The organism is Coleofasciculus sp. H7-1, assembly GCF_057473865.1.
Window position 1 is genome coordinate 345,334 of sequence record NZ_JBYCCT010000034.1, and the last position, 54,346, is coordinate 399,679.

Below are 54,346 nucleotides of genomic sequence, written 5' to 3' on the forward strand. Positions count from 1 at the left end.
GTGGATACGGGTGCTTCCCCAAACATCGCTTCCATGTCGCTGCCAAATAGGTCTGAATCTGCTAATTCCAGCGCTTCTGGAGTGGATACGGGTGCTTCCCCAAACATCGCTTCTAGATTCTCTGCCTCGACAGGCACCGCTGCTGAGTCGATTCCCCAGTCAGCTTCCATATCGCTGCCAAATAGGTCGGCATCGGCTAATTCCAGTGCTTCTGGAGTGGATGCTTCTGGTTCCCCAAACATCGCTTCCAGATTCTCTGCCTCGACAGGCACCGCCGCTGAGTCGATTCCCCAGTCAGCGTCGAATTCGCTAGCGAACAGATTTTCTTCATTCAAATCCAGCGCATCGGTACTGGAAGATGGCTTGTCACCGAACATCGTTTCTAGATTTTCTGCGGCATCCAGAGATCCTTGAGATGTTTCCTCTGATGGCAGTTCTAAAAAGGCATCGGTTGTAGCGAAGAAATCATCGGAGGAGTCTGCCGAAACAAGCGACTCTTCCTGGCTAGTATCAAACAGACTGGATAATGGCTCTGCTTGGCTAGCATCAAAAGCATCTGTATTTGCATCGGATAGGTTCATGCTGGCAAAGTCCAGAGAACTATCCCATTGAGTCGTTGCAGTTGCTTCTGGTTCTGCCTCAAAGAAGTTATCTAATGCGTCAATTTGGGGTGTTTCATGGCTTTCCCCATTTATGTCAAGAGATTCGTCAAGAGATGCGAATTCTGGTGTTTCTACATCTGCTGTTTGCGATCCAAAGAAATCGTCTAACCCATCTACCGACTCAGTTTCGGTAAGATTGGGAACGGAGTTTAGCGCGATCGCATCCGCATCCGCATCTTCTTCTAGCGCTACGTTCTCGATCTCCCTACCAGTGCTTTCCCCTTCACTCTCCCAATCCAGGTTAAAGGGACTGGTTTGTGGATTGTCAAATTCCAACAAGTCCAGTGCCTCTTCGTTCCTTGCCTCTGAAGCGCTTGTATCCAGTGCAAATGCGTCTAAAGACTCCCAATTGCTGGGAATGTCTAGATCGTCTAAAGCTGAGAATGGCCCTTCAACCAGAGTTTCATTCAACTCCAGCTCGTTCTCCCAATCTTCTACTTCTTCTTGTGCCGTTCCTGGCATCTGAGCTGCTGTTAATTCTGAGAAGCCAGCGGGTTCGATTGTCTCGTCCCATGCCAAGTCTGTTGCTGACCAATCCTCTAGAAAAGCTCCGTCAACGCGGCTTGTACTGGCATCAATATCTTCCACACCAGGCATGGCAGGCCAATTAAAGTCGAGGTTAACATCTCCTACCGCCTCTGCTGCGATTTCGGGTGCGATCGCCTCCGACTCAAAGGGAGTTCCTAGATCCGCTGCGCTCATTTCCAGCAGGTCGTTTGCCTCGTTTCTCGGCATCATTTCCTCAAACCACAGATCGGTATTGTCATCCAACACCAGTTCATCAAGAACATCGCCATTGTCTGGTCTGGCTTCTGGGGTTTCAAACAGATCCAAGTTGCTAAAGTCGGGTTCTTCTTCCCAACCCGCCGCCGTTAAATCAACTTCATCTTCATCTTCCAACAGGCCACCCATCTCCCAATCGCTCAAAGCTGTACTCGTACTCTGCTCATCCTCAAACACAAAATCTGGCAAATCGTTACCAGTACTGGCTATTGGCTCGGCGGCAGAAACACTATCGAGTACCTGCAAATCCTCGCTCGACCAATCCGCAGCCCAGTCCGACCCTTCTGTAGACCTTATCGATGGAGTTTCTAACTCTTCTGGAACTTCCGGGTTGCTGTTCTCGGCGGCTTCGCCAAATAGCGTTCCTGTTGTCATCAATTCCCAGTCTGACGACTCCTGATTTGTCGCTGCTGCCTCGAAAATCAAGTCATTTTCGTTAGTATCTATACCCGCAGCACCGAACATATCTCCATCCGATGACGCTTCCGACTCTGTCGCCAAGAGAGCCAAGTCCAGATTCTCAGAGGTAAGAATGCCTAATAAATCTTCGTCTGTAGCCGCCCCCAGCGACTCGTTTAGAGCGTTGGTAATCTCCTGTTGCTCAAAGCCTTCATCTTCTTCTAGGAAACTGTCATTCCAGAGATTGGCTAAATTCTCTGATGGGGTTGCTTCTGAAGCTGCGCTTGGGGTATCTACCTCAAACAGCAGGTCTGAAAAATCATCTTCATCTTCATTTACATCTGACACCCTGCCTGCGAACAACTGTGCGGCATCTTCCCGTTCGCTTTCCACCGCAGGCTTTTCGCCTTCCTCTACTAAGTCTTCTCCAAATCCAAATAAAGTTAAATCATCTCCTTCAGTTGTTGGAGTGGCAGATTTTCCTAACCCGTCTGTATCACCACCCAGCAAGTCAGAAAAGTCGTTTTCTTGTGCAAGATTCAACCATTCCTGACGATCTGTGCCCATATTATCTGCCCCATCGCCGATTACTTCTTCTTCTTGCCAGCTTTCATCCAGATCCGGGGCTTCCCCTTCAAACAAGTCAGCAAGGCTGTTAAGTTCTGCCATGCCGACTTCCGGTCCGCTGGGATCGGCTGGATGGTTGACAGATTCCTTACCCCGACCGGATTTGATACTCGGTTGACTAGAGAACATCGTATCTGCATTCGCCGCCGAGAGGGAGGGTTCCTTCAACCCAGCCCCCGATTCACTAGCAGCAAACCGTTCTTCTTGGATAAACGTCTGTGAGTAGTTGAAACGGTCGGTTGCTTTTGGTCGGTTTTGACGGGCATTTCCGGCTTCGGCTGGGGTCATGGAATGCTGCGGTACAGACGCGATTTGGGTCTGTAAATCGGCAGTAGTTGCCCCAGCTAGCTCTTGGGCGGAATAGAGTAGCGATTCTCCAGCATCCAATTCTGCCAAATGCGATGGAGTGGCGGAGGATGAGAGGAGTGACTTGAGCTGGGAACTCGGCTCAATTGAGCTGGCGCGACCTGCTAGCACCAATTCTTGGGCTTGTTTAATTTCCTTAATAACGACGGTAGCCAGAGTGCGATAGGAATTTTCTGGATTAGCGATCGCGCTTGCCGAAGCCTGAATCAGTTCCGACCACTTCGGGCATTCATATTGTTCGCCCATCCGTTCTAAAGAGCCGCAGATTTCCTGAAGCTGTTGTCTGCACCTGGGTTGGTCGGGTTGTTTAAATAGCTGCAACATTTCGCGCAGCTGGTTGAGTACGTCGCCTCGAAATCGTTTTTGCGCTTGCCCATCTCGAAGGTAGCCGCCCGCCGCTGTTGCCTTAGCTGCCTCTTGAGCGCCGCTAGCCGCCTCTAAGGAGACATTCCCGCCAGTCCCATTCACCAGGAACGCCATGTGCTGGTTCAGTTCCTCAAATACCGGCTCGACGCCTGACATGATACTGTTAGCAATTTCCTCGGTCAAACCAAACGGGCCGCTGAGCTGCTCTATCAGTTCCTTAAGCGTATCGGAAACCTTCAAAAACAGAGACTCCAGCTTTTGGTCAATCTTCACCGGACACTCTTTGAGGACTTTGAAGCAGTCTTCTAAGCGGTGGGAGGTTCTCTGAATACTGTTGATTCCCAGCATTGCCGCCCCGCCTTTGACCGAATGGGCGGCGCGGAAAACTTCATTCACCATTTCAGAATCTGCAATCGTGCTTGGCAGATTCACCAATCCCTGTTCAATGGTATTGAGGTGGTCTTTCGCCTCCTCAATGAAGTAGCCCATGATTCGCTGTTGTTGCTCCGGCTGCATAGCAGTATCCTTCGAGAGTGCTGAGTGCTATTGACGCCCATACGGCGGCTTCCCGTAGGGAGTGCTGAGTGCTGAGTGGAAAAAAGAAGATTTTTTCTCCACTAGATTGCTTTTAATGTACCCAATCTACTCGGAATCGACATCATTGATTTTTGCCCAATTTGTAGAAACGTGATTAATCGGGTTTCCAGGGCAATCTTCAGTTGTTTTTGCCCCACAATTGCTGATTGGTGAGTTTATTTTCCCTCAGTGGCTTCGATGCGGAAGCGTTCGACGGAAGTTAGCAGGTCTCGTGCCACGCCAACCAAGTTTTGCAGCGCAGTTGACACCCGTTGCGCTTCCTGAGATGTCTCTTGCGCGGTCAGTTCCACCGATTGCATCACCTGGGCAACAGCAGAAGAAGTTTCTGTCTGTTCCACCGTGTCAGCAGTAATAGAGCGCACGAGGGCGTCGATCCGATTTGACACCTGAATGATGTCTTCCAAACTCCGTTTTGCCTGTTCTGCCCGTTTCGTTCCATCAATCACCTGTTGGGTGCCTTCCTCCATTGCCGTCATCACCGAACCCGTTTCGCTCTGGATTTGCAGCACAATCTGTTCAATTTCCTTCAAAGCTTTCGCGGCTCGGTCTGCCAGTTGTCGCACTTCATCTGCCACCACAGCAAAGCCCCGACCCGCCTCACCGGCGCGTGCCGCTTCAATACTGGCATTGAGTGCTAGGAGGTTGGTTCGGGAAGCGATCCCTGAAATCAACGCGACGATCTTAGAAATTTCCTGGGAAGATTCGGCAAGACGTTTGACTTTTCGAGTCGTTTCTGCTACAGTTTCCCGAATTTGCAGAATCCCCGCCACCGTTCGTTCTACGGATTCACCGCCCTTCAGGGCTGTGGCAGAGGCGGCGCGGGCGACTTCTTCTGCTTCTCTGGCATTTTCAGCAACCCGCTGAATCGAGCCAGTCATCACCTGAACCGAGTTGAGAGTCACCGCCAGCTCTTCTGCCTGTCGCAGCGCATCGGAAGACAAACCGCGAGCAAATACTTCACTGTCAGTCGCCCCCTTACTGACTTGTCGAGCCGCCATCTTCACCTGCTGAACAATTTCCCGCAGGTTTTGAATGGTCAGGTTAAAGGAGTCGGCAACTGCTCCCAAAACGTCTGCCGTCACTTCTGCCTGCACAGTCAGATCCCCACGGGCAGCACCTTCCACGTCATCCAGCAGTCGAATCACTTGACGTTGCAGGTCTTCTTTGGCTTGTTCTTGCTCTTCAGCTTTGCGTTGAGCTTCGGATGTAGTTGTCAGGATGACGCGAGCCATTTGGTTGAACCCAGCTGCGAGGGCACCGAATTCGTCTTCTGAGTAAACGGTTGCCTGGGCATTAAAATTGCCGCCGGAAACAGACTCAAACTGGGCTTGGAGGTCTTCGGTGGTTTTTTTGATTTGCCGAGTCGTAATTCGCCCTAAAGCCAGCGTGGTACCAAAGGTGGCGGCACCTGCTGCCAGACTCATGACCCAGCTGGTGTTGCGGAGGTGGGAAATTGTAGTGGTTTTGCTGTCTTGGGGGGCAGCACTCGCGGAGATGAAGCTGACGAGTGCGACGACAACTGCGGAGACAATTCCGGCAGCGGCGGCAGCGATCAGCGGCTTTTTACTCAGAGGGGCGTTTTCAAAGGCAGCAAAAGGGCCTTGTTCAATGGTGACATTTGGCTCTGCTTTGGAGCCTTCTGGAGTAAAGGAAATCGTTCCGGGGTTTTGTTCGGAGGTTCCGGTGATGCTGAATTCATCATCGTGAACGCCTAAGCTTGAATTTCCGGAGGATTCCGCGAAAGTTCGCGTCTCTACTCTTCGCTTGGAATCTCCAGTTGCCCGTCTTGAAGCTGTACCCAAATCGGAAATTCCCGATGAGAATCCTTGGCTATTGCCTTCGGAGTGGGGCAAATCGAAATCCGGAATGCTCCCTAAATCGTCTCCAAAGTCACCAAATTCCTCTAAGAAGTCGCTGCTACTTTCATTAAGCCGGTTTCGCTGTTGATTTTCTGAGGAAAACGAGTCATAGCCAATGGCGTCGTCAAAGGCTTCAAAGTCAAATTGGTCTTGTTGTGTATTGCCGTTTTGATCGGAGTGGGCTACATAAGTAGCATCGTCTTCGTAGGGACGAGTCTCAAATGGGCGGTTACGGGATCTGGTGGGGTCGTTGCTACTGGTATAAGGTTCGGTATCGTCTAAGGAATCCTGGCTGTCATATCCGAAACTTTCCTCCTCTGGTCTTCTGGAGTTTTCCAGCTCTCCCGATCTCATTAACAGTGTTTCGTCTTCCAGAGGAAAGTAATTGAAATTGGGTTCTTCTAAGGTGTCGGAAGAATTGGGAATTTCAAATGTGGAATTGTCACTCTCGAAGTTGTCCGGCGGCATTTGAAATTCACGATCTGCCGTCTGCTCCAAGTCAGTAAAGGCGTCGAGCGCAAATGCATCTGCATCTACATCTGTATTGCTTACGGGCGCTCCAGTCTCCTCATCCAGAGCGCTGGGCGACCATGATTGTGCAAAGGGGTCGTGATAGGTTTCTTGTGTTTGTGCTGTGGCACTATCTGTATCCGAGTTGACAAACGGATTTGCCGCTGAGTAAGACTCTATGTCCTGAAAATCTCCGGAGTCAAAATCATCTAGAGAAGAGATGTCTTGGGTTACTATCTCTGGTTCTTCCAGGGATGGCCATGCGGCGTTGGCTTCTTGAATCGCAAAATCATCATCGTTGATTGCAAATTCGTCTTGTTCCAACTCGCCATCGACGGTATCGGAAGTTGCACCAACAGATTCGGAGTAGTTTTGGCAAGAGAGGGCGTATTCTATTCCGTTGTTGGCACAATCGATAAACTCTTGGTCGTCGGTGAGCTGAGGCACCAACTCGTATTGTTCTCGCGCGATCGCGTACTGCTGTAATCCATAACAGTAAATATGACCCCGTAGGATACGAGCATTTGGGTCATTGGGAAAATTTTCGACTAACCGATCGATAATGGCAGCCGCCTCTTCGTAGTTGCCCAGCGTGTAGGCCGAAAATGCGTGTTGATATTCTTGTGTGTAATCCGTACTTGATTTCATTTGCCTCCCCCAAAACAAGTAAAAATTAAAAATTAAAAATTAAAAAATTTATTTTGCCTTTTTACTTTTTAATTTTTAATTGATTTCATGCTGCCCATCGCGCTGAGCGAACAATTGCAACTTGGTCTAATAGTCGGAGAAACTGATTTTTCTCTTTGTCTAATAACCACTCACCTTTCAGAAAAGGTGCCATACTGTCTGGAACGTTAGTAAGCATTTGCACCTGATCGATATCGAGCCAGTCCATGCCGACAATGCGCTCAACGGCTAAGCCTAACATGGTGTCCTGGTCTTCAACGGCAATCACTGGAATCTCAGGTTTGTCTGTATTCAGGGCAGCTGAATCCCCTAAAAACTGCCCGAGGTCTGCTACCCAAATCACTTGTCCGCGCCAGTTCAGCGTTCCCAAGAGTAGGGGAGAAGCGTTGGGAATAGGAGTAATCCTATCTGGTGATGGAGAAACCACTTCACGGATTCCACTGGCTCCTAGGGCAAATTCGTTACCGGACGGAACGTAAAACCGCAAGTGTAATTCACCTTCAGGACTCTCTAGTTCCTGAAATCCGGGTGAGTGATCTTGACCGCTGCCTGTTAAAAAGTCCGGATTGCCGACCATTTTATCTCCTTAGCTGTTAACTGTTAGCTGTTAGCTTGCGTTACTTCTGGGAACCTAAAAGCTACTAGAACTTTGCAGGTCAGTAGTTTTGGGCTAATGGCTAATGGCTTGTTAGCCTCGTAGCAGCTGTTTGACCGTCCCAATTAGCTCGGTTGGCTGAAAGGGTTTAGCTATGTAAGCGTCTGCACCTTGTTTCATCCCCCAGTAGCGGTCAAATTCTTCTCCTTTCGATGAACACATTACCACAGGCACATTCTGGGTTTTCGGGTCGGCTTTGAGCCGACGACATACCTCATAACCATTCATTCGGGGCATGACAATATCCAACACCACTAAGTCGGGGCAAGACTTGAGAATTTGTTCCAAGGCTTCGACACCATCAGTGGCAATGGTTACGGTTAACCCACTTCCCTTGAGGAGGTCTGAGATCATTGCCCGTTGCGCGGGACTGTCTTCTACAACCAGAACTACACTCATAACTCCCTACCTACCTGTCTGCCGGTTCAAACATGAACGCTCTTAAGCCACGATTGATTCACCCCTCAACCATGTCATGACTTAAGTATCCCATCTAACTTTAGACTCCTGTACGGGCGCTGTTTACGAGATATCTCTCCTGTTTCGGAGAGTCGCTGGTAAAGATTGCCCCTACGACTTGCTTAGTGTCTGTAGTCGGTAGCCCGTCGTTGATAGTCCCTAGTCCATAGTCTATTCCTAATTTCATCATTGAACGAAGCCCCGCCTCATCGGTGGGGCAATTTTACCCGACTCGTACATCTGTTTCTTCTATCTCTCGATTTAACTCTGTAGCGTCTAAAGGTTCGGATGTGGTTGCTTCCTTTTCACCAGGGCCAATATATCTCTCCAGTAGCATTAATAACTCACTTTCTCCAAAAGGCTTGGTTAGGTAGTCGGTTGCGCCTACCATCCTGGCTCTGACCCGATCGATAAATCCATCTTTGCCAGTCAGCATGATGATGGGGGTCTGCCGAAAAGCAGTTGATTTCCGGAGCATGGCACAAATCTCATAACCTTCGAGGTCGGGCATGGCAATATCACAAAGAATCAAGTCGGGTTTGAGTTGGAAGACGAGACTTAGTGCTTTGAGAGGATTGCTAATCGCGGTTGCCTCATAACCTTGTGGGTTTAGGATATATTCGACGGCTTTGCCGATGGCAACGTCATCATCAATACAGACAACGCGAGGAATTTTGTTGGCTTGGGTCGAACCGGATTCCAGATTAATCCCGACGCGGCGACTGGCTGCTGTGTCGTCGCTGGTAAGAGTTTGGAGTTGCACCCAACCTTGTTGTACATAGGGATAAATTGCTCTGGCGACGGTTAAGACGTCACGATTCAGATATCGGGCTAGCTGCCGCAGGGAGGTTTTTCCATCTAGCTGGCGCTCTAGGGTTTTAAAAGCATTTTCTGGCAGGGCGGCGCGTAAAGAAACTGCATCGGCAATGACTGGGCAGTGATTGGGAGATTGGATGTGGGGATGAAATTGTTTCCACTCCTGCACCTGCTTCATGATCTTGGCGACGAGGGGGGCAATTTCTAGGGTAGTGAGTTGTGGTGCTAGGGCTGGGCCAATGTCGAAGATGAAGGAGCCTTGGTGAAGGCTGAGGAGGTCGAATAAGGTTTCATGCACCATACTGCGGATGATGCTGCGCCCTTGAGCGGGTGTCAAGATATGATTTTCCAGCAGTGCCCACAGGTAGCCGTATTCGGGCGCATTGATGGCATCAATTAATGGGACTTCCAGGGTGTTGAGGGTGGTGTTGGCTCGGTAACGGCGTAGGTAGTCGCGCAGGCGCAACAAACTGCCGGTTCCATCGCTAGCATAGGCGATTTGTCCGTTGAGGAAGAAGACAAACCAGAACGGTCCCGGTTCTTTGAGTTTTGCTTCTCGGTAGGGGATGCTGGCACGTCGCGCCCCTACATTCTCCCCAGTCCCTTGAACTGGTGAACTGTATGCCTCCACGAATAATTCGCCTGTTCGCTGACCTAATTCGATCAGTTGCAGGATGCTGCGTATATCAATTTCATTTAACGTTCCCTGCATGTAATGAAAATGCGCTCCTAATAACCGTTTGAATCTGAGTTAATGTTGCATTTGTCAAGCTTTACGCGGTGCCTGCTATAAGAATCTTTACAGTTAGGTAGTTTTTCTTTGAGTAAAGGATGGAGCCAGATAATACAGTACCAGGGAAAGAGATTCTGGCGAAGGCGCAATCTTAGCTGGCGGGAGTCAAACCGCTGCAAGTTATTTGTTCGGTTGCTTTTGCCTGGGTTCAACTAGAAATGGAACTAGCCGAGAATTGTCTGTGGAAGGATTGCCTAGGATTCAAGTTAAATATTAAATAAGAAAGAAATCGAAACATATTTAGTTTAATTTAAGACTTGACGTGGCTGCCAACACGGGCTAAATTACGGAGTCTTCAGGGAGAAACTGACCAAAGGGCGATCGCGTTTTAGATTGGGGTGTGAATTCAAGGGTACACGCGCCTCGTGGGTCGGCACTCCCACAACAAGGTCTGAAAAGGTTAGGATCTTTCTGGTATGAGCCTGGGCGAGAATTATGGCGGCATGGCTCTGGTGGGACCAGAGATCGGTCAACAAGCGGGCACAAGATACATCAAGAGGACCATCAGCGTGCTGTATCTAGCAGAAGTACAAAAAAAGAGTGGCGGTGTTTTTGGTGGTGGCAAGGCCGAACTCAAACTGCTGGCTTGTCAGCAGAATGACCAGAGTTGGCGTGCTGTGTCTGATGAAGTGATTTCCGCTCCGGAAGAAGCCAATAACTTTAATGGTGGCGTCTTGGTGCTGGTTGAGCTAAGCGGGAATCGGCAAGTGCAGCGTCCGCCGACAGAGGCGGGGCGTCAGTTGGTGAATATTTTGCAAAATTTCTCTCGCCAACTGGAAAAGTCGAAAACTCAGGAAGAAGAAATTGAACAGTGGAAGCAGTCGCTGACTTATCAGAGTCAGGAGTTGAACCGGCGCGAGATGGAAATGGAAGCGCGGGTGGAACAGCTGCAACAGTTGGAGGAAGACTTTGAACGGTTGGAGGCGCAACGTCAAGAAATTGACAGTGCGCGGGAGGAAATCGAGCGACTGCAAGAAGAGTGCGATCGCAACCGCCAAGAAATGGAGGGAGCGTGGGAACACTTACGGGGCGAGCAGCGACGCTTGGAGGAGCGACAGGCGGAGTTCCAGCAGGGAACGGTATTAGATGAGGAGCAAGGTCAAAAGATTCGGGAATTGCTGGATCGTTTAGCGGGAGCGATCGCTCCCACGGAAGCAGTGCGAGAACAACTGAATCTGGCTTTTGAAATTGTCAACGGACAGCAGGGAAACCTCGACCAGGACAGGCAAAATCTGGATCAACAACGCAATATTGCCCAACACAAGCAAGCGGAAGTAGACCAGCAAACTCAGGAACTGCAAAGGCGCACGGAGGAATTAAAGCAAGCCCAAGAGGCTCTGGAAAAGGTGCGTTTAGAGCGGATGGTGCTGCAAAATTCCCTGGAGATCAAGCAGGAGTACGCTCAGATGCAGAGTCTCCAGTTGCGAAACCAGGAGGAGCTGTACGAGCAACTTCACCGTCTGGCAACGACTTCAACGGGTGTCAAGATTAGCCAAAAGGTCGATCTGGAAGCGCTGGAGAAAATGTCGCTAGGCGAGCTGCAAGAAACCGTGCAAAATCTTCAGCAAGATTTGGAAAAAGTGGTGCGCTTTGTCAATGACCAGGAAGAAGAGTTGACCTTGCAGCGCCAGATGGTTGAGGAATTGCAGACGAAGATCGATCGAGCCAGCGAGTATGACCGCCTCAGTTTGGAAAATGAGCTGGCAGAGGAGCAGGATTGCTACCAAATGCTGGATGAAACGCTGGTGGGTCAACGCATATCTCTGCGGGAGCGAGAAGAAGTTTTAAATCAACACTCGCGGGTGCTGCGGCGACGGCAAGGAATTGCGGACAATGAAGGGCAGGACAATCAAAAGATTGACTTGGGGCCGGTTCTGACTCAGTTGGAGGGACAACGACAACAACAGGCAGAGGAACTGCAAAAGCTGGAAAGCCAGATTGAGCAGATGCGGATGAGCATTCAGCAAGCTCAAGGCATGATTGACCATCAAGCTGGCGAACAGGAGCAAGAGCGCCACCAGATCAAGCAGCTAGAGCAGAAATTGCAGGAAATGAGGGCGGCGGCAGCGGAACTCGTAGGCAAGGTGAATTCCTATGAGGAAACGCTACAGCCAATGCAGGAGCGCCTGAATGAGATGCGGCAGAAGTTGGAGGCGATCGCGGGGACGTTGGCTCAGGTTCAGGAAACGGGTGACTATCAGCTGCAATCAATTACGGAGATGCGGCAAGTTCTCCTGAGTTTGATGAATGGTCAGCATGAGAATTAAAAATTAAAAATTAAAAATTAAAAATGAGTGATTCTTAATTTTTAATTTTTAATTGAAATCCAAGCTCCATCTACTTGTGCGATCGCGCCGCCAGGAAAGGGATCGGTTTGAGAGCGGTTGGAAGCTGTAATTAAGGCAGTCAGCTTTTCGATTTGCTCGAAACTGGGGGCAATTGGTAGAACTGAAGCGAGAAAGTGTCGCATGACGCGACGTTGCAGGGCAAGGGGGGCTTGACGCAATACGAGGCGATTGAGTCTTTTGTCAGTGCTGAGTGCTGTAGGGGCGGGGTTTTCCTGCCCATGCTGAGGGCTGAGTGGCGAGTCTTCGTTTTCTAGGGCTTGTTGCAGCAGCAGCTGGGCGGCTTCTTCGAGATATTCCACATCTGCCCGTAAAAGTTCCGCTGTCTTCGCCAGTGTTTGCTCAACTTTCGGGTTGAAGTGGGTTTGTAAGTAGGGCAGTAACTCTTGGCGGATGCGGTTACGGGCATACTTGAAGTCTTGATTGGTGGAATCTTCCCAAACGGGAATCTGAAATTCTTGGCAAAATTGAGCGGTTTGTGCCCTGGTGACTTCTAGAAGAGGGCGCACCAGTTGCAGTATTGGACTCAGCGGACGCTGCCAGGTTAGGGCTTGTAATCCATCGGCACCACTGCCGCGCATCAGGTTATAGAGGAGGGTTTCGGCGCGATCGCTGGCGGTGTGACCTGTAACAATGTATAGGAAGTTGTTGTTTTGGGCGATCGCACTCAAGGCTTGATAACGCCACTGCCGCGCCGCTGCCTCTGAGGTGATAGATGGCATTTCTGGGGCTGTTTCCAAGTAATAAGGGACTTGCCAGGTTTTCGCCAACTGTTCCACATGGTTGGCATTTGCTTGGGAATCCGGACGCCAGCGATGATCGCAGTGAGCTATTCCTAACTGCCATCCCCACTTTGGCTGCAAATCCAGCAGTAATTTGATTAAGCAGAGGGAATCTTGTCCCCCGGAGACGGCAACTAATAGCGGCTGGTTTCGCGGTAAGAGATGGCGATCGCGTAAAATTCGATGCAATTGGGCATGGAGAGGCGTCCAAGTGGGGCGGTTTGGCATTTATATCTCGCAATTGGAATGCACCAGCTCTTTCCTAGCCCCCCTTTTTAAGGGGGTTGGGGGGATCTCCATCTGTGCGATCGCTCGGTCGATAAACGTCACCAGGAGAGTGGTCGGGATTAATCTCAATCACCAAATCTACCCTCCGGGGATTTCTAGTCAGCGGTTTGATAAATAACTCTGGGTGGAGCGATTTCCAGAAATACTTGACAAATTCATCAATTTCTGAATCTTTCATTCCCGATCTACCAGCGGCAATCATGTCGTGTTCTGCCTGCCGTCGCCACTGCCCAGACAGACGATAGTCAACGGGATACAGCAACATCAACCGATCTAAGCGTTCCCACAGAGGTAAATAGTCCTGCAATCGGGCATTCATATCACGAGCAAACGTTCGCTCAGCGGCGGTTAGAATCGGCGGTGGTGCGTTGTCAAAGGCAGCGGGGTCTATGGGACGGACGCCGACAAACCACCCTTCAAACAGGATGATATCGATGTCTTGGACAATTTCTGGCTGCGTCCTATCACCGGCACCTTCCCAGGCAGATTTATCAAAGCGGGGGACTTGAATCGGTTGTCCGGATGGCTGACGCAGACAGTCCAAAACGTCTAAACCCAACTGAATATCGTGGGTTCCGGGTGGCCCGCGCTTTCTTAAACGGGGATCTTGCTTTCTTAAGGCGAGGCGATCGCTATAGGTTTTGTACAGGTCATCCAGGGATAGGCTGAGTGTCGAGTTTCCCAGGTGTCTGAGAATTAAAATGAGGACGGCTGCGAGGGTCGTTTTGCCAGTTCCCTGCACCCCTAAAATTCCCTGGATGAGGGGGCGTCCTAACTGTTGCCGATCCTGCGCTAGCTTTGTGGCTAGGGGAAGCCAGAGGTTCCAGAGAGTTTCTATGAGGGCTGCGGACTGTAGACTAAGGACTGAGGAAAGATGGGGATAGACCCAGAGGAATAGATGCGATCGCTTGCGGATGACTTCCTCCACATTGGCTGGTGTGATGCCAAAAGCTTTCGCCCGCAAGTCATCTGCTAGCGCCTGTGTTGCCAAATGTTCCAACTGTGCTGAAGTCGGCGTTTTTGTGGCGATCCAGTCATTAAAAATTTGGCTAAGATCCATCACGAACCAAGTTTAAAGGCTTCAATAAATAAGCTGTAAGTCAGACCAATTTTCAGCGCATTCAACATCTCTGTCACTAATAAGCGGTTGGGAACGCCTTCACCCGTTGGCACAATTCGCCGGTTTCTGCCGTAAACCAACCGATTTACGGTTTCGGTGAAGAAAATTAAAAATCCAGCTGCAATCACATCCCAGTTGGCGGTTTGTCCCGCTGTGGTGGGAATGGCGGTTCCCAGAAACACTCCTACTAATAGGCTCATGACCACTAGCGATATCCGTCGCCAGGGATTGCGAAACCATCGCCTCAGCTGTTGGCTGACAACATCGAAGAGATTGTTGAGACGAGTCCTTTGCATCGTTGAGGCTGACTCCGAAGTAATGTCCTGCTTTCCAAAAGCTTTTTTTAATTATCGGATGCTCTTACCACCTCGTCGATTGGGGAGTTTTATTAAAGGCTGAGGAGGAGCTAAGAGCGATCGCTGCCACCTTAATAAAGATTTGTGTTTCTAATATATAGATTTATTTAGAATAAAATCTTTGTTTAAGACTCAGGGCATTCTCAATACAGAAGTTATTGTTCTCCTGTGCCAACCAGCAGACGCATAGCTCCGGCAAAGCTAATCTGAAGACGCCTCAAGATTGGAGCGATCGCGCGGCGACAATGCAGGAGTGAGCGCTACAATCTTCCTACGTCCAGCGTAGGTTTGCACTTCCTCCAAATAGATTTTCTAATAGCGCGGAACTTACAAAACGCAACAACTCGCATACCATCTGTGAGATTTAAGGGTTGAATTGGGAATTATAGAAAGGAAGGTATAAATTCGCTCTGTGTCAATTCCCCGACAACTTATGCCGGAGAATGCCCTCAAAGGAAGTCTCCTGTCCTAGCATCTATCAACATCACACACGAATACTATACTTATCAAAATTCCGAAAATGAGCATCAACCTAACGGGTTATCAACTTTTTCCCTTGCCCCTTCATGAAGGAGTCAAAACGGTTATTTATCGGGGTACCAGAGAGGCTGAACTAACATCTGTGAGTGTAAAAGCCCTTAAAGCCGAATATCCCACTCTTGAAGAAATTACTCGATTGAGACATGAATATAAAATTTTACTTCCTTTGGATATAGAAGGGGTTGTCAAATCCCTGGCATTAGAAAATTATAACAACGGTCTGGCGCTGGTATTAGAATATTTTGACGGAGAATCTCTTGAAAAATTTATCACTCCTCCACTAAAAACTGATTTAAACCAATTTCTTCTTATTGCTATTCAGCTAGCAGATACCATTGCCGCCCTGCATAAGAACCAGATTATTCATAAAGATATTAAACCCCACAATATCCTGATCAACCCTAAAACTGGGCAAGTTAAAATTACAGATTTCAGCATTTCATCGCGTCTTTCCAGAGAAACTCAGACACAAGGCAATCCCAATTTACTAGAAGGCACCCTTGCCTATATGTCACCAGAACAAACAGGGAGAATGAATCGGTCAATTGACTACCGTACCGACTTTTACTCCTTAGGCGTCACCTTTTATGAAATGTTGACGGGAAATTTACCTTTCTCCTCCACTGACCCTCTGGAACTCGTTCATTGTCATATTGCTAAACAACCTGCCTCTCCCAATCAACTCAATCCAGAAATCCCGGCATCAATTTCAGCGATTGTGATGAAATTATTATCTAAAAACGCTGAAGATAGATATCAAAGCGCCGAAGGATTAAAGGTAGATTTAGAAGAATGCCTCCTTCAATTGCAAACAAATGGCAAAATTGAATATTTCCTTCCAGGTCAGCGAGATAAATCTGGGCAATTGCTCATCCCCCAAAAACTGTATGGTCGTGAAACTGAAGTAACCACCCTAATGGATGCCTTTGACCGAGTCAGTGCTGGAACTACCGAGATGATGCTAGTTTCTGGTTATTCAGGCATCGGTAAATCTTGCTTGGTTCAGGAAGTTCATAAACCCGTTGTGCGCCAGCACGGATATTTTATTGCTGGTAAGTTTGACCAGTTTAAGCGAAATATTCCTTATACTGCTCTGATTCAAGCTTTTCAAGAATTAATCCGACAACTATTAACAGAAAATCAGGAACAAATAGCTGTTTGGAAAGAAAAGCTAGAAAATGCTTTGGGAGCGCAAGGTAAGATCGTTATTGATGTTATACCCGAAGTCGAACTAATTACTGGAGTTCAGCCAGAAGTTCCGCAACTAGAACCAAGTGAATCTCAAAATCGCTTCAACCGGGTGTTTCAACAGTTTATTCATGTCTTTACAAAGCAAGAACATCCGCTGGTTATTTTCTTAGATGACTTACAGTGGGCAGATTCAGCTTCTTTAAAATTAATCCAACTGCTGATGACTGACCCCGACAGTCAATATCTGTTAATGATTGGAGCGTATCGAGATAACGAAGTTAGTCAAACTCATCCGTTGATGCTGACTTTGGACGAACTTCAAAAAATAGAGGCAGTTATAAATAATATCACCCTCCGTCCCTTGGATATTGGCAACGTCTATCAATTAGTAGCCGATACCCTTCAAGAAACCGAAAGATCCCAGGAAATCGCTGAGCTAGTTTTTAATAAAACTCAAGGTAATCCCTTCTTTTTAACGCAACTGCTTCAGACGCTTTACTCTGAAAGTTTTTTGCATTTTGACTTCATTGAAAGTCGCTGGCTCTGGAATCTTGAGCAAATCCAAAGGATTGGGATTACAGATTATAACGTCGTCGAACTTGTTGCCAGAAATATTCAAAAATTGTCGGAAAAACCCAGGAAGTCCTAAAATTAGCTGCTTGCATTGGGAACCAATTTACCTTAGAGGCTCTAGCCATTGTCAATGAGCAATCTTTAATCAATACTGCTGACGATTTGTGGGAGGCGCTTCAGGCTGGTTTAGTTTTACCTTTGAGCAATACTTATAAAATCCCTCTGTTTTTTGACCAATCAGAAAAAGGAGATTTACTGATAGAGGATGTCAGGATTAGTTATAAATTTTTACATGACCGGGTGCAGCAAGCTGCTTATTCTTTGATTCCGGAAGAGCGGAAAAAATCAACACACCTAAAAATCGGTCAACAGCTGTTAAATAAAACAGCTAAATATGCGCTGGAAGAGAATGTTTTTGATATTGTTAACCAGCTAAATATCGGTGTGGAATTGCTTGCCAACCAAGCAGAGAAGGATGAACTTGCCCAACTCAATCTGATGGCTGGGAAAAAAGCCAAAGCAGCATCGGCTTATGAAGCATCTGCCAGGTACTTAATAGCCGGACTAAGGCTCCTTAATGAAAATAGCTGGCAAAGCCACTACGATTTAACGCTCACACTTTATCTTGAGTCGGCGGAAGCAGAATACTTAAATATCAACTTTGATCGGGCAGCTACTCTAGCTGAAGTTGCCCTAAAACAAGCTACAAGTTTAATCGACCAAGTGAAGGTAAACGAGCTACAAATACAGATTTATATCTGTCAATTCCAGATGGTTAAAGCCGTCGATACAGGGTTACAAGTCTTGGAACGGCTGGGAATTACTCTCGTAACCTTAACAAGCGACGAGAGTTTGGTAGTTGAGTTGCCTGGACTCGCCGACTTAGAAAATATTCCGGCGATGACAGATCCGGATAAACTAGCGGGTTTGCGAATTTTGAAAACGATTTGTGCGCCTGTTTTCATGGCAAAGCCAGAGATTTTTCCGCAGATAATATTAACAATGATTAATCTCTGTATTGAACATGGTAATTCGGCGCTATCTGCTTTCGCTTATGGTTTTTATGGTTTGTTGCTGTCAGGACTTGGAAAGATAGATGCTGGATATCATGCGGGTAAATTGGCATTAAAACTTCTAGAACAATTTGATGCCAAAGAACTCAAGGCGAAAGTCTATAACCTGTTTAACGCTAATATTAGACCGTGGAAAGAACACGCTAAAAATAGTGTTGTTTCCTTCCAACAAGGGCTTCAAAGCGGCTTGGAAACGGGAGATATTGAATGGGCTAGTTATTGTGGTGGTAACTTTTGCGGATACTTGTATTTTACAGGCGATCGCTTAGATTCTGTAGTGCAGCAACAAGCCCCTTACATTGATATACTCGTAAAAATTAAGCTGCCAACGGGTATCCATTTTGCGAACGTCTGGAGACAACTGGCATTGAATTTTCAAGACAAAGCTGCGGATAAATTTCTGTTGATAGGTGAAAGTTTTAATGAAGCCGAAACCTTGCCCCAGTTAATTGAATCGAAAGGTGGCACAGGCTTGTTTGTTGCCTATGTTGCCAAGACAATTCTTCTGTATCAATTTAAAGATTACGAGGGAGCGATCGCTAACGCAGCTTTAGCAACAGAGCAAGCTGGCTCTGCATTCGGTTTTATGCAGGTTGCTGTACTTAATTTCTACCATTCCTTGGCTCTTTTGGCTCATTATCCCCAAGTTAATGCTACTGAACAGCAACAATATTTAGATAAAGTAAATGCCAACCAGGAGAACATGAAACACTGGGCGTACCATGCGCCAATGAATTATCAGCATAAGTACGATTTAGTGGAGGCAGAAAAGGCGCGGCTATTGAAACAAACTTCTATAGCGATGGAGTTGTATGACATCAGCATTCAAGGAGCCAAACAGCAAGGATATATCCCAGAAGAAGCACTGGCTAATGAACTGGCGGCAGAGTTTTATTTCTCGCGCGGTAGAGAGAAGCTAGCTCAGTTTTATTTAACTGAAGCATACTATACCTTTATTCGGTGGGGAGCAACGGCAAAAGCCAAAGATTTAGAATCAAGATATTCTGAGTTTTTCTCTCGGCTACATATTAGAGAAGCGATTGGCATTGAGGTAACTCGGACGACGAACTCTACAACAGGAACAGGTTCCGCCGTACTAGATTTGGCAGCGATAATGAAGGCGTCGCTTGCTATTTCATCAGAAATTGTTCTCGATCAATTGCTGGAGAAGTTGATACACATTTTGGTTGAGAGTGCTGGGGCGAGAAAAGGTATTCTCTTGCTAAAAGACGCAAATCAATGGTTAATGGTTGCTAAAAAAGTTGTAGAGAGAGAAAGTTGTTTAGTTTTGCCTTCAATTCCCATTGAAACTTGTGAGGATTTACCTGATTCGCTGATTCACTACATCGAAAGAACCAAAAAAGCGGTGGTTGTAGACGCCGCAACTACAGAAGGACTCTTTATCAATGACCCGTACATTCTGAAAAACCAACCCAAGTCTATCTTAGGGTTGCCTATTTTCCACAAAAGACAGTTGACGGGGATTCTTTACTTGGAAAATGACTTGACTCAAGGAGTTTTTACATCAGAACGCTTAGAAGTTCTAAAAGTATTGACATCCCAAGTCACCATTTCAATAGAGAATGCTCATCTCTACAAAAATTTGCAAAGTTACTCCCACGAACTGGAAATAAAAAATAGCGCTTTATCGGAAAAAACTCAGGAACTAGAACAAGCCCTTCACAAGTTACAACAAACTCAGACTCAATTAGTTCAAACTGAAAAAATATCTAGCCTGGGACAACTGGTGGCGGGGATAGCCCATGAAGTGAATAATCCTGTCGGGTTCATTTCCGGTAATCTGCATCATGCTTCTGGGTATGTACACGATTTAATCAACTTAGTTAATCTTTATCAGCAGCATTTTCCCAATCTACCTGCCGAGATTGAAGAGGAAGCTGAGACAATCGAACTGGATTATCTGATAGAAGATTTGCCCAAATTGCTCACTTCGATGCAAGTGGGAACTGACCGAATTCGAGAGATCATGCAGTCGTTACGCAATTTCTCGCGGATTGACGAAGCAACTGGAAAGCCTGCGGACATTCACGCTGGTTTAGATAGCACGTTGATGATTCTACAGCATCGTCTGAAAGCGAGCGCCCAGCGTCCGGCAATTGAGCTGGTGAAAGAGTATGGTGAGTTGCCTTTAGTGGAATGTTACGCCGGACAACTTAACCAGGTGTTTATGAATATTATGGCGAATGCAATTGATGCAATCGATGAGGTAATGAGTAAGGGGGCACGGGGAATAGATAATCGACCCGAAAGCGCTAATTACCCCTTGCCGAAGATTCGGATTCACACGGAAGTAATCAATGGTGAGAAAGTAGCGATTCGGATTGGTGACAATGGGCTGGGGATGCCGGAAAAAGTTCGGCAACGTCTGTTTGAACCCTTCTTTACGACGAAGCCGGTAGGCAAGGGAACGGGACTAGGGTTATCCATTAGCTACCAGATTGTTGTAGATAAACATGGTGGGCAATTGAGCTGTATTTCAGCGCCTGGAGAAGGGACGGAGTTTATTATTGAGATTCCGCTCAGGGCAGCCCTTTCAAAAGTGTTGTAGGGGCGGGAAACGCCCAAAGCTTGAGTGCCTAGAAGCGTCACCAAAGATTCTTGTTTTGTAGCGTAGATGAAAAATGAAAAATGGCGATCGCGCGATCGCTCACGAGAAGAGTCTATCTTTAGCGGGGCTTTTTTGCCATCAAGGGAGGTAAACTCCTGAAAGACTATCCAAAAGCTTATGATTTTAAAGGTTTACCCTGGGGTTCTGATTGCTTTGCTTTTAGGACTCATCGGGTTAGGGCTGGGACTGCTTCAGGAGCGGGTGGAACTCAATCCAGCAAAGTCAGATGCCTCGTTGCTCTCAAAAACGAATGCTTCCCTGCGACAAAATCCTCCTGGCGTGGAAAAGTTGCCGACTTCTACGCCAGTTGCCTCACCCACAGACGAGCCAGAAATACCGCTAATTGCGGCTCGTCAAGGACCTTTACGGGTGACTAATCAAACGGAGTATCCGCTGCGGCTGGCGTTGCTGACTTATCAGCCACCAACGACATCTTATGGGGAGCCAGCACACTGGGATTTTGCCCCAGGAGAAGGGGGCAGCCAAGGCGTGACTTTATCGCTGCCTGGAGGGGATTTGCAGCTGAAAAAGGGGGATATTCTCGTAGCATTTGCCCAAGATGGTTCCCGCCGGTATTGGGGGCCGTATGTTGTGGGTGAGACGCCTCTGCCTGTCTGGAATGCTCAGGTGTCGGAATGGCAACTGGTTTTGCAATCTTAGGGAGTCATTAGTCCAGAGTCAGCACTCAGGAGTCAGTTGTTTTTTCTTTTCCACTGACCAATTACCCATTAACCACTGACAAGTTAGGGAACTCGTAGGTTTTGTCAGAGTCAGGAAATGCTGCTGGGTAGGCGGGAGTCATGACATCCTGCAATGGGTGCGCTGGTGTTGCATTTCCAGCTAGATTAAGGTCTGGGAAAATGCATGGGTGAGGTTGCCCATTACTGACGGACGGTTCGGGGGTTCATGAAATTTAGGGTTAATCGAACGGTTAGAAGTTGGTGGAAATCTTGCCAGAAGCATCCCAACGTGCTGGCGCTATCGATTCTGTGGGTGCTGGTGGTTTGCTGGCTGGCTTTTGTGTGGAATTTAGGGAATATCGGTCTGGTTGATGAAACTGAGCCGCTGTTTGCTGAAGCTGCCCGCCAGATGACGGTGACAGGAGATTGGATTACACCATATTTTAATGGGGAGACGCGCTTTGATAAGCCGCCGTTAGTTTACTGGCTGATGGCGATCGCTTATAAACTGATTGGCGTCAATGAATGGGCGGTGCGACTGCCTTCAGCGCTGTCTGCGATCGCTGTGACAGGGTTAAGCTTCTATACGTTGCGCTACTATGGGCTGCCTTCTCCTAGTGCGGCGACGGGGCAAGTAAGGGATGGGACGCGGCGACGTCAGTTGTGGCTATCAGCTTTGCTGGGTGCAGCCGCGATCGCTCTGAATCCAGAAATGATTGTCTGGGGACGCACAGGCGTCTCAGATATGCTGCTGACGGGCTGCGTGGGTTGTGCGCTACTTTCTTTTTTTCTTGGCTATGTCCACACCAACCAACCCGCCATCCAAACTCGTTGGTATCTAGCTTTCTACCTGCTAGTTGCCTTGGCGATTCTGACGAAAGGGCCGGTCGGCATTGTATTACCCGTTCTGATTATCGGGGCTTTTCTGCTTTACCTGGGCAAGGCTAGGGAAGTGTTACGGGAGATGTTCCCGATTCGAGGCTTGGCACTGGTCTTGGTTTTGGCAGTGCCTTGGTATGTTTTGGTGATTTTGCGGAACGGCGAAAACTACGTTAATAAGTTTTTTGGTTATCACAACTTGGAACGCTTCACTGGCGTTGTTAATCATCACTGGGCACCCTGGTATTTTTACTTCCTGGTGGTGCTGCTGGGTTTTGCGCCTTGGTCAATTTATTTGCCGGTAGCGATCGCCCGCCTCCGTTTTTGGCAGCGTAGCAAATGGCGTGACTCCCCCCGTTCCACTCATTTAGGTTTATTTGCTCTGTTTTGGTTTGCCGGGATCTTTGGCTTCTTCACCGTTGCGGTGACAAAACTCCCCAGCTATGTGCTGCCTTTAATGCCAGCAGCAGGAATTCTGGTGGCACTTTTGTTCAGCGACCAATTGAGGACTGAGGGGAGAGGACTGAGGACTGAGGAGAGAGGACTCAGGACTGAGGGGAGAGGACTGAGGACTGAGGAGAGAGGACTGAGGAGAGAGGAAGAAGTCAGTTCGAGGACTGAGGTGACAGGACTCAGGACTGAGGAAGAAGAAGTCAGGAGTCAAGAATTAGGAGTTAAGAAGCCAGAAGGAGAATTCCCCACTCAGTCTTCTTCTCCCCTCAGTCCTCTTCCCTCATCCCTCAGTCCTCAGCCCTCATCCCTCAGTCCTCATCCCTCATCCCTCAGTCCTCTTCCCTCATCCCTCAGTCCTCTTCCCTCATCCCTCAGTCCTCATCCCTCATCCCTCAGTCCTCTTCCCTCATCCCTCAGTCCTCAGCCCTCTCCCCTCAGTCCTCATCCCTCATCCCTCAGTCCTTTGTTTTGGAGCGGCGTTGTCAATGTAGTGTTTTTAGCAGTCCTGGCGGGCGCGATTCTATACAGCCCAAACTTCTTAGGATATGACCCTGCCGTGCCCGATCTGCGCCAAATGGTTCAACGATCCGGTTTGACGGTGCGGGGAGGCATCATCTGGGCGGTAACTGCTGTTTGGGCAGGGCTGTTGCTGCTGCGACGGCGGTGGCGTTGGCTGTGGAGTCCGAATCTCATCGGATTTATGGCTTTTATCATCTTTGTGGTAACGCCTGCCTACTTGATGATGGATCAAGCACGTCAGTTGCCACTGCGGGAATTATCGGCACGGATCGCCCAAGTCCAGCAGCCAGGGGAAGCCATATTGATGATTGGTTTCAAAAAACCGAGTGTTGTATTTTACACGCAGCGCCCGGTGAATTATTTTGCCAGAGTTGGCTCAGCAATGGAATATATTGAAGCGATCGCGGCTACTCAGCCCAAGCCAACTTCGGTACTGATTTTGACCGAGCCTAGATATTTAGAGAACACAAAACTACAGCCCAATCAATACCAAAATTTAGGCAAAGCCGGTGCCTATCAGCTGATTCGGGTATCAAAACAAATCGTCGCCAGTGTCCAGCATCGACACTCTAGCTAAATTGTTCAACTGCCGCAGCTTGCAGTAATATCAAGCCCGGATAATTGCCCATGATGAGAAGACCTCACGTCCAACCCCGCCCTCGCTTTTCGGTGAGGGGTTGGGGGTAGAGAGGGGTTGGGGAATGCTAGTTCAGCAAGCGGACTAAGATAGGTGAATAAAATTTCTGGTGTCATCATGATGAAATTCGGCGTTTTGGCACGACTGAGTTTGAAAGGATGAAAGCACCATTTTCAGGAAAAAGGAAAAATTTTGGGCATCAGTGCTGGTTGCCGGTTGTTTGTTGCCTAATTTTCCTTTGGCTTTTGCTAGCAATGCCGGTGCTAGCGGAAGATTCACCATCGCCGCCACCCGTCACAGTTGAAACGCTGCGACAGATGCAGCAACAACTGGATCGGCAGCGGTCTAATTATTCCAAAGAAAGCGATCGCTTATCAAAACTCCAAAAAGCCGCGCAGGGACAACTCAGTGGCTTGCAGCAAAACCTGGAATTAACGGGCACCCAGCTCAATGACTACCAGTATCAATTACAACGAGCCGCTCAGGAATTAAAGATGTTGCAAGAGGATCTGGCGATCGCGGAACGCTCTTATCAACAAAAGCAAGCCGCCACCGTCGCCCGTTTGCGTTTCCTGCAACGCCAGCAGCTATCTCACCAAGGATGGGGAATTCTGCTAGCCAGCCAAAATCTCAGTCAATTTTCTGACCGGCGTCGCCAGATCAAATTGGTGTTTCAAGCCGACCAACAAATCTTGAAAAACTTGAAGGCGGAAGCCGACCAAATCAACCACCAAAAAACCGAGATCGAACAGCAGAAAAACCAAATTGCCCTGATTACCCAACAATTGCTCGCACAAAAAGCCGAATTTGAAGCTCAGACACAGGCGCAGCAGCAGCTCATTCAACGCCTGAATACCAACCGGCAAGCCTTAGAAGCAGCTGAGAACGTTTTGGCGATTGATTCCGAAGGGATTAGCACTCTCATCCAAAAACGAGTTGCCCAAGCGAAGGCAAAAAGAGAAAGAGAGGCGGCAGCTAGCAAAGCCATTCTTCGCGGTAGCGAGATTCTTCGCGGCACGGGTATCTTCAGCTACCCTAGCGATGCGGGAATTACTAGCAACTTTGGTTGGCGAGTCCACCCAATTCTGGGCTACCGCCGTTTCCATTCCGGTCTTGACTTTGGGGCAAGTTATGGCAGCACTATCCGCGCCGCCAACAGCGGAGAGGTAATTTTTGCCGGATGGTATGGAGGTTACGGGAAGGCGGTAATCATCGACCACGGCAACGGCATCACCACCTTATACGGTCACACCAGCGAACTCTATGTTTCGGAAGGACAATCCGTAAGCCGAGCAGATGCGATCGCGGCGGTTGGTTCTACCGGCTTTTCGACTGGCCCCCATCTCCACTTTGAAGTTCGTAAAAATGGCACACCCGTAGACCCCATCAGTTTCCTTTAGCGCACTGAAAGCGGACTTCCATCAGCTCTAAACTGGACAATTTTCCAGGAATTTAACGGCAAACAATCAGATATTCTTAGTTTTATTGAGCGAGTATTCTATTTCAACCAAGCAAGTGTCAATCTCTTTCTCCAATCCTTCTAAAATCAGCAATTTTCAGAAAACGCTGAATGTCATCGTCGTCGCCCTGCCTCTGTTGGGATTTATCGCTGCGACCCTGGCTATCATCTTCTGGGAACGTGGGGTCCAGCCGCTGGATCTGAGTCTACTGGTAGGAATGTACGCCCTGACTTTCTTTGGCATCACTGTGGGGTATCACAGGTTTTTCACCCATCGTGCCTTTCAGGCAGGGGCATTTGTGCGTGCCTTTTTAGCGATCGCTGGCTGCATGGCAGGTCAAGGTCCAGTCATTAGCTGGGTGAGTCACCATCGCTGTCATCACCTCTACTCAGATACCCAACAAGACTTCCACTCACCAAATCTTCACGGAGAAGGGTTTTTGTCGGTGGTTCAAGGCTTTTGGCACGCCCATACTGGCTGGCTGCTGAACGTCGATTGGACGCCTCCATACCCCTATGTCTCGGATCTCAATCGTGACAATGTTGTCCAAAAAATCGACCAACTCTACATCCTCTGGGTGCTACTTTCTCTGTTAATCCCGACGCTTCTGGGTGGAGTCTTAACCGGGTCGTGGTCGGGAGCATTGAGAGGCTTAATCTGGGGAGGAGGTATCCGGATTTTCCTCTTGCATCAATTTACTTTCAGCGTCAACTCAGTCTGCCACCTTTTGGGAAAACGCCAATTTCCCACAGACGATCAAAGTAAGAACAACCTTTTCGTCGCCATTATGACCCTCGGTGAAGGATGGCACAATAACCACCATGCCTTCCAGCACTCGGCAAAGTTTGGACTCAGATGGTGGCAACTTGATTTGGGTTGGCTGGGTATCGTCGCCCTCAATCGTCTAGGGCTTGTCTGGAATGTCAAAGTTCCATCCTCAAGCGAAATCGAACTCAAAAGCATCACTTCTTCAGTTGGATAGTTGGTAAATTTGACCCATTAGCCACTGAAAGCATCTCATTTTGGTAAAAACGCCTGACAACATTTTTTAGTTGTCAGGCGTTGTTAGGAGGGGTTACACCCTGACATCCGAAAGACACGGCATTGCCATGCCCCTAAGTTTAGGGAGATTACCTGCCTCCACAAATTAGGTTTATTTTCTACCGCCGTGTTTATGTAAGTAAAATTTTGCGAATCTGCGAAGAGCGCAGTAGTCTCGCCTGCGATTGACAGGTGTGGAAAAATTTGCACGCGGTGTTAGTGATTAGTGGTTATTCGTCTGTAGATATTAAATGGTGCTGAGTTGATAACTGATCCTCAGTACCATTTCGGCGTTGTTGCTATACATCGTTAGGCTAAGGTCGCCTCACAGTTGGATAGCGAATCCAAAATCCCAAATTGCTACTGATACATAACCACTAACACGCTTTCATCAACCATGTTGTACTCTTCTGTTCCTACCAGCATCCGAGATATCTTGAGTGAAATGTTTTCTCTACTGCCTCTGAAATTCTGCATTGATTGCTGGGGGACAGACAAGATACTGAACAATGGCACAGTTGATGACTCGCTTCCTCAACTCACTTTGCAGATTCATCATCCCGGAGTCATCCGGACTCTAATTCTGAGCCAAGATCCTTTGGTTCTAGTAGAAGCTTATCTTCAGGGCTTTTTGGATTTTACAGGCAACATCGACGATCTGATGCTCTTAGAAACGCTTTCCTTTTCCCAGAGCGATCGCAGCAAAGCCATAAAAGCTTGGATGGAAGCGCTGAGTTTACCCCAATTGCCTTTATCGCTGCAAGAGAAATCATCTTGGCAGAAATTAATCACTCATAGCCGCGATCGCGACTCGGCAGTTGTTCAATATCACTATGATGTCGGCAATGATTTTTACCGTCTTTGGCTCGATCCTTTACTCGTCTATTCTTGTGCCTATTTTGAACATCCCCAGATGAGCCTCCCAGAAGCTCAGCAGGCAAAGCTCGATTTGATCTGCCGTAAACTCCAATTAAAACCAGGTGAATATTTATTAGATATTGGCTGTGGCTGGGGAGCTTTGCTACGCTGGGCTGTAACTCATTACGGAGTGAAGGGATATGGCATTACTTTGAGTAAAGAGCAGCTGGCTTTTAACCAACAAGCGATCGAGAAAGAAGGTTTGGACACACAGCTAAAAGTCGAGCTTCTCGACTATCGCAACTTACCCCAAACGCCAACCTATGACAAAATTGTTTCGGTTGGGATGGTTGAACACGTCGGAATTAAAAACTACCCGATTTATTTTCAGAGTGCCTTATCTGCCCTGAAGCCTGGAGGTTTGTTTCTCAATCACGGCATCACCGCCTCAGAAAAATGGGACGGTTCCAGCCTCAACGAGCGCTTTGTTCAACGTTATATCTTCCCGGATGGAGAGCTGTCCAGGCTGTCCGGTTCTTTAGCAGCCGCCGAAGAGACGGGATGGGAAATTGTCGATGTTGATGCTTGGCGGATGCACTACGCCAAAACAATGCGCTGTTGGGCGGCTAATCTGGATGCAGCGATGGAGCAAGCGATCGCCCTCAGCAGCGAACGTAAAGTACGATTATGGCGGCTCTATCTCATTGGTTTCGCTCTTGCCTTTGAACGGAACCACATGGGGATTTATCAAGTCCTATTGCAGCGACGAGCAGATAAAGCTTGGAATTTGCCGCTTACCCGTAAAGATTGGTTATATTAAGAGTTTTAATATTGCTTTTTTCTAGTGCAGATTGACGGTTGTGATGCCACAGTCAATCTGCACAATCAGAATCCTCACCGCATTGGTAGACCACTATGCCCAGAAAACAGCAAAGCTGGATTGTTTTTCAGGCAACACAGCGTCAGAATCGGCGATTCTGACGCTGTGTTGCCAGCAGACTGAACATTTAAATACGCAAGTCCTTACACTGATTCCCCGTTTAAATTTAGTCTGCGCCATTACTTCTGTGACTAAACTTATACCAACCGCAGGCTAATAGCAACATTTGTAGCCTGGTTATCAACCACGCACTTTGGCGAACGATTACTGTATAAATCCCCCTGCACATTCCTGCCCAGTAAAACACTGTAATTGACTCTAGTTGCCAGTTGAAACACAAACCAAATTATGCTAAATATTCCAGATTATACAATCCTATCAAAAATTTACGAAGGAACAAAAACAGTTGTTTATCGAGGGTATCGCCATCATAACGAGCAACCTGTTATTGTTAAGAGTCTTCGGCAAGAGTATCCAGCTCTCACCGAAATTGCTAAGCTTAAACATCAATATGAAATTGCTTACGATTTACCTATCTCAGGAATCGTTAAACCTTTAGAGCTGGAAAAATATAATCAATATTGGTTTTTGATTTTGGAAGATTTTGGAGGAGATTCGCTACAAAATTTTCTTTCAAAAAATCAAATTAGCTTAAAGAAAACAATCCAAATAATTATTCATGTTTCAGAAACAATTAGTCAGTTACATCAAAACAACATTATTCACAAGGATATTAAGCCTCAAAATATCATTATTAATCCTGATACAGGATTGGTAAAAATTACCGATTTTAGCATTGCCTCGCGTCTGTCCAGAGAAAACCAGATGATTGGCAATCCCAATTTGCTAGAAGGCACTCTTGCCTACATATCACCAGAGCAAACGGGGAGGATGAATCGCTCAATTGATTATCGTACCGACTTTTATTCCTTAGGCATCACCTTTTACGAAATGCTAACTGGAAGGGTGCCTTTTCAATCCAACGATCCGATGGAGTTAGTTCACTGTCATATTGCCAGCCTTCCAATTCCACCCCAGCATCTGAATCCAAACATTCCGCCAGCGGTGTCTGACATCGTGATGAAGTTATTATCTAAAAACGCTGAAGACCGCTATCAAAGCGCTTTTGGACTCAAGGCTGACCTGGATATTTGTCTAACTCATCTAGAAAGTACTGGAAAGATTAACAACTTCCCACTAGGTAGACACGATATCTCCGATAAATTTCAAATCCCACAAAAACTTTATGGTCGAGACTCCGAAATTGCTTCTCTAATGGCAGCTTTTGAAAGAGCCAGCTTTGGCTCGACTGAAATGATGCTGGTTTCTGGCTTTTCTGGAATTGGTAAATCAGCTTTAGTAAATGAAATTCATAAACCAATTGTGCGGCAAAGGGGTTATTTTATTTCTGGCAAATTTGACCAATTTAAACGAAATATTCCCTATGCTTCCCTAATTCAAGCTTTTCAAGAATTAGTTCGGCAACTTTTAACAGAAAGTGAAGAAAAAATAGAGCTTTGGAAAGCACAAGTATTAGAATCTCTTGGTTGCAACGGTCAAGTCATTATTGATGTAATTCCTGAAGTGGAACTGATTATCGGCAAACAGCCGCCAGTTCCAGAACTTGCTCCAGCAGAAGCCCAAAATCGATTGAATTTAGTTTTTCAAAAGTTCCTCAGTGTTTTTACTACAAAAGACCATCCCCTAGTCTTATTTCTGGATGACTTACAATGGGCAGATTCAGCCTCATTAAAATTAATTTATCTGTTAATGACCGATCCGGATAGTAAATACTTACTCATGATTGGGGCTTACCGAAATAATGAAGTGAGTGCAACTCATCCTTTGATGCTGACCTTGGATGAAATTAAAAAGAGCGATATTGCGGTGAATAATATATCTCTGCACTCTTTAGTTCTTAGAAATGTAAATTCACTGATTGCCGATACGCTTAAATCTGAACCAGAAAAATTAAATTCGTTAGCAGAGTTAGTTTTTAATAAAACGAATGGCAATCCCTTCTTTTTAACTCAGTTTTTAAAATCTCTTTACGAAGAGAACTTGTTTAATTTTGACTTAAACCAGGGATGTTGGCAGTGGGAGCTTGAACAAATTCGAGGAATGCAGATCACGGATAATGTAGTTGAATTAATGGTAATAAAAATTAAAAAACTTTCCCATCCTACTCAGAAAGCTCTAAAACTCGCAGCTTGTATTGGCAACGAATTCAATTTAAGAGTTTTATCGATTGTTAATGAAAAGTCTCAGGTACAAACATCTGTTGAACTTCGGGAAGCCCTTAAGGAAGGACTAATTATACCAATTGGTAATGCATATAAATACGTTCAATCTTATTTAGAAGATAATTTAAATACTTCTCTCAATGATGATTTAGCAGTTTCTTACAAATTTCTACATGACCGCGTACAGCAGGCAGTTTATTCCTTAATCCCAGAAACTGATAAACAACAGGTTCATCTCAAAGTAGGTCAGCTATTACTTAGAAATACAGCTCGACAAGAACTAGAAGAAAAAATTTTTGATGTAGTTAATCAGCTTAATTGCGGCAAGGACATCATAACTAACCAAAATGAAAGATATGAACTAGCAAATTTAAATCTAACCGCTGGTAAAAAAGCCAAGCTATCCACAGCTTTTGAACCTGCATTAAAATATATAACTGCCGGAATGGAACTGCTTTCAGATAATGACTGGGAATTCCAGTATCTGTTAACATTATCTCTTTATAAAGAACGCGCAGAATGCGAATATCTGAACGGAAATATTGATGAATGCGAAAGATTCTTTGACATTATTTTAAATAAAGCTGCATCAAACTTGGAAAAGGCAAGCGTATATATCATGAAAATCATTATATATACGACCAACTTGATGAAAACTAAAGAAGCTATTGAAATCGGTAAAGCAGGATTGAGATTATTTGGGATCGACCTTCCCGATGGTGAAGAGGAACTAAAAAAACTAATAAAAGCTGAAACTCAAAACGTTAAAGTTAATCTGGCAGGGAGAGAGGTTAAAGATTTAATTGATGCGCCAGATATGACCGATCTGGAGAAAGTAGCTGCTACAAAGATTCTTATAAATATGACTCCACCTGCCCGATTTATCGGCAAGCATATATTTGATTCAATAATGTTAAAAATGGTTAATATTTCCTTAAAATCTGGCAATTCAAATGTCACTTCTTTTGCCTATATGTCTTATGGATGGACTCTGGCAGGAAGAGATGAATTTGAAGCAGCTTATCAATTTGGTGAATTAGGCTTAAAAGTTAATGAAAAATTTAATAATATAACCTTTAAATGTAAACTTAACATGATTTTCGGTTCGTACATTAGTCACTGGAAAAATCATTTGAGGACAGATTGCGAGGGATATCTAAAAAATGGTTTTCAGGACGGAATTGAAATTGGTGATTTTCAATGGGCTACTTATTCAGCTTACTACCGAGCTGTTAAATTAGTATTTAAGGGAGATAATTTGGATGAAGTTTATCAAGAAGTTCAAAAATATTTAGAATTTTCATCAAAGAAGAAAATACGCTCTTTTGTCGATATTTTTTTAGTCATACAGAAGTTTGCTTTAAGTCTAAAAGGAGAAACAGAAGAAAAAACCAGTTTCAATGATGATAATTTTAAAGAAGAAGAGCATTGGGATGAATTAAAAAAAGTCCCAGCTCTTTATGTTACTTATTGTATTTTGAAGGCTCAGCTACTTTATTTATACGAAAAATATGCTGATGCGATGAAAGCGATCGCACAAGGGGAAACACTAATCTCGATTCCCTTTGCTACTATCATGATACCGGAACATTATTTTTATTCTACTTTAATCCAAGCAGCTCTTTATCCTACTTTGCTGGAAGCAGACAAAGAGCAGGCAATGGAAAATCTATTGATAAATCTAGAAAAGATGAGGAAGTGGTCTGAAGCTTGCCCAGACAACTTTTTACACAAATATTTACTAATGTCTGCTGAAATAGCGCGGATTACCGGCAAAGATGGGGAGGCTCTGGATTTATATGAAAAGTCAATTAACTCAGCTAGAGAAAACGATTATATCCAGAACGAAGCGATAGCCAATGAACTAGCGGCAAAGTTTTTTCTCGCTAAAGGATACACCGTGCTGGCAAAAGCCCATATTATGGAAGCTCACTATGGCTATCTTAAATGGGGCGCGATCGCTAAAGTTAATGATGTGGAAGAAAAATATCCGCAGTTCTTTTCCGGGGTATCTGCAACCGGCAAAACTGGGTGTCCGAGCAACATGATTTCCTCTAGTACTGGCAGCGATTCGGGATTGTTGGATGTAACGACAGTCGTGAAAGCCAGCCAAACCTTAGCCAGTGAAATCGTTTTAGACAAGTTGCTAGAAAAATTAATGAAAATTGTGATTGAGAATGCTGGAGCGCAGAAAGGCTTTCTCATTTTGGAAGAATCGGGCAACTTAGCGATCGCTGCTGAGGGAGAAGTCGATCGGGCTGAGGTAACAGTTCTCCAATTTATTCCCGTGGAATCCAGTCAAAAGGTTTCCCCTGCTATTGTCAATTATGTGAAAAGAACGAAGAAAAATTTGGTTTTAAACGATGCCACTAACCAAGGCTTATTTAAATCAGATCCTTACGTTTTACAACATCATCCTAAATCTATCTTATGTCTTCCGATTATTAAGCAAACGCATCTGATTGGTCTGCTTTATCTCGAAAACAATCTGACCACTAATGCTTTTACACCAGATCGGCTGAAAGTTTTAGAAATGCTGTCATCTCAAATTGCTATCTCTCTAGAAAATGCCAAACTCTATGATGAGATGACAGCATTAAATGCTGACCTCAAGCAAGAAATTGACGAGCGCAAGCAGGCAGAAGATCGCTTACGCGAAAGCGAAGAGCGATTTCGATTGATTGCCGAAACTACTCCGATTCCTCTACTGATTAGTCGTGTATCTGATAGCAAGATTCTGTATGCAAACATGGCGTGTAGCTCAACTTTGGGTCTACCCACTCAGGAATTGATAGGTCGTCAGGCACAAGAGTTCCATTACGATTCTGATGCTCGAAAAGGGTTTCTGAAGGTACTAGCTAAAAATGGGTACGTTCGCAACTACGAATTTCAGATAAAAAAGGTAGACGGAACGCCATTGTGGATCAATTTATCCATTCAGCCAATTGCGTTCAACGGCGAGCAAGCAATGCTTAGCGGGTTCCAAGACATTACCGAACGCAAACGGATGGAGGAGTTAAAAGACGAGTTTCTGGCAAATACCTCTCACGAACTCCGCACCCCGCTTAATGGCATCATTGGCATCGCCGAATCTCTTATTGATGGTGTAACGGGACATTTGCCTGAAAAGACGATTTTTAATCTATCGATGGTAGTATCGAGCGCTCACCGACTATCCAATTTGATCAACGACATTCTTGATTTTTCTAAACTGAAACATGGAAATCTAGCGCTTAAAATCAAGTCCGTGGGAATGAGAGAAATTACCAATGTGGTGCTGACTCTTAGCCAACCTCTAATTGGTAAAAAATCTTTACATCTGATAAATAAAATTTCTCCAAATACACCAGCTGTTAATGTTGATGAAGATCGGGTGCAACAAATTCTCTACAACCTGGTCGGCAATGCCATTAAATTTACAGATTCTGGTGTAGTAGAAGTGTCGGCATCTGTGGTCGAGGAGGGAGAAAAGAAAGATTTCTTTGACCCTGCGTATGTACCTTATCTAGCGATTACCGTTGCCGATACGGGAATTGGTATCCCCCCAGAGAAATTTGGCAAAATCTTTGAATCTTTTGAACAAGCTGATGGCTCAACAGCAAGAATTTATGGGGGGACTGGTCTTGGTCTTGCTATCACCAAAAAGCTAGTAGAATTGCACAATGGAGAAATTCGCGTAGAATCCAAAATGGGTGTTGGTTCGCGATTTACGTTTACCCTGCCGTTCTCAAAAGAGTTGAAGATTGAAGAAGAATTGAAGGTTGAAGAATTGCAGCCTCAACTTGGCAACTTGCAACCTACTAATTTGCAACCTGCTAAACAGCAACTTGTAACCCAAAGTGGCGACATCAATATTTTGATAGTGGATGATGAGCCAGTTAACGTGCAGGTGCTGGTTAACTATCTATCGGGGCAAAACTATTCCTTAACCCAAGCCTTCAATGGCATGGAAGCATTGGCAGCGATCGCGCAGGGGCTAAGACCTGACATCATTTTATTGGATTTGATGATGCCGCGCATGACCGGCTATGAAGTTTGCCAGAAAATCCGCGAACAGTATTTGCTTAACGAACTGCCCATCTTGATGTTAACTGCCAAAAATCAAGTATCAGACCTGGTAGAAGGATTTAAGTCTGGTGCCAACGATTATCTAATTAAACCAATCTCGAAGAATGAACTTTTGGCTCGGATCAACCTTCATCTTCAGCTATCTAATCTGGAGGCGCTGCGGCAAGCAGAAGCGCGAGAACGGGAGAAAGCGCAACAGCTAGAACTCACTTTAAGCGCATTGCGACGCACCCAAGCCCAGCTGATTCAGGCGGAAAAAATGTCTAGTATTGGGCAACTGGTGGCGGGAGTAGCCCATGAAATTAACAACCCAGTCAATTTTATTTACGGCAATCTTGCCCCTACAAATGAATATGCGCGAGACTTGCTCAATCTTATACAGATGTATGAGCAGTTTTACCCCAATCCAGTTCCAGAAATTCAGCGAGAGATTGAGACAATTGAATTGGAATATTTGAAAGAAGACTTCCCAAAAATCTTATCTTCTATGCAGGTAGGGGCAGAACGCATCCAATCTATTGTGCTGTCATTGAGAAACTTCTCGCGCTTGGATGAAGCAGCAATGAAGCCAGTAGATATTCATTCAGGCATTGAATCCACCTTGTTAATTTTGCAGCATCGACTCAAACCCCAGAAAAACCGATTGGGGATTGAGGTGATTAAAGAATTCGCTCGCCTGCCTAAAGTGACCTGTTACGCAGGTCAGTTGAATCAGGTATTTATGAATATTCTCAGTAATGCAATTGATGCCTTAGAAGAGGTTCATGGTTCATCGTTCACGACTAATGGCAATGAACAATCAACAATGAACGATGAACAATCACCTACGATTTGGGTTCGCACCTCCATTGTAGAGGAGGGTCGGGTCGCAATCCGGATTGGTAATAATGGGCCTAGCATGACCGAAGAAGTGCAAAAGAAGATATTTGACCCCTTCTTTACGACGAAGCCGGTGGGGGCTGGCACTGGTTTGGGATTGTCTATTAGCTACTCTATTGTGGTGGAGCGTCACGGCGGACAGATTCGCTGTGTTTCATCACCTTTACAGGGCGTAGAGTTTATGATAGAGATTCCAATTCAGCAACAAAAAAAGGGCTGATGTAGACTAGGGGGCAATCAAAATGAACGCTTCTGGCGTCAGGTGCAAGCCTAATCATTCTCTTTGATAGGCATCGCCCAATCGCTGACCAATTTACCGTAAAGTAACAACATCCGGAATGTCCGAATTGCTAAATACCGAAAAATGTTATACTATTCAAGTTATTAGGGCATGTAGCTCAGTGGATAGAGCATCAGATTCCGGTTCTGAGGGTCGGGGGTTCGAATCCCTCCATGCTCGTTTAAAGCCCTAAAATGGAGAGGCGCGATCGCGTCTCTCATCTAGCCTTTACCTTTAACCTTTAGAGTAAACGCGATAACCACTCGCCAAAAGTCCTTTCAAAAACTTGGGAGGATTCCTTTCCCGATCGATATCTGGCGTAGCAGGAATCCCAACTCCCCTCAGTTGTTCTGGCAGCAAGGCAGGTTTATGGGGTTTTATCGTATATTGGGGGCATTTTTGCGATAGTTGGGAATTTTTCAGCAGCCAGTTGATTTCCCGCCAGGAGTATTGCTTTAAATCGGCTAAATTGAGTCCAGATTTCCTCACTTTCCTCAAAACGTTATCCAGGATATTTGCCGGACAGTATCGGTTGTAAAATAAATCCTCAAAAATAAAAACTCCCCCTGGCTTGATGACACGAGCAATTTCTCCCAGGTTCTTTCTAAGTTGTTGTTTTTCCAGGTGAAGAAAAACACTACTTGAGATTACAAATTCTATTGAATTGTCCTCAAAGGGCAACTGACCCATTGGCATACAAATCAAAGAAAAATCCGTTGAAGAGAATAAATTGTATGCCTTATTAAATGTCAGCATCCGACGCAGCAGATTTTCGGAAATATCTATTCCGTAATACTGATTGCAGGTAATTTTTTTTTGTTTTGAAAGATAAGCAGCATGTCTGCCATATCCACAACCCAGATCCAAAATAGAATCAAAATGTTTGCCTGTCGGAATATTCTCCCAAATTTCTCTAGGAGTTTCTATAGAAGCGGCGGTTTGTTCCCATTGCAGTGCAGCTTTCTCCCAGATTTGCTTAAGATTCAATCTGGAATCAGCTTCATAGTTTTTGGGGAAAAATATCTCATTGAGCAGTTGAAAATTGTTTAACTGAAGTTGAGCTTTTTTTAAGGTCAGCATTTGACTCAATCTCCTCCCCTCGGCTGTGGTCAGATGAAAGCGACTACTTTGTATTCTTCAGTCCCCCAGCCTTAAAGATCGGGTAACTCCGTAAATATGCGGATAGGCGTTCCTTATATTTAATCTTTCCTTCAAAAATATTGCTACGGGTTAGAGCTTATCTTTATTTAAGCTTTAAATAAGTAGCGAACTGACCGCAGAATTATAAAGTTTGTGTAAAGAAGCCTGAAATTCTCAATAAAATCAAGGCTTCCAGACGATTTAACCGTTTAAAACATTAGGAAAAATGACCGCACTCCAATTGTGGGTAAGAAAATGCTTATATAGCAATCCTCAATGATTTGCGAACCCCTGTAGAGACGCGATTAATCGCGTCTCTACACTAAGGCGAATACTCGCGCACAACTTAAATAGGATTGCTTATATGCGTATTTCTTCGGATATAAGCCTAAAGATAGAGCCTTTCCAGATCCCAGATGCTCAAACTGGAAGTATTAGCTTTCTCTATCGTCGCTGTTTTCCCTCATCCCTCTGACAATTCGGGAGAGTTCGCTCTTTTCGTCAACCGCAATCCGAGTAGGGGAACCACTGATAATTCGTTCGTAATTCCGGAACGAATCCTTAATTTCAGCTCCCTCGTCACTAATCGTGTACTCGCGGATGCCTTTTTCATGCCACGAACCCCGCATTTTAAAGACATTGATAGCGCGGGACATTTCACCGCGAATTTCCACATATTGCAGCATCAAAATCGTGTCTGTAATGGTGGAAATATGGGAATCTGTAATCGAGTGGGAACCCATGAAGTGGTCTGTGGTATTGGTACAAAAGCCAGTGATTTCCTCTTGCTTGGCATAACCCGTCACACCAATCACAAACTGCCGGAAGGCGTTGTTGCTGACGCCTCGTGCTAATGCCGAAAGCGAATCAATGGCAATGCGAGACGGCTTGAATTCAGCAATTTCTGACTTAATCATCTGCAAGTGATCTTCCAAACCAGCCGACTCTGGATAGGTGCAAAGGATTCTCAGCAATCCTTTTTGTTCCATCTCCTCAAAATCAATGCCCCAAGAGTAGGCGTTGCGAGACAGCTGGGCACGAGATTCTTCGTAGGCAAACAAAATGGCACGTTCGTTGTTCGTACAGGCAACTTGCAAAAATTTGCTGACTAAAAGCGTTTTGCCGGTACCCGTGGCACCCGTTGCCAGAATGATAGAATCTTTAAAAAATCCACCACCACACATTTCGTCGAGGGTTTTGATACCCGAAGACACCCGGACATTGGAAGAACGCTGGGTGAGCCGCATCGCTCCTAGCGGGAAAATATTGATGCCATTATTGGTCATGGTGAAAGGGTATTCCCCCTTCATGTGAGTGGTGCCGCGAAGTTTAAGAATTTCAATCGTGCGGCGACGGCGTTCTCCTTCCAAAACGTTGCGGACAATTGCCACGTTATCGGAAACAAACTCTTCTACTCCGAACCGCGCCACCGGGCCATATTCTTCGAGACGTTCCGTCGTCATCACCGTAGTGACGCCAATTTGTTTGAGGCGGGCTACCAAGCGAAAAATCTCTCTCCGCACGACGGAAGGGGCATCATATTGCTGAAAAACAGCGGTGACAGAATCGATAGAAACCCGCTTGGCTTTGTATTTACGAATGGCGTACTGAATGCGCTCAATTAGGGCAGAAAGGTCAAAGTTACCGACCACTTCCTGTCCTTCTGGATCGGGTGAAGCGTCCAGAATAAACAACTTCCCTTCATCAATTAAGCGTTGCAAATCCCAACCAAAACTGGAGGCATTTTTGATGATATCAGTAGGAGATTCTTCAAAGGTAACAAATACCCCAGGTTCATCAAAATAGGCAATTCCATTGTAAAGAAATTGAACGGCAAATAATGTCTTGCCAGTTCCAGAAGTGCCACTGAATAAGGTAGTTCTCCCTAGGGGTAAGCCTCCATGACTAATATCATCGAAGCCTTCAATCATCGTCCGGATTTTTTGTACTCCCACTGGAGCCAATTCGGCTTGTGGCTCAATCGGATTAGTTTTACTCATCGCTTCAGTCGCAAAAAATTGGCTCTACTTGCAGAAACGGACTAGGAAACATATAACAGTTTAAAGTCTAAAGTCTCCAGTCCGAATTAAAGTTTACAAATCCGCTTCGGCTTCAATGAGTTCTTCGTAGAGAATATCTAGCCCTACCAAGACCTTTTCCCGATCTGAAAGATCCCCGATGATTTTGCGGATAGGAAGCGGTAATACTTTCGCCAAGGTCGGTGTGGCTAAAATTTTATCTTCCTCTGCCAGTTGCGGATTTTTGAGAACATCGATCACTTTGAGAGCGTAGACGCCTTGAAACTCGTGTTCAAGGATATTTTTGAGTGTTGTCAAAGCTCGTACAGAATTGGTAGTATTTCCAGCAACGTAGAGCTTGAGAACATAAATTTTCTTGAGCGCACTCATAACTTAGCCATTAGGGAGAAAGTGTTGGAGGGGGAATTAGGGATTGTCTAAAGTCTAAGGTTTTTTTTCAAAATCTGCCTGAAGCGATGAGCTTAAAGCTTAGGATCATGACTCTCTAGGAATAGAACGGCGATACATTTCGCACAGGTGAGCAATGACATCAATTAAAGTCAATCGATAGTCCAGCAAGACTTCTTCACTTCGCCCCTCTACTTGCAGTTGTTTAGAAAAATCATCCATTAATTCCATGTGAATTTCGACAATTTGAGAAACAGAGATGTCGGCAAAAAAAGCCGTTGTCACAAATTGGTCGATTGTTTGATTCAGTGTACTCTCTTTAGAAAAGTAACTGAGAACAATTTTGCGGTATTCTGCTCGGAGTTGCTGTAAAAGCTCTTGCTTTTCCGTTCGGGATAGATAACGGAAAAAAGACTGCGGATTTCGCTTATAGTACACACCCAAGTATCCTAATCGCTCCTTAAGTTTTTCAGTCAGCCGTCGCTGCTGTAGCATAAGAAAATTTTGAGTATGCAACTCGGTGATGGCATCGATGCTGATGGAGCGATCTGGGAGGAGACAGGTGGGAGCAAGGGTGAGAAACTGAGCGATCGCCCGTTCAATCAACCGCACAATCTTGTCCGCTTGGGTTACGGGTACATAAACTTCTCCAGGGTGGTAAAGATAACTCCCCAAGACTTGGGTAGAATCCGTGGCGGTACTGGTGCGATCTTGCCCATCTAGGGTGGTTGATCTCTGACTGGCTTCATCCGTTACCCCGGATAAAATTACAACTGGCAGCAGTATGCCTTGTTCGTACAAGCGGTTGATGAGTGACCGCAACGACCAGTCTTCTTGTAAAATCAAACAATCAATTTGCTGCTTGTGCTGCTCAACCCAGTCAAAAAACTCAGGTAAGGAAAATATCTGGTTCAGAAGATAGCGATGTTCCACGGCGATCGCTTCTTTCAGGGATTCGCTGCACAATGGGTCGCGTAAGGACTGTGCCAGCGACTCAGAACGCACAAAAGTACAAATAGACAACGGAGGATGCAAAACTTTAAGTACTGTAGAAATTAAATTACTGTTTGTCTTGAGACATCGCTCAGAAGGAGGATCTCTCACCGGACTTCATCAACTACTTAATATTAATTTAAGCATTAATCGAATTGTTATTAATTGTAATTAGTAGGCTCCCATAAGCCCCCTCGACCGATGCATAATTAAGCAGTAGCTTGTTTTTGCTTTTTTGAAACTAGCTGTAGGCTCTCCAATTTTGTTAACTCCTTTTTAAATACATATAGGCTGTAGGCAGGGAAAACCCCAAGCGATACCCGCACCTACTGAGCCTCAGCGATGAATTTGAGCGGCGACGTACTGCGCGTGCGTTCTTGTTGCACTTTCCCCTAGCCAGGTTGGTCATGTCCATATCCACTCCCAGTTTAAAGGAATTTATCGAGCCAGTTCCCGTTTGCGAACAAACAGCGGCATTGGTGAGGGTGCTGGAGATTTTTAGCTCTGGCAGTTACGATCGCCTGGTGGTGGTCAGCGAACAACAACATCCACTGGGAGTCATCAATCTGCGGGCAATCATGCCTCATCTTCTAGTAACAAACTCGTTCAGCCAAGAAAATTATTTGGTTGCTCCTTTGACGCTGGATTTACAGCAACCACTGTGTCACCTAGATTTCCCTCTCATTGAAAGCTTGGCAACGTTGCCAAGCGAGCTTTCTGTGAATGAATTTCGGCTGTATTTGCGTTGCAATTCCCAAATACGGCAACAGTGGGCGGTGGTCGATCCAACTCATCAATTCTTGGGTTTGTTGGATAGCGATCGCATCTTGAAATTCATGGCAACCGCCGAAGGCAGCGAGGAATGGGGCATGGGCAGTAGTCAGAAGAGGGCTTCCCAGGCGTATGCCCGTGAAGAACTCAAAGAAGAGGCAGTAGGCTTGCAGGAAGCAACTTCGCTCCGAGAAGCCGCCCTCCGGGCATCCGGGCATCTACGCAAACCGCCCTTCCCGTGGTCAGTAGCAACAAACACGGCTCAACTCCCCGCTTCGGGGAAGCCGACGGGGGCAAAAGAGGGGCGGTACGGCGGACACCAAACAACAGCCTCTTGGGCAGCCGTCATGCCCTTGGTGCAACTGCTGGAACAACTGCCATTGCCTTTAAGATTGCAAACAAGTTCTGGACAAGCGATCGCCCAGAACCTGACTTGGCGTCAGCAGATTGGGGATTTTGACCCTACCCTGGTACAGCAAGCGGCACCTGCCAGATTAGATTCCTTGCCCGCTGCGTGGAGCGAGAGATTCGTCGGAAGTTCTAGCGCCCAAGAAATTCAGTCTCATCGGCGATGGGAGCCTTCAAAGCCAAACAACCGACCCGATTCGGGTGCAGCTGAAGCCTCTGTTGGCGGCGATTCTGCCAGCGTGATGTCAGCGACAGAAGCCGCCATTACTCAAAACAACCCTCTGGGCAATTCGTCAGCAACCCAGCCCTCTAGAACCTGGAAAAAGAGCAACGAGCGCATTTGGCAGTTCGTCAAAATTCCCCTGCGGCAGAACGGGACTGAGTTAGGACTCCTAGGAGCGTTTGGCGAGCCAGTACAGGAGTTACGAGGAAATTCTGATATTCCCTCTTCTTCCTCTTCACTCAGTCCTGACAAGCAATCTTCAGCACTCAGCACTGACTTATGGCTGGTGATGGCGACTGATGTCACCGAACAGCAGCAGGTTGCCAAGGAACTGACGGCTAAAAATGCGGATTTAGTACAACTCAACCGGATGAAGGATGAGTTTTTAGCCTGTATCAGCCACGAACTCAAGACTCCCCTAACTTCCGTGCTGGGTTTATCCAGCTTGCTAAAGGATCGGTTACTGGGAGAGCTGAACGAGCGTCAGGCACGCTATGCAAAGCTGATTCATCAGAGTGGGCGTCAGTTAATGACGGTGGTCAACGATATTTTAGATTTGACCCGCATGGAGACGGGGCAGATGGAACTGACGATAGAACCCGTGAATATTCTGACAGTGTGCGATCGCGCCTTATCCCAAGCCAGACAACTCCAGACCTTGAAAGACGAACCGGCGACGGGGCAAGAACCAGCCAGCAACGCCAAAGAAGAACTGCGCTTTACGCTCAGTATCGAACCTGGATTAGAAACTATCGTGGCGGACGATTTGCGTCTGCGCCAGATGCTCGCGCACCTGCTTTCCAACGCCCTCAAATTTACCGAAGCTGGCGGCGAAATTGGGCTGAAAGTGAGTCGGTGGGAAGGCTGGATTGCCTTTATTGTCTGGGACACTGGCATTGGTATCCCAGACAGCAAACAACATTTAATCTTTCAGAAATTCCAACAACTAGAAGATCCCATGACCCGCCGCTTTGATGGCACAGGACTGGGACTGGTTTTAACCCAAGGTTTGGCTCGCCTGCACGGTGGGGATGTTTCCTTTATCTCCAAAGCCGGTCAGGGAAGCCAGTTTACCCTGCTACTTCCTCCCATTCCCCCCCCTCGCCAGGAGGAAGGAGGCAGGATGAAGGCTCAAAAAAATCGGGATGCATCCTTCATTCCGCATCGTTCATCTTTGAACCGCAATCGGTTGATTTTGATTGTCGAAGCCGCACCCCAGTACATCGACCATTTAACCCAGCAACTCACCAGTTTAGGCTATCGAGCCGCGATCGCTCGTTCCGGGACAGAAGCCCTCGAAAAGGCACGGCGATTCCAGCCACAAGCCGTACTGCTCAACCCGTGCTTGCCCCTGCTTTCCGGCTGGGACGTTCTGACTCTGCTCAAATCAGACGACCAAACCTGCCACATTCCAGTTATCGTGACAGCCACTAACGCCGAAAAAGAGCAAGCCGCCTCCAACCGAGCCGATGGCTTTTTAACTCTGCCAGTCCAGGCGGAAACTTTACGCCACAGCCTGACTTGTTTAACCAAGCCAAAGCAATGCACCAACGTTAGCCTGACGATTTTACATATCACTTCTGTTGAGCAAGCCGAAGCGGAATTCTCGCCCACCGCCTTGGGACTCTCGCCAAATCACCGGGTTCTAGAAGCCGACGATCTAGAACAGGCAGAACTTTTGGCTCGCGTTTGGCAGCCGGATGTCGTCATCCTTGATGGTGGGGATCTAGAAGATCCGCTTGCCTATCTCAAACAGCTCGCCTCACAAACGACCCTTGCTTCTCTACCATTAGTAACCCTAGATCGCCCGACCGCTGAGGCGGCAAATCAAGTGAGCAGTCTTTGTGTCTTTCCCTGTTTGGCAGCGGATGGGAACGATCGTACCGCAGCTTTATTGCAGGTGATTCAGATTGCCGTCGGGATGAGTTGTAAGCCCAGCATTTTAGTTGTAGATGCGCGATCGCTAACGGATTTGTCCGAAAATTGCGATCGCTACCCGACAAGCGAAGCCTTCGACCCCCGATTGTTCGCTAAACCCCAGTTGGGCGGCTCTACGGCATCCCCTCTGGTTCACTACCTGCAAACAGCCGGGTTTAGAAGTATACTTTCGCGCTCTTGGACTGAAGTGTTGCGGCAACTTCAACACCAAAACGTTGATTTGTTGCTGATCGATCTGGCAGATATGGAGCTAAATCCAGCCTTGATGGAGGCGCTGGCTTCCTTGGGACAGATGCCGTTTCTACCGCCGATTTTGGTGCTGGAGCATCAATGGGATGGGGTCGATGAACCTACCTCAGAGTTGCAGGCAATCCTCAGCGCGATCGCTACCAAAATTCTGCGCGTACCCGCCCTATCGATGGCAGAAGTGTTAGACCAGATTCACCAAACCCTTACCCAAGCTAGTTACTAGCCTCATCCTCGCTTCAGCTTCTCGTTCCCTGCTCCCAGACCTAACCCCCCGCCCCTTCCCTATGTAGCTTGCTTCCAAGGGAGCGGTGGGAAGGGGAGCCATATTCAAAGCCCCTCTGGGTGTCGGAGAGGTGGTTTCGGTATTAGGGGGTTAGGTTTGTCTTATCCGAAAAGTATTGGGATGGGTTTATCTATAAGCAGTAACTTTTTATACACCAGTTCTACGTTATTTTCCCTTGACATTGCCTAATTCGCTTGAGTATATTGCACTAGAACAAATGTTCTACTTGAGGACGGCGTTCCCGGTCAGATGGCAACACTCGGCTGTAGAAAATTTACCTGCAACGGAGTAACTTTGTTATGGAGAAAAAGCATGAATAAATTGGCATCCAAAGACAGCAAAGAACAGATTCTGGAAGCCTTCAAACAACTGATTGCAGACCAGAAAAAAATTGATTCAAAAATAGCGACCAAGGAACAAGAAGCAGAAAAAGAAAAAAACAAAGAAATTCTTCAAGCTGCTTCCACCTATACCATTGATAGTATTGTCAAAGGTCTAGCCGATCTGCAATTAGAGTTTGGCGGTATTGTCTCTGGAGTGTCCGCAAAATTAACTGGTGAAACTTCAAAGTTAGACGAACTAAAACGGGCGCTAGACATTGAAACGCAGCATTTGCAAGAACTTCAGCAAATCAGAGTAGTAGCAGATGCGTTGCACATCTTGACGCAAGAACACCAAGAAAACCTAAAATGGCTTGAACAAAAAACAGCCAGCGAACGGGAAGCACTGGAAAAACAACAGTCTACCATCCGCAAATCTTGGCAAAAAGAGCAGGAAGAATTTGAAATAACACTCCAAGAACAAAATGCTCTATTAACTGCCGAACGCCAGCGGGAAGTTGAAGAGTATCAATACGATTTAGAACGGACTCGGAAAATGGAGACAGATGAGTACGAAGAAATTAAGCGAAACCTGGAACGGGAATTGCAAGAATCTGAGAAAGAGAAAGAAAAACAGTGGTCAGATCGAGAAAACAGTCTGACAAAGCGTCAAGCAGAATTTGCAGATCATCAACAGAAAATCGCAGGATTTCCTAAAGAATTGGAGGACGCCGTTAAAAAAGCCAGAGAAGAGGCAATCAAAGACGTTCACCAAGATGCTAAAGTGCAATCTGATTTGTATGAAAAAGAGTGGGAAGCGACTAAACAGGCAAATGAATTTAAAATTCAATCCCTAGAGCAAACAATTCAAAGACAATCTGAACAAATAGCAGAAATTACTGCCCAACTTCAAGCCGCTTTGAAGCAAGCACAAGATATTGCCATGAGAGCCTTTGAAAACTCCTCCGCTAAATTGACAAGCACCGAAAAGAGAAATTAGAAATTTGCTTCTAGCTGGCTCCAGAGTAAATAGCGTTTCTCAAAAATAGGAGATTATCAATGGCAAGAAAACCCAACGACAAAAACACCAAGGCTGAAATCTTAGCGGCGTATGAGGAATTAAGTAAGGAGAAAGCAGCGCTAGACTCGCAAGTGAAACAACTGAATCAAAGTAACCCACCGGCGATTAAAGACAAACAGCCATTGGAATCGAGGATAACAATGAATCAGGCTACTGCGGATCAACAAAAAATGGATCGGGTAATTGAAAGTCTGGCGAAACTGCAATTAGGATTTGGGGGTGCTGTCAGCGAGTTGTCAGAGAAACTGACATTAGAAGCTTCTAAGCTACAAGAACTCAGGGGTTCTGTCGCCACAGAGGTTAAAGAATTAGAATATCTGCATAATTTAGAAATCGCTGAAGGAATGTTGGATACGCTCATCCAACAGTATGAGGAAAGTTCCAAAACTTTTGAAGAGGAACTTAGCCAAAGACGTGAAAATTTAGAACAAGAAACTCTAGAGCAAAAAAGCGCTTGGTTCAAAGAGCAAGAAGAACGTAAACGCTCCATTAAGGAGCGCAATGAAACGCAAGCTAAAACGCGACAACGGGATGTTAAAGAGTATAAGTACGATCTAGAACTCCAACGCAAAATCAACCAAGACGAGTCCGATCAAACCAAGAAAGGTTTGTATAAGCAACTGGAAGAATTCCAGCAAGAAGAAGAGAAACAGTGGGATGAGCGGGAGAAAGCGATCGCTGAACGAGAAAAACAATATGACGAGGCGAAAGCTAAGGTAGAAGTATTTCCCAAAGAACTGGAAGCGGCTATCAAAAAAGCCAAGGAAGAAGGCAAAGGCATTGCCCATCACCAAACCAAAATTAAGTCTGATTTGTATGCTAAAGATGTGGAAATGCAAAAGCGTTTTCACGAACAGAGAATTCAGTCTTTAGAGGAGACAATTCGCAATCAGGACGCGCGGCTTCTCAGCCTCTCGAAACAACTCGATTCTGCGCTCAAGCAGGTTCAGGATCTGGCGGTTAAAGCGATTGAAGGTGCTTCAAATGCTAGTTCCTATCAGTCGCTCAAAGAAATCACGCTGGAGCAAGCGAAAACCCTCCAGAAAAACAAATAAGATGATTCGTTGAATTGCATAGATTGTAGAGACGCGAAATTTCGCGTCTCTACAGAAGGGAAAATTCTGGCATCTTTTTACTAACCGAACCGTTTATCATCTGCTGCTTCTACGGCGCAGCTAGCATCCCTCCTCCAAGACCCGCATCGTGCAACCGCTGGGCACCAATATTGCGGCTGAGTACCGCCAGTCCCGCCAAATGCGCTTGCAAACCTGCTGTGCTGGCGCAGCAGTCAGTCAGTACAAGTGGTTCAATGCCGATATCGAACAGATCCATCGCCATCTTCAACACGCACATATCGGTATCGATACCGACGACAGAGATCCGCTGAATCGAATTTTCGCGCAGGTAGTTCGCCAGTTTGTCTGGCATTCCGCACAGTCCCGACTTTGAGAACACAAGTTCTGGCTTGGCAAAGGGTTCGAGTTCCGAGACAAGGTTTGTTTCTGCGTCGCTGTCGCAGCCGTGCCAGTTAAGAAAGCGACAGTACGGCCCGTCGGACACATTGATAAAGCGCGTAAACAGAATTGGCGCGTACTCGTGGCGCTGGAGCAAGCGGACAACACGCTCCGGAATATGATGCGTGAAGTCGTTGATAAAACCAGATTGCACATCGACGATGAGTAATGGCTCGGACATCTAAACGCTTTCCTTCGGCAGCCTTGCTTTCTACTATGAGCTGATTATCTCGTAACCTGCCCCTACAGCCGCATCGTACAGAAGACGCGATCGCGTCTTCATCTTCTGGCTGCACCAGGTCAATTGCACGCAGACGATAGGGCAATTCCGGCGAGTCACGCAATTCTTGTTCTCATACAGTGCTATCAATTGCCGCACAATTTCGGGAAGGCGGCGATTTTAGTTTCTCAATCTACAGTTCTCCTAGCGGAATATAGTATATTTGGATGAAATCCCTTCAATGCATCCCCGCAACCAGCGTTCGGCAAGCAGAATTGCGATCGCTCTGAATTTTCGTAGCTGTTTTAAAATTGGATGACTATCCATGACTGCTTCCCCGTTTTTATTACCTAGCGCTGCTCACCTGAAGCGACGTACATTTTCTCGCCGCTCTCTACTGCCCTTAGAGCAGAATTTTCTCTGGCAAATCGAGACTGGGGTAGTTCGCACCTTGACCTGGCTCGAAGACGGCACACCCATCACGCTCGGTTTATGGGGGCCAGGAGATATTGTTGGCAGAGTGCTATCCAAGGCTGACCCTTATCAAATTGAATGCCTAACCCTGGTAGAGGTAAAAATTCTCCCTGTTAGCAAGTGTCAAGAAGCCACCGAGTCGATGATTCTGCATATTCAGCAATTTCAAGAATTAATCGAAATTCTGCATTGCAAATCGGTGGATGCTTCACTGCTGCGACTGTTGACTTGGCTGGCGAAAAAGTTTGGTCGTGAAATTGAGCAAGGAAAACAGATCGATTTGCGCTTGACGCATCAGGAAATTGCCGAACTCATCGGTGCCACCAGAGTCACGGTGACGCGACTGCTCAATGAATTTGAGAAGCGGGGAATTATTCAGCGCCTGCCTCACCGCTTCATTGTTCTGCAAGAGCAACAGCCGTTCTGGCACTACGAAATTTAATCCGATTAAACTACATCACTTTCAGTTGTACAGAGGCTGAGTGGTGAGCGATACAGAGAGTAAAGGGCGGCAGAATTTGTCGCGGGTGCGCGATCGCACGCTTTGCAAACGAGCGCACCTATCTGGCGTGGATGCGGGTGCGCGATCGCTCTGATGGTTGGCGTCGTCATCGTCCGCCTTCGCAACTTCTTTCCACCCAGCAGTAACGTTGTTGCTACCTAATTTCTCAAGTTAATGAGTATGCGGGGAAGGTCTTGGCGTGTTGGGGTTTTACATAAACTTGCTGCTGTGGTTTCAGCTGCAACTGGTTCAGGCGATCGCGCGTAATATAGGCTATCACTTCCTGACCATCCTTAAAACGCAACTCAACTTGAACTTCCCAACCTAGATGCACAATGCGGTTGACCTTGGCTGGGGCAGCATTTTCTTCAGGCATAGTCTGGATTGCGACATCGTGGGGACGCAAAAATACATCAGAAGTTGGCGACTCCAAATTTGATAAGCGAAAAATGCCAGCAGTACTCGGTAGAACATTCACCGGACCAACGAAACTCATCACAAACGGGGTTGCTGGTTGATCATAAATCTCTGCGGCAGTCCCTACCTGTTCCACCCGACCTTTGTTAAACACCACAATTTGATCCGCAAGTTCCATTGCTTCTTCTTGGTCGTGGGTGACAAACACGGTGGTGACATTCACCCGTTCGTGTAAGTGTCGCAAGGAAGCTCGCAGTTCTTTACGCACTTTGGCATCCAAAGCTCCAAACGGCTCATCCAACAGCAAGACTTCGGGATCGACAGCCAAGGTTCTCGCCAAAGCCACCCGTTGCCGCTGTCCGCCAGAAAGCTGAGATGGGTAGCGATCGCCAAAGCCATTGAGCTGCACCAAGTCTAAAAGTTCCTCTACCCGGTGTCGAATCCTGACTTTGGGCGCTTTGCGTAACTCTAGACTAAAGGCAATATTTTGGCGAACGGTCATGTGCTTAAACAGCGCATAGTGCTGAAACACAAAGCCGATGCCGCGCGATCGCACACTTTGCAGGGTCACATCCCGATCGGCGATTTTGATTCTGCCACTGTCTGGAGCCTCTAAGCCTGCAATCAGCCGCAATAAAGTGGATTTCCCCGATCCAGAAGGTCCCAAGAGTGCTACTAAAGAGCCACTTTTAATATCTAAATTTACCTCTGAAACCGCTTGAAAGGAGCCAAATCGTTTGGATACGTCTTGAATCAAAATACTCATAGCGACTGTTTCCCAATTTTCCTAAAGTGCGGGTTCCCTTGATAAACAACCGAGTTAGGTTAAATGAATGCCTTTAATCTACGGTTCATCGCTCAAGTTACTGTACATTTAATACCATAAAACTAACAACACTTCTATCCGAGGTACGAGGCTGGCTGGTTCGATGGGGAACTCCGCTCGGAAGATAACTCACGAGAGCCTAGCTACGCATTGATTACAAGGCACTGAGGAGCAGAGGAAAGATTGCCATGTACAGGCGCTCTTTTCCAATTCCCAAAGGCTGTAAAATTTAGGCAATTAATCTACAGTTTACCGATCAAGATTAAATAATTTGTGGTCAGAATTTCTGATTAATCTTTTCCAGGCTGGGTAAACAAACTCAGCTAAATGGGATGACGAGGGAAAAAAGTAGCGATCGCGCCCTGACTTCCCGTAGAGAGAGTAGCAATTTAATCTTTGGTTAACCGGACATATCCGGGCGTAGTGGTATAATGATGCCAGAGTTGAGGATACCGCTATTGTCAAATACGTCACCCCAAGGGAAGCTACCCAGACTCTTGGGGTTCACGAACGGACGCTCCGACGTTGGCACGAAGAGGGAAAAATCGAAGCCATCTGGACGGAAGGAAAACAACGACGATACAACGTCGAAAGCTATACAGCTAGAGCTAAATCTGGAGTGGATACCCGGATTGACATTCTCTACGCCAGAGTCAGTTCTCACGCTCAAAAACCAGACCTCGACCGACAAGTTGAATACCTACGCGACAAATATCCAGGTGGAGAAGTCGTCTCAGAGATTGGAGGAGGTCTTAACTTCAAGCGCAAGAAAATGCTTACCGTACTGGGACGAATCATGTCAGGAGATATCAAGCGCCTTGTGGTCGCACACAAAGACCGACTGGCACGATTCGGATTTGACTTGTTTCGATGGATCTGCGAACAAAACAGGTGTGAACTCGTGGTTTTCAATGAATCAAGTCTCTCTCCTCACGAGGAAATGGTTGAGGATATACTCGCCATCCTTCATTGCTTCAGCTCAAGGCTTTACGGACTCCGCAAATACAAGACTCAGATGCAAGAAGATCCGGATTTACCCAAGCGTCGAACTCGGTAAAATTTGGCGTAAATGGTTAGCAGCTTGCAGATACTGTTTCAATCAAGCTATTGCTTATCAGCGGCCAAATAAGCGAACAAGCTTGCTAAAGTTAAGAAATATTATTATGCGGTCTGACTTACCTGAGTGGGTAAAAGAAACGCCTTGTCACATTAAACAAAATGCCATCTTTGATGCTCATCGGGCATACAGCGCCAGTGTTGATGCTAGGTTCAGGAGTTGCCGAAATCTTCAGCAAACAATTAAGTTCAATAATAGCAATTTTAGTTCTGGTTGCTGGTATCCCAAGTTAACTAAAGGGCTTAGTTTTACTGCATCTGAGACATTACCAGAAAACTGCTCAGCCGCTACGCAGCTTACATTCTCCTCATGTAGATGGTTCGCTATCGTTCCAGAAGAAATGGTAGTGGAGAGGAAAGAGAAAGATGGCATTATTGCCCTAGAGCCGGGAGTCAGAACGTTTTTGACTGGATTTGATGGTCATCGCTTTGTTGAGTTTGGTTATGGGGATATCGGCAGAATTACCCGATTGTGCCAATATCTTGACGACTTAATCAGTCGAATGAGTAAGGTTTGTCGAAAACAACGACGAAGAATGCGGCAAGCAGCTCACCGGATGAGGATTAAAATTCGCCACCTCATTGATGAAGCCCACAAACAGATTGTTTGCTATCTAACTGACAATTATCGGGTTATATTTCTTCCGACCTTCGAGACTTCCCAAATGGTTGCCAAGGCTCGAAGAAAGATTCGGTCAAAAACGGTTAGGTCAATGCTGGCTTGGGCGCATTACCGCTTTGAACTGTTTTTAGCTCAAAAAGCAGAAATGACTAACACAATTGTCATTACAGGTTCAGAGGCTTATACCTCCAAGACCTGTACCAAGTGTGGTCATATTCATCAATCCCTAGGTGGCTCTAAGGTGTTTAAATGCCCATCCTGCGGTCATACGTTACCACGAGATATGAATGGTGCTTTGGGCGTTATGCTCAGAGCTTTGCGGGATACCGCCTTCACCGTTAGTGATGATGGTGTTGCTATCGCTGCATTGTCCGGAAATTTTCCGTATTGTGTCGCGTAAATGTATCAGGGAATCAAAAAGTCCAGACCCCAAGAATCCCTCACCAGCTTTTGGCTGTACTGCCTTTTTGAGAAGTGTCCCATCAGTCTCACCAGCGAGTGCATCCCATTTTTGAAAATTTATCATCTGTAGGAGCGCCCAACCACGCTAATGTGCAATAGTAAGAGGCTGCCTAGGCAGCCTTAGTCTGTATAGCCTAGAGTTTACTCGTCAGGCGTTTTAGAAAAGTGGGATGCACCCGCTGGACTCGCCCTTCTGTAATCAGCAGGCTCATATCTTGCCAGCAACCTGAATTTGGTCAAAAATTGCCCCCTCAGCAAAGAATTTCTTCTGGACATCATCCCAACTCCCCAAATCTTGAATTGTGAAGAGAGTTTGGAGTTGGGGATAATTCTGAGCTACTTCTGCTACCACGCTAGGATTAACGGGGCGATATCCTAACTTCGCAAATTCTTGTTGGGCTTCCTTCGTGTAAATAAAATCGACAAATGCTTGTGCAATTTGTCTGGTGCCGTGTTTATCAACGTTTTTGTCTACAAGAGCGACAGGGTTGTCGATCGAAATGTTAACGTCGGGTACCACAGAAGGTAGTTTCTCACCATTCTGCTGAGCCAAAATTACCTCGTCTTCGTAGTTGAGTAAGACATCTCCCTTACCTTGCTTAAAAAATATATCGCTAGCCTGACGCGCATTGTTGGTTAGCACGGGGACGTTTTTATAGACTTTGGTTGCAAACTCCTGCGCTTGAGCTTCATCACCCCCTTTTTGCGTCACAGAACCCCACAAAGCCAGGAAATTCCAAATAGCAATACCAGATGTTTGGGGTTAGCTGTAATGATACTCAGGCCATCTTTTGTCAAGTCTTCCCAAGTGTTGATGCCTTTCGGATTGCCAGGGCGGGTAACAATAGCGACGACGGAACGGGTAACAATGCCACCTCTGGGAGATTTTTTTTCCCAACCTGGTTGAATTAAACCTGCTTCCTCAATTTTATGGGTGTCAAGGGCAAGTGAGAGATGGACGATATCTGCTTCTTGCGAGCCATCAATGACAGCACGAGCTTGGGAGCTAGATCCGCCATAACTCTGCTCGATAGTGACGTTTTGGTTATGTTCTTTTTGCCAATTTTCTACAAATTTCGGTACGATCTTCTCGTAAGCTGCTTGAGTAACCGAATAGGAGACGAGGGATAGCTTTACGTCACCACCTTTAGAAGCTGAGTTAGCGTTGCTACCACAGGCAGCGATCGCCATGCTCAAGCTCGCTCCTATTAAAAATAGAGACAAAAAATTCCTGATGGAATGACCGTTTGACCAACTTTTTATCGGTCGTTTGCACCACTGTCCAAGAGCTTGCCAAGCATTAACAAAATAATGCTGAACGTTCGCGATCGCCTGCCTCCCTTGCTTGGGAAAATGTTGCCATTTGCTCATCAAGATCCTCACTAAGACTTGCTGCAATAACGGGCAATTTTACTGTTCTAACTCAACCAAACTTACCGCTGATGTAAGCCTTAGCTTCTTGAGTACGAGGAGGATTGAAAATTTCTTCGGTAGGACTGAACTTGACTAATTTTCCTCTGCGCTTGCCGCTTGCATCTGTTTCTGTATTGAAAAAGCCAGTTAAATCTGATATTCGCGAAGCTTGCTGCATATTATGAGTCACCATAATCATGGTGTATTGTTCTTTAAGCTCGCGACAAAGTTCTTCAACCTGCTGAGTTGAAATTGGGTCGAGAGCCGAACAGGGTTCATCCATTAATAGAACATCGGGCTTCATAGCGATCGCTCGTGCAATGCAAAGCCGCTGCTGCTGTCCTCCAGATAAAGCTGTCCCCTTCTCTTTTAACTTGTCTTTCACCTCATCCCAAAGCGCAGCTCGCCGCAGCGATTGCTCTACCAGTTCAGCCATATTTCCCTTATAACCATTCGCACGCGGGCCAAAGGCTATATTTTCGTAAATTGACTTTGGAAAAGGGTTTGGTCTCTGGAATACCATCCCAACTTGACGCCGGATTTTAACCGGATTAATCTTGCCATCATAAATGTTTTTCCCCTGGTAATTAATCTGGCCTTCTACCCTGGCTCCAGGTATTAAATCGTTCATCCGGTTGAAGCATCGCAAGAAGGTACTTTTGCCGCATCCTGAAGGGCCAATAAAAGCGATGATTTTTCTTTCAGGAATTTCCATATCGACTTCCTGAAGCGCCAGAAAATCACCGTAGTAAACCTTAACACCTTGGGCGTTAAGAACCGGGTTAGTTTGCGTGCTTTGAGCTTTTTTTGGGGAGCGCATATCGTGTACTTTCCAGTATTTATTACATTAAAGCTTTTAACGTTGAGTTTTGAGTTTATGCCACGAAGGAATTACGAGGCATTTGAGCAATCTTTTTAAATTAACTCTAAAAAATCCTAACTTTACTTAGGACTTTATTTAAATGCAGAAAAGCGTTGCCGGAGGTATATTGCTGTACCATTTAAGACCAAAATCAATAACAGTAAAACAATGATTGACGCTGCTGCTGCATTAGCAAAACCAGGCTCAGGGCGAGTGATATAGGTATAAATTTGAATGGGCAGAGCCATAAAGCGCTGAAACAAACCAGGATTAAATGTGAGAAAACTCACAGCTCCGACAACAATTAAAGAAGCCGCATCGCCAATGGCACGGGAAACGGAAATAATCACCCCTGTTAACGGGACTTGAACTTTGTTCAAGCCCAAACAAGCCCTAAATGGGCTAGGTGTAAGGCAAATACGTCAGTATTCTCCTGAAGCCAACGGACAAACCGATAGGATATAGCTGTTCTAAAAGCTGACAAAGCTTCAGGAAATGTATTCAACGGTTTATTAGCCCAACATCGTCTTAATCCTCCGGTTAATTGTTGCCAAAGGATAAAACTATAGGCACAGAAGACTAATATCAAATGTCGATGAAGGCTTCTGATACTTCGTGTCTGATATTCTCTTAGTCCTAACCATCATGAGAGCTTCACGGTAGAATACTTCCACCCAATTTCTTTGGGAGTAAGTTTTAACTATCCATTCACACGTTGCCTTTTCATGAGCAA

General features: G+C 46.2%; 31 protein-coding genes, 1 tRNA gene and 4 pseudogenes (1 of these 36 cut by a window edge). 15 read left to right on the forward strand and 21 right to left on the reverse strand.

Annotation, left to right across the window (positions count from 1 at the left end; genetic code table 11):
• The 6 genes from AC2VDX_RS09905 to AC2VDX_RS09930 all read right to left on the reverse strand — a co-directional run.
• Positions 1-3,719, reverse strand: the 5' portion of a protein-coding gene (locus AC2VDX_RS09905; protein WP_486928143.1) for a hybrid sensor histidine kinase/response regulator. It extends 3,310 nt beyond the left edge of the window; only the first 3,719 of its 7,029 coding nucleotides appear in the window; it begins with the start codon at positions 3,717-3,719; its stop codon lies off the left edge, out of view.
• A gap of 236 nt (positions 3,720-3,955) precedes the next feature.
• Positions 3,956-6,817, reverse strand: a complete 2,862-nt coding sequence (locus AC2VDX_RS09910; protein WP_378182937.1) for a methyl-accepting chemotaxis protein — start codon at positions 6,815-6,817, stop codon at positions 3,956-3,958.
• Between the two features lie 85 nt (positions 6,818-6,902).
• Positions 6,903-7,433, reverse strand: a complete 531-nt coding sequence (locus tag AC2VDX_RS09915) for a chemotaxis protein CheW (protein ID WP_378182940.1) — start codon at positions 7,431-7,433, stop codon at positions 6,903-6,905.
• A gap of 111 nt (positions 7,434-7,544) precedes the next feature.
• Positions 7,545-7,910 (reverse strand): response regulator transcription factor, encoded by a 366-nt coding sequence (locus AC2VDX_RS09920; protein ID WP_190414517.1) that lies wholly within the window; start codon positions 7,908-7,910, stop codon positions 7,545-7,547.
• A 100-nt stretch (positions 7,911-8,010) separates the two neighbouring features.
• On the reverse strand, positions 8,011-8,160 hold the full coding sequence (locus tag AC2VDX_RS09925) for a hypothetical protein (protein ID WP_378182944.1): 150 nt from the start codon (positions 8,158-8,160) through the stop codon (positions 8,011-8,013).
• 33 nt (positions 8,161-8,193) lie between these two features.
• Positions 8,194-9,498 carry a response regulator gene (locus tag AC2VDX_RS09930; RefSeq protein ID WP_378182946.1) on the reverse strand — a complete coding sequence of 435 codons (1,305 nt, stop codon included), beginning with the start codon at positions 9,496-9,498 and terminating at the stop codon, positions 8,194-8,196.
• Between the two features lie 497 nt (positions 9,499-9,995).
• Here AC2VDX_RS09930 and hmpF point away from each other — a divergent pair, with 497 nt between their 5' ends.
• Positions 9,996-11,846, forward strand: coding sequence for a pilus motility taxis protein HmpF (gene hmpF, locus AC2VDX_RS09935; RefSeq protein ID WP_378182949.1), 1,851 nt, complete (start codon positions 9,996-9,998; stop codon positions 11,844-11,846).
• Positions 11,847-11,887: 41 nt separating this feature from the next.
• Here hmpF and tilS read toward each other — a convergent pair whose 3' ends face one another.
• Genes tilS through AC2VDX_RS09950 form a run of 3 tightly spaced genes read right to left on the reverse strand, consistent with a single transcriptional unit; the run spans position 11,888 to position 14,410 of the window.
• The gene (gene tilS, locus AC2VDX_RS09940; protein ID WP_378182952.1) at positions 11,888-12,934 is read right to left on the reverse strand and encodes a tRNA lysidine(34) synthetase TilS; all 1,047 of its coding nucleotides are present in this window, start codon (positions 12,932-12,934) and stop codon (positions 11,888-11,890) included.
• 34 nt (positions 12,935-12,968) lie between these two features.
• Positions 12,969-14,054: a glycerate kinase gene (locus tag AC2VDX_RS09945; RefSeq protein ID WP_378182955.1), complete on the reverse strand. Its 1,086-nt coding sequence runs from the start codon at positions 14,052-14,054 to the stop codon at positions 12,969-12,971.
• On the reverse strand, positions 14,054-14,410 hold the full coding sequence (locus AC2VDX_RS09950) for a DUF565 domain-containing protein (protein WP_378182958.1): 357 nt from the start codon (positions 14,408-14,410) through the stop codon (positions 14,054-14,056). The genes AC2VDX_RS09945 and AC2VDX_RS09950 overlap by 1 nt, the downstream gene beginning before the upstream one ends.
• Positions 14,411-14,990: 580 nt before the next feature.
• On the opposite strand from AC2VDX_RS09950, the pseudogene AC2VDX_RS09955 reads away from it, so the two are divergent.
• The 8 genes and pseudogenes from AC2VDX_RS09955 (at position 14,991) to AC2VDX_RS09990 (ending at position 35,533) form a co-directional block, all read left to right on the forward strand.
• Positions 14,991-20,416, forward strand: a pseudogene (locus AC2VDX_RS09955) (trifunctional serine/threonine-protein kinase/ATP-binding protein/sensor histidine kinase).
• Between the two features lie 177 nt (positions 20,417-20,593).
• Positions 20,594-21,136, forward strand: a complete 543-nt coding sequence (locus AC2VDX_RS09960) for a hypothetical protein (RefSeq protein WP_378182965.1) — start codon at positions 20,594-20,596, stop codon at positions 21,134-21,136.
• A 246-nt stretch (positions 21,137-21,382) separates the two neighbouring features.
• Positions 21,383-23,584 (forward strand): ArnT family glycosyltransferase, encoded by a 2,202-nt coding sequence (locus AC2VDX_RS09965; RefSeq protein ID WP_378182968.1) that lies wholly within the window; start codon positions 21,383-21,385, stop codon positions 23,582-23,584.
• 218 nt (positions 23,585-23,802) lie between these two features.
• On the forward strand, positions 23,803-25,044 hold the full coding sequence (locus AC2VDX_RS09970; RefSeq protein WP_378182971.1) for a murein hydrolase activator EnvC family protein: 1,242 nt from the start codon (positions 23,803-23,805) through the stop codon (positions 25,042-25,044).
• Positions 25,045-25,159: 115 nt separating this feature from the next.
• Entirely contained in the window at positions 25,160-26,086 is a 927-nt protein-coding gene (locus tag AC2VDX_RS09975; protein WP_378182974.1) for an acyl-CoA desaturase, read from the forward strand.
• Between the two features lie 456 nt (positions 26,087-26,542).
• The gene (locus tag AC2VDX_RS09980; protein ID WP_378182977.1) at positions 26,543-27,823 is read left to right on the forward strand and encodes a class I SAM-dependent methyltransferase; all 1,281 of its coding nucleotides are present in this window, start codon (positions 26,543-26,545) and stop codon (positions 27,821-27,823) included.
• A 408-nt stretch (positions 27,824-28,231) separates the two neighbouring features.
• Positions 28,232-35,293: an ATP-binding protein gene (locus tag AC2VDX_RS09985; protein ID WP_378182979.1), complete on the forward strand. Its 7,062-nt coding sequence runs from the start codon at positions 28,232-28,234 to the stop codon at positions 35,291-35,293.
• 167 nt (positions 35,294-35,460) lie between these two features.
• Positions 35,461-35,533: transfer RNA gene (locus tag AC2VDX_RS09990), tRNA-Arg, on the forward strand.
• A gap of 54 nt (positions 35,534-35,587) precedes the next feature.
• Here the strand turns inward: AC2VDX_RS09990 and AC2VDX_RS09995 are convergent.
• The 4 genes from AC2VDX_RS09995 to AC2VDX_RS10010 form a co-directional block, all read right to left on the reverse strand.
• Positions 35,588-36,433 (reverse strand): class I SAM-dependent methyltransferase, encoded by an 846-nt coding sequence (locus tag AC2VDX_RS09995; protein ID WP_378182982.1) that lies wholly within the window; start codon positions 36,431-36,433, stop codon positions 35,588-35,590.
• 494 nt (positions 36,434-36,927) lie between these two features.
• Positions 36,928-38,493, reverse strand: coding sequence for a circadian clock protein KaiC (kaiC, locus tag AC2VDX_RS10000; RefSeq protein ID WP_378182985.1), 1,566 nt, complete (start codon positions 38,491-38,493; stop codon positions 36,928-36,930).
• A 93-nt stretch (positions 38,494-38,586) separates the two neighbouring features.
• Positions 38,587-38,901: a circadian clock protein KaiB gene (kaiB, locus tag AC2VDX_RS10005; RefSeq protein ID WP_378182986.1), complete on the reverse strand. Its 315-nt coding sequence runs from the start codon at positions 38,899-38,901 to the stop codon at positions 38,587-38,589.
• 105 nt (positions 38,902-39,006) lie between these two features.
• Positions 39,007-40,023, reverse strand: coding sequence for a circadian clock protein KaiA (locus tag AC2VDX_RS10010; RefSeq protein WP_486928144.1), 1,017 nt, complete (start codon positions 40,021-40,023; stop codon positions 39,007-39,009).
• 296 nt (positions 40,024-40,319) lie between these two features.
• On the opposite strand from AC2VDX_RS10010, the gene AC2VDX_RS10015 reads away from it, so the two are divergent.
• The 3 genes from AC2VDX_RS10015 (at position 40,320) to AC2VDX_RS10025 (ending at position 46,240) form a co-directional block, all read left to right on the forward strand.
• A complete protein-coding gene (locus AC2VDX_RS10015; protein ID WP_378182992.1) occupies positions 40,320-43,724 on the forward strand; it encodes an ATP-binding protein in 3,405 nt (1,134 codons plus the stop codon).
• 372 nt (positions 43,725-44,096) lie between these two features.
• A complete protein-coding gene (locus AC2VDX_RS10020) occupies positions 44,097-45,104 on the forward strand; it encodes a hypothetical protein (protein ID WP_378182995.1) in 1,008 nt (335 codons plus the stop codon).
• A gap of 59 nt (positions 45,105-45,163) precedes the next feature.
• Positions 45,164-46,240, forward strand: coding sequence for a coiled-coil domain-containing protein (locus AC2VDX_RS10025; RefSeq protein ID WP_378182998.1), 1,077 nt, complete (start codon positions 45,164-45,166; stop codon positions 46,238-46,240).
• Positions 46,241-46,349: 109 nt separating this feature from the next.
• Here the strand turns inward: AC2VDX_RS10025 and AC2VDX_RS10030 are convergent, their stop codons facing one another.
• From AC2VDX_RS10030 to AC2VDX_RS10040, 3 genes are all read right to left on the reverse strand, one after another.
• A complete protein-coding gene (locus tag AC2VDX_RS10030; protein WP_378183062.1) occupies positions 46,350-46,817 on the reverse strand; it encodes an isochorismatase family protein in 468 nt (155 codons plus the stop codon).
• Positions 46,714-47,043, reverse strand: a complete 330-nt coding sequence (locus tag AC2VDX_RS10035; protein WP_378183068.1) for a hypothetical protein — start codon at positions 47,041-47,043, stop codon at positions 46,714-46,716. The genes AC2VDX_RS10030 and AC2VDX_RS10035 overlap by 104 nt, the downstream gene beginning before the upstream one ends.
• An 80-nt stretch (positions 47,044-47,123) precedes the next feature.
• Positions 47,124-47,246 carry a hypothetical protein gene (locus AC2VDX_RS10040; RefSeq protein WP_378183001.1) on the reverse strand — a complete coding sequence of 41 codons (123 nt, stop codon included), beginning with the start codon at positions 47,244-47,246 and terminating at the stop codon, positions 47,124-47,126.
• On the opposite strand from AC2VDX_RS10040, the gene AC2VDX_RS10045 reads away from it, so the two are divergent.
• On the forward strand, positions 47,245-47,835 hold the full coding sequence (locus tag AC2VDX_RS10045) for a Crp/Fnr family transcriptional regulator (RefSeq protein WP_378183004.1): 591 nt from the start codon (positions 47,245-47,247) through the stop codon (positions 47,833-47,835). The two genes, AC2VDX_RS10040 and AC2VDX_RS10045, sit on opposite strands and share 2 nt — an antisense overlap.
• Positions 47,836-48,061: 226 nt before the next feature.
• Here the strand turns inward: AC2VDX_RS10045 and AC2VDX_RS10050 are convergent, their stop codons facing one another.
• The gene (locus tag AC2VDX_RS10050) at positions 48,062-49,078 is read right to left on the reverse strand and encodes a sulfate/molybdate ABC transporter ATP-binding protein (RefSeq protein ID WP_378183007.1); all 1,017 of its coding nucleotides are present in this window, start codon (positions 49,076-49,078) and stop codon (positions 48,062-48,064) included.
• A 517-nt stretch (positions 49,079-49,595) separates the two neighbouring features.
• Here AC2VDX_RS10050 and AC2VDX_RS10055 point away from each other — a divergent pair.
• Both AC2VDX_RS10055 and AC2VDX_RS10060 read left to right on the forward strand, forming a co-directional pair.
• Complete coding sequence (locus AC2VDX_RS10055) at positions 49,596-50,195, forward strand: IS607 family transposase (protein WP_378183065.1); 600 nt, start codon at positions 49,596-49,598, stop codon at positions 50,193-50,195.
• Positions 50,083-51,276 (forward strand): RNA-guided endonuclease InsQ/TnpB family protein, encoded by a 1,194-nt coding sequence (locus AC2VDX_RS10060; protein WP_378183010.1) that lies wholly within the window; start codon positions 50,083-50,085, stop codon positions 51,274-51,276. The genes AC2VDX_RS10055 and AC2VDX_RS10060 overlap by 113 nt, the downstream gene beginning before the upstream one ends.
• Before the next feature lie 270 nt (positions 51,277-51,546).
• Here the strand turns inward: AC2VDX_RS10060 and AC2VDX_RS10065 are convergent.
• From AC2VDX_RS10065 to AC2VDX_RS10080, 4 genes and pseudogenes are all read right to left on the reverse strand, one after another.
• Positions 51,547-52,709 (reverse strand): annotated as a pseudogene (locus AC2VDX_RS10065) (sulfate ABC transporter substrate-binding protein).
• Between the two features lie 52 nt (positions 52,710-52,761).
• A complete protein-coding gene (gene pstB, locus AC2VDX_RS10070; protein ID WP_378183013.1) occupies positions 52,762-53,571 on the reverse strand; it encodes a phosphate ABC transporter ATP-binding protein PstB in 810 nt (269 codons plus the stop codon).
• Positions 53,572-53,705: 134 nt separating this feature from the next.
• Positions 53,706-53,972: pseudogene (locus tag AC2VDX_RS10075) on the reverse strand (phosphate ABC transporter permease PstA); the annotation flags it as partial.
• Between the two features lie 17 nt (positions 53,973-53,989).
• Positions 53,990-54,346 (reverse strand): annotated as a pseudogene (locus AC2VDX_RS10080) (IS701 family transposase); the annotation flags it as partial.

What these genes read in the sequence shown, in the direction of transcription:
- AC2VDX_RS09910 (WP_378182937.1), bottom strand. Translation starts at nt 6,817, where the DNA reads ATGAAATCAAGTACGGATTACACACAAGAATATCAACACGCATTTTCG.
- AC2VDX_RS09915 (WP_378182940.1), bottom strand. Translation starts at nt 7,433, where the DNA reads ATGGTCGGCAATCCGGACTTTTTAACAGGCAGCGGTCAAGATCACTCA.
- AC2VDX_RS09920 (WP_190414517.1), bottom strand. Translation starts at nt 7,910, where the DNA reads ATGAGTGTAGTTCTGGTTGTAGAAGACAGTCCCGCGCAACGGGCAATG.
- AC2VDX_RS09925 (WP_378182944.1), bottom strand. Translation starts at nt 8,160, where the DNA reads ATGATGAAATTAGGAATAGACTATGGACTAGGGACTATCAACGACGGG.
- AC2VDX_RS09930 (WP_378182946.1), bottom strand. Translation starts at nt 9,498, where the DNA reads ATGCAGGGAACGTTAAATGAAATTGATATACGCAGCATCCTGCAACTG.
- hmpF (WP_378182949.1), top strand. Translation starts at nt 9,996, where the DNA reads ATGAGCCTGGGCGAGAATTATGGCGGCATGGCTCTGGTGGGACCAGAG.
- tilS (WP_378182952.1), bottom strand. Translation starts at nt 12,934, where the DNA reads ATGCCAAACCGCCCCACTTGGACGCCTCTCCATGCCCAATTGCATCGA.
- AC2VDX_RS09945 (WP_378182955.1), bottom strand. Translation starts at nt 14,054, where the DNA reads ATGGATCTTAGCCAAATTTTTAATGACTGGATCGCCACAAAAACGCCG.
- AC2VDX_RS09950 (WP_378182958.1), bottom strand. Translation starts at nt 14,410, where the DNA reads ATGCAAAGGACTCGTCTCAACAATCTCTTCGATGTTGTCAGCCAACAG.
- AC2VDX_RS09960 (WP_378182965.1), top strand. Translation starts at nt 20,594, where the DNA reads ATGATTTTAAAGGTTTACCCTGGGGTTCTGATTGCTTTGCTTTTAGGA.
- AC2VDX_RS09965 (WP_378182968.1), top strand. Translation starts at nt 21,383, where the DNA reads ATGAAATTTAGGGTTAATCGAACGGTTAGAAGTTGGTGGAAATCTTGC.
- AC2VDX_RS09970 (WP_378182971.1), top strand. Translation starts at nt 23,803, where the DNA reads ATGAAAGCACCATTTTCAGGAAAAAGGAAAAATTTTGGGCATCAGTGC.
- AC2VDX_RS09980 (WP_378182977.1), top strand. Translation starts at nt 26,543, where the DNA reads ATGTTGTACTCTTCTGTTCCTACCAGCATCCGAGATATCTTGAGTGAA.
- AC2VDX_RS09985 (WP_378182979.1), top strand. Translation starts at nt 28,232, where the DNA reads ATGCTAAATATTCCAGATTATACAATCCTATCAAAAATTTACGAAGGA.
- AC2VDX_RS09995 (WP_378182982.1), bottom strand. Translation starts at nt 36,433, where the DNA reads ATGCTGACCTTAAAAAAAGCTCAACTTCAGTTAAACAATTTTCAACTG.
- kaiC (WP_378182985.1), bottom strand. Translation starts at nt 38,493, where the DNA reads ATGAGTAAAACTAATCCGATTGAGCCACAAGCCGAATTGGCTCCAGTG.
- kaiB (WP_378182986.1), bottom strand. Translation starts at nt 38,901, where the DNA reads ATGAGTGCGCTCAAGAAAATTTATGTTCTCAAGCTCTACGTTGCTGGA.
- AC2VDX_RS10015 (WP_378182992.1), top strand. Translation starts at nt 40,320, where the DNA reads ATGTCCATATCCACTCCCAGTTTAAAGGAATTTATCGAGCCAGTTCCC.
- AC2VDX_RS10020 (WP_378182995.1), top strand. Translation starts at nt 44,097, where the DNA reads ATGAATAAATTGGCATCCAAAGACAGCAAAGAACAGATTCTGGAAGCC.
- AC2VDX_RS10025 (WP_378182998.1), top strand. Translation starts at nt 45,164, where the DNA reads ATGGCAAGAAAACCCAACGACAAAAACACCAAGGCTGAAATCTTAGCG.
- AC2VDX_RS10045 (WP_378183004.1), top strand. Translation starts at nt 47,245, where the DNA reads ATGACTGCTTCCCCGTTTTTATTACCTAGCGCTGCTCACCTGAAGCGA.
- AC2VDX_RS10040 (WP_378183001.1), bottom strand. Translation starts at nt 47,246, where the DNA reads ATGGATAGTCATCCAATTTTAAAACAGCTACGAAAATTCAGAGCGATC.
- AC2VDX_RS10050 (WP_378183007.1), bottom strand. Translation starts at nt 49,078, where the DNA reads ATGAGTATTTTGATTCAAGACGTATCCAAACGATTTGGCTCCTTTCAA.
- pstB (WP_378183013.1), bottom strand. Translation starts at nt 53,571, where the DNA reads ATGCGCTCCCCAAAAAAAGCTCAAAGCACGCAAACTAACCCGGTTCTT.